Below are 56,470 nucleotides of genomic sequence, written 5' to 3' on the forward strand. Positions count from 1 at the left end.
TGGCTCTGGAACGGCGTCGCCGACGGGCACGCCCGGTACAGGCGTTCCCACTCCCCGGCCAGCTCCGCGAAGGCGCGCTCGTCCGTGCACACCTCCACCGACAGCGCGCGGCCGGGCGCGGTCATCCCAGCGTCCCGTGGGCGTCGGCCGCGCCCGCCGGGCCGGGCACGGACGCCCGCGCCTGGTCGTCGTCCTCGGCCCGCCGCGGCCGGGCCAGCAGGACGAGGCCGCCCAGCAGACCTCCGGCGCTCGCGCCCACGAGCGCGGTCAGCGCCGGGGACGCGGACGACGGCTCGCCGGGCTGCAGGGCACGGGCCAGGCGCTCCAGCCGGATGCCGGTCGCGTCCTTGGTGTGGTTCGCCTGCGTGACCAGCGCGCGGGACACGGCGTTGGCGATGTCGACGGCCTCGCCCGGGCGCGCCGAGGTCGCCGACACCGCCACCATCGGCGCGTCCGGCGAGGTCGCCACCTGCACGCTCTCGCGCAGCGTCGCCACCGGCACGCCCGCCCACACCGGGGCGTCCCCGAGCACCGCGAGCTGCGCGGCCACCCGGCCGTACGCCTGCGCGAAGCCGAGCGCGTCGGAGTAGCCGGCGTCGGTCCGGCCGGTGGGCACGGCGACGACGGAACTCGTCGCCGTGTACTCCGGCGGCCTCAACTGGCCGTAGGCGCCACCGACCACGGCACCGATCAGCACGCCGGCCGGCAGCCACCACCACAAGGGCCGCCCCTTCAGGCCCACACGGTCGATCAGCGGGGTACGCGGAGCGGGGGTGTCTGTCATGAGGAACTCACTTCCGAGGTCGGGCCGGACAGAGCGGCCGTGTACACATCCATCAGCTGCCGGGCGGTGCCCGCGATGTCGTAGCGGCTGACGATGTCCGGGACGGTCCGCTCGCCCGGTCCCGCCGCCCGCAGCCGCAGCAGTGCCCGCGCGTACGCCCCGGCACCGCCCGTGACCCGCCGGGCACCGGGCACCGCGTCCGGCGGCAGGTCCTCCACGGCGGGGCAACTCGCGTACAGCACGGGCAGCCCCGCGGCCAGCGCCTCCACGACGGCCAGGCCGAAGGACTCCTCCGGCGACGGTGAGGCGAGCACGTCCATCGCGGACAGCAGGGCGACCAGGTCGGGCGAGTTGTCGCCGGGTTCGGGCAGATACGGCCGCTCGCCGGTCAGCACCACCCGGTCCGCGACCCCGAGCGCCCGGGCGGTGCGCCGCAGCGCCTCCTCCTCGGGGCCGCCGCCGACCAGCAACAGCCATACGTTGATGGGCAGCAGGGCCAGCGCGTGCAGAAGCAGGTCGAAGCGCTTGCCCGGGGTGAGGCGCCCCACGCCGCCGACGACGTACGCGTCCTCCGGCAGCCCGTGGAACGCCCGGGCCTCCTTGCGGCGCACCTCGTCGTACCGGAACCGGGGTGCGTCGATGCCGTTCGGGATGACCCGGATGCGCTGCCCGGGCACGCCCCAGTGCCGCAGCCGTTCGGCCACCGTCGGCGAGACGGCCACCGTGGCGCGGCCGAGCCGCTCTCCGGCCAGGTACAGCGCGCGCACGCCCGCGTTCAGCGGCCGGCCCTCCAGCCGGGTGTCGCCGATCGAGTGCTCGGTGGCCACGACGGCCTTGACTCCCGCGAGCCGCGCGGCGATACGGCCGTACAGACAGGCCCGGTACAGATGCGTGTGTACGAGGTCGTAGCCGCCGGTGCGGATCAGCTCGGCCAGGCGGGGGACCGCGCGCAGGTCGCGGTTGCCGCGCATCCCGAGGTGGGTGACGTTGACACCGTCGGCGGTGAGACCGGCGGCGACCTGGCCGGGGTTGGTCAGCGCCACCACGTCGCACTCCGCGGTCAGATGCCGCAGCAGCAGGCGCAGTTGCTGCTCGGCCCCGCCCGCGCCGAGGCCGGTGATGACGTGCAGGGCTTTCACGCCGCCTCCAGTGCGCGACCGTAGAAGCGGGCAAAGCGGCGCTTCAGCTCCAGCCGCACGGCGGTGTCCGCCTTCCCGATGTGGATGCGGGGCAGCGCGAAGTCGCCGCAGCCGGACGGGCCGGGGGAGATCGCGCAGGCGTAGCGGTAACCGGCCCGGCGCACCGCGTCGGCGGCACGCTCGTCGAGGTAGCCGTACGGATAGCAGAAGCCCTCGACGTCGTCGCCGATGACGGCGGCGAGCCGGTGCCGGCTGTCGTCGACCTCGGCGCGCAGCACCTGGTCGGTGGCCTTCGTCAGATCGACGTGGGTCAGACCGTGCGAGGCGACCTCCATCCCCGCGGATACGGCACGGCGGATGCCGGCCGCGTCGAGCAGTGGCTTGCGCGGGCCGATCGGTTCCCAGGTGTTCTCGCCGCCGAGCAGCCCGGGCAGCACGAACACGGTCGCCGTGAAACCCCGGCGGCGCAGCAGGGGCAGGGCGGCGGTGACGAAGTCGGTGTACCCGTCGTCGAAGGTGAGCCCCACCAGGCCGCGCTCCGCGCCCCGGGCGCGCGCCGCGAGCAGCTCCCGGACGCTCACCCCGCGCAGACCGCGGGCGGCCATCCAGGCGAGCTGCCGTTCGAGGCGGGCGGGGGTGACGGTGACGTTGTACGGGTCGTCCGGGCAGTCCGAGACGGAGTGGTACATGGCCACCCAGGCGGCGGAACCCCGCTTCAGGCGTCCCCCCACGGTGGGTTCGGGAACGAGAACGGGGGCGGGGGCGGGAACGGAGTCGGGAAGGGATGGGGGAAGGGACTCGGCCGTGCTCGGCGCGGTGGATGTGTCAGCGACCATGGCGAAGCTTTCGTGTGACGGAGCGATGGACGGAGTGCGTGACGGACGCCAGGAGGGACCGGGCGCCCGCCGCGTCGAAAATCCAGGCCAGCAGCAGGAAGACGGCGGCCACGCAGGTGCAGCCGGCGGCGACGGACAGCGCGGGCGAGGCGAAGAGCCCCGCACCGACCAGCCCGGCCCCGGTGGCGCACACGGCCGCGCCCACCGGTCGGGCCAGAGCGGCGACGACCCGGCGGACGCGCACGGGCACGGTGCGCGGACCCAGGCCGTGCAGCAGGAGCAGCGCCGTGACCGTGATGCCGGCGGCGTTGGCCCCGGCGATACCGCGGGCGCCCCAGGGCTGGACGGCCCAGGCACTGAGGGCGACGGTGGCGAGCGCGCCCGCGACCATCGCGCCCAGCGGGTACCAGGTGGTCCGGCCGGCCGAGAAGTACGACATGACGAGCGCCCCCACCAGCGTGTGCCCGAGCAGTCCGGCCGCGTAGACCCGCATGACGGCGGCGGTCGTGGCGGTGTCCTGCGCCGTGAACGCGCCGCGCTGGAAGAGGAGCTGGACGATCTGCGGCGCGCAGGCCACGACCACGGCGGCGCCGAACAGCACCAGACAGGCCGTCAGCACCAGGTCCCGCTCCACCCGGTCCCCGGCCCGCCGTGTGTCGCCGTCGGCGATGGCCCGCGCCACCACCGGGAAGGTGACGACGCACACCATCAGCGCCAGCGACATCGGCAACTGGGCGACCTTCTGGGCGTAGTTGAGATGCGAGATGGCGCCGGCGGGCAGCCCGGACGCGAAGTACCGCTCGATGAGCACCTGCGACTGCCGGCACAGCGCGAAGAGCAGGACCGCACAGACGAGACCGAGCGCCAGGGCCTGCGTCGGAAGCGGCGCCTGCCGGGCGGCGTCCACGTCCGCACCGACGCGGACATCAGCCGGAGCCGCGGCCCCGTCGTACACCGCCACGCCCCCGGACCGGCCGGGCCGCCCCGCGATCCGCCGCCACAGGAAAGGTGCCTGCAGGGCGGGCATGAAACACCCGCCCAGAGCGACACCGAGCGCCGCCGACCGTACGCCCCAAGGCCCGGTCAGCACGAACATCGTGGCGATGATCGTGGCGTTGTACGCGATGTAGATGGCGCCCGGGGCGACATAGCTGCCGTGCGCCCGCAGCGCCGCCCCGCAGTACCCGGCAAGACCGAAACTCAGCACACAGGTCGCGGTCAGCCGGGTGCAGGACACCGCCAGCGAAGGGTCGGGCAGACCGGGCGCCAGAACGGAGACCAGCAGCGGCGCCCCGGCCGCGAGCACGGCGGCCGTACCGGCGAGGGCGAGACACAGCCGCGGCAGCGTGGCGGCGACCAGGGCGTGTACGGGGTCCGGGCCGCCGACCCCGCGAGCCCGCCGCGCCAGCGCCACACTGAACGCGGGCACGAGCACGAACGCCATCCCGTCCTCGATCAACAAGGTCGACGCCATCTCGGGCACCGTCCAGGCCACCAGAAACGCATCGGTGTCCGCCCCGGCCCCGAAGAGATGCGCAAGCACCTGATCCCGACCGAGCCCGAGCAGCGCCCCGGCCATGGACAACGCGGCGGAGAGCAAGGTCGCCCTGGCGAGGAAGCGGCTTGAGGGGGTGCTCGGGCGGGGGGTGGGTGCTGGGGTGGGGCTGCCGCCGGCCGGGATCGCAGCGTGTACGTCGGTCGGGTGCTCGGCGCGCAGGTCCTCGACTGCGGGCCTGCCGTCCACGCCGGGCGTGTGCCCCGCGGGGTCGTCGGTCGCCGTCGGCCCGGAGCTCATCGTCGGCCCGATTCCGCGGCCGGGGTCGTCGTCCCGTCGTCGGCCAGCGCCCACCACGCGGCGAGGCCGAAGCAGAGGGCCGTCAGGACGGTGGAGGGGCCGCCGATGTCGGCGTACAGGAAGTTCACGAGCTGCCACAGCAGGAGCCCGCAGATCGGGAGCGCGCAGTCCCGGGCGGGTCCGCCCCGCCCGCCCTGCCAGCTCCGCCGCAGTCGGCGTACCGCGCACACCAGCAGGGCCAGCCAGCCGCCCGCCACCGTGAGCAGCCCCAGCAGGCCCTGCTCGCTGAGGAGCAGCAGGTACATGTTGTGCGGGGAGAGCAGGGGCTGACGTCGGAAGGCCTGGCCTGCCCCCTCCGTGTCGCTGCCCGACGACAGCGCGAGCGAGGCATGGCCGTCCCGGTGCGCCGGGAACGCCTTCAGCCCCACGCCCGTCACCGGGTTCTCCCGCCACATGCCGGCCGCCGCAGCCCACAGGGTGTACCGGTCGACGACCGACTGGTCCGGCGCGTCGGCGACCTGGGTGATGCTGGTCAGCCGCTCCTGCACCGCCGCCGCGCCCACGCCGAGCCCGCCCACCAGGACGACGGAAACCGCGACCGCCGCAGCGAACACCTTCGCCGCCCGCCGCACCCCGGCCAGCAGCAGTTGCGCCCCGCAGACCACCGCCGTGGCGATCCAGGCACCCCGGCTGAAGGACAGCGCGAGCGGCACGAGCAGCGCCAGCGCGCATCCGGCCGCCACGACCCTCCCCCACCCTTCGGGCGGGGGGACCCCCAGCCGCCGCGCCCGGGTCCCGAGGGCGAGACCGGTCGCGGCCACCACCCCGACCGAGACGACGCTCGCCATCCCCATCACGTCGGACGGCCCGAACGTGCCCACCGCCCGGATGCCGGCCCCCTGATACAGCGCCCCGGTCCCCGTGAGGTACTGGTGCACCCCGATCGACCCCTGCCACACCGCGAGGCCGACCAGGGACCACAGCACCAGCCGGGCGTCCCGCCGGTCGCGCACCAGCAGCAGCACCGCGACCGGGACGAGCACGAACACCTGCAGATAGCGGGCCAGTCCGGTGATCGCATCGCCACCGCTCGCCGCCCCCGCCGCGGCCACCGCGATCCCCACCACGGGCAGACCGAGCACGACCGCCGCCGTCCGCGTCAGAGGTCGCCGCGCCCGCCGTACGGTGTGCACGACGGCCCACACGACGACCAGTCCCGATACGGCGTCCGCGGCGGTGAGGCCACTGTCCGGCGTGACCGGCAGCCCCAGCAGGACGACGACCGCCACCACCGGCAGCACGGCCAGGACGGAGCGGACCGAGCGGGCCCGGCGCAGCGTCGGCAGCGACAGGACGAGCGGGGCGGCGACCGCCGGGGGAGTGCTCACCGGCGCTCAGCTCCCCGTCGGCCGTACGAACTGCGCCGCCGTGCGCAGCAGGATGCAGACGTCCTGCCACAGCGACCAGTTGTCGATGTAGGCGTTGTCGTAACGGCACCGGTCCTCAATCGAGGTGTCCCCGCGCAGCCCGTGGATCTGGGCGAGCCCGGTGATCCCGGACCGCATCCGATGACGCGCCGGATAGCCCGGATGGGCCTGGCTGAACTTGGCGACGAAATACGGCCGTTCGGGCCGCGGTCCGACCAGACTCATGTCTCCGCGGAAGACGTTCCACAGCTGCAGCAGCTCGTCCAGCGAGGTGCGGCGCAGGAAGTGACAGAACCGGCTCATACCCTGGTCGTTCGCCACGCTCCAGCGGGTCGCCGCCTCGTGCGCGCTGGCGGGCCGGTGGGTGCGGAACTTCAGCATCGTGAACGGCCGCCCGTCCTTGCCGACCCGCTCCTGCCGGAACACCACGCCGGGCCCGTCCACGACCCGCAGCGCGAGCGCGCACGTCAGCAGCACGGGGGCGGCCAGCACCAGCAGCGAGCCCGAGAGCACCACGTCCAACATCCGCTTGCCCACGCCGCCGAGCCGCCGTCCGCTCCCCGGCTCCAGCGACCTGCACGAGAAACCGGCCAGCAGCCCCGCCCGCGTACGGCGCCCGCGGAGGCCGTACGACGGTGTGTCCGCGTCCTCGGCCAGCTCCCACAGCATGCACCCGTACCCGGCGAGCCCCCGTAGCACGGCGGCCTGCTCCACCCGGGTGGCGGCCCCCACGACGAGCACCGTCTCCACACCGTTCTGGATGAGCGCCCGGCACGCGTCCTGCGCCGTGGCGAGCACCGGCAGCCCGGGCTCGTCGTCGGTGTCGCCGAGGACCTCCGGGGCGTCGGCGACGAGACCCACCGGACGGACTCCGCAGTCCGGGTGCCGCAGCAGCGCGGCCGCGACGCCCCGGGCCACCGCGAGCGGACCGACCACCAGAGCGGGACTCGGCCTGCGCCGCAGCATCCGGCGCCGGTACCCGTGCACCGCCGCGCGGGCCGCGCAGGCCGCCCCGCAGTGCACGACGAAGGCGGCGGCAAGCGCGGTCATCGGGAGCGACCGCAGCGGGGAGAACGCCACGACCGCCGCCCAGCCGACGGCGATCCGGGCACAGAGGGCCGGGAGTTCGCCGAGGACGCCGGGGACGAAGGAGATGTCGTACAGCGAGGCCCGGTGGTTCAGGCCGAGCACACCGAGGGCCAGCAGGGCGAAGACCAGCGGGTACCTGTGCGCCGAGGGCACGGCCAGGGCGGCCGGCAGGACAGCGGCTCCGTCGACGAGCCACAGCACTGCCCATGCTGCCCGCCGCGGACGACGGGCTCCCCGCCCGGCCGACGGCCGGCGTCCCGGGGTGGGGCCGCCCGGGGCGGAAACGGAGAAGGTGCCTTCCGGCACCCGCTGCGGCCCCGCGGGCGAGGCGACGGTACTTTCCGCGGTCATGTGGTGATGCACTTCCTGCTCTAGTTGGATACGACAGGCGTGGGAACGACGCCGAGCAACTCGCGATACAGGTCGGTGACTGCGCCCGTGGTGTGCCGCAGATCGTGGGCGACGAGCACATGCGCACGGGCCTGCGCGGCCAGCGCCGCACGCAGCGGCTCGTCCCGCAGCAGCGCCGTGAGCGCCCGGGCCAGCGCGCCGGGATCCTCCGGCGGCACCAGACAGGACGGCTGATGGGAGGGCGGCAGGCTCTCGCGCGCCCCGTCCACGTCCGTGACGAGGACCGGCCGGGCACACGCCATGGCCTCCAGCGGGGCGAGCGCCATCCCCTCCCAGCGGGACGGCAGGACGACGACGTCGGCGGCCCGGTACCAGGGGGCGACGTCGGACGCGGCGCCGGCGAACTCCACCGACGCGGGCGCACCGCGGCGCAGCAGCTCCGCGTCCGGCCCGTCGCCGACCAGCACCAGCCGGGCACCGGCCACCCGCCGCACCACCTCGGGCCAGGCCCGCACCAGCACGTCCTGCCCCTTCTGGCGGCACAGCCGGCCCACGCACACGACGAGCGGACCGACCCCCGACCGCGCGCTGTCCCCCTCCGGACGGAACCGGCCGGTGTCGACACCGTTGGGGACCACCTGCCAAGGGGCGGCGATTCCGCACCTCTCCCCGGTGCGCCGCTCGGCGTCGCTCACACACACCACGCGCGTCGCCCACCGCGCCCCGAACCGCTCCCAGCCCAGCGCCAGCCGCGCGACGACACCGTCCGCGGCCTCGAACGACCAGGCGTGCGGCTGGAAGACGGTCGGCAGTCGGCCATGTACCGCGAGCCGGGCCGCGAGCCCCGCCTTCGCGCTGTGCGCGTGCACCAGGTCCGGCCGCACATCGCGCACCAGCCGCTTCAACCGCCCTACCTCGTCCGGGAGTCGGGGCCCCGGCGCCCGGGTCGCGTCCCAGCGCAGCGTGGTGCCGCCCGACGCGCGCAGGGAGTCCGTCAGCGTGCCCCCTTCCGGACAGGCCACCGTGACCCGCAGCCCGGCGGCCACCTGCGCCGCCACCAGGTCCGTCACGACCCGCGCGACACCGCCCTCGACGGGCTGCGCGACATGCAGGACGTGCGGCGCGGAAATGCGCATGACCGAGGCTGCCCTTCCAAGAAACGAGTCCGAACCAGCAAGAGGGTCTGAGGGTCAACCGGCTTTCTGGATGCTGGGGATGAGCGGCACCAGACACTTATCCATATTTAACGGTCGTAGGGTCGACCGTGTCGGAACGGCGGCGCGTTCCGAGTTGATTGCCAAGCGATGTCACCCGTTTGGTCGGCACAACGGGTCTTTTCGTATGAGTTCCTGGAAGTTGTCCGCGGCAGAGTTTCCAGACAGTCCCCGTGTCGTTAGCCCAAGAGAACCGAGACCGACTCACTCACGGCGCCTGCGGAATGAAATCCCCTTCGCCGAACGCGAGTTACGGAAGTCGAGTCCCCAGGAAAGGACAATGATGAAGAACCTGAAGGCTGCCGCGGTTGTCGCCGGCTCCCTCGCCGTTGCCGGTGTCGCCGGGCCCGCCGCCGCGGTGGACATGCCCGCGACGGGCCTCGTCGACAACGGGAAGTCGGTCGCCCGCAGCCTCCCCTCGGCCGCCAAGGTGCCGACGGGCTACGTGGGCAACAACGTCAGGACCACGACGGACGGTGTCAAGCAGGGCGTGAACAAGACGGGCGTGGTGAAGACCCCCGTCATCGGCGGGACCATCCCGAACCCCGTCGACGGCAAGCTGCTCGGCGGGCTCCCGATCAACAGGTAGGCGATCCCAGTAGCGATCGGACAGGCGACTCGTTCCTCGACTTCGTCGCCCGTCGGCTCGATGTTCAGGGTCGACTCCGCACTCCGCGGAGTCGACCCTTCGGCGTTTTCGGGGGAGCGATTCCTCTTATGGTCGGCCTCGTTGGGCCAAATGAATGAGGCAGGGTGACCACACGGGTTTCAGCATCGTTGTTCCAAGTGAATCGGCGCTCATTCCTCCTTGTCGGCGCTCTCTCCGTGGGCCCGGTCCGCACTCCCATGCGGACCGGGCCCACGCCTTTTGGTGCGGAGATCTCCGTGCACAAAGGCCGAGTGCACAAAGGCCGATGGCGGCCCACCGGGTTTCCGGCGGACCGCCATCGGGCGAAGGACTGCTCAGAGGACGAGGCCGCCGGTGTACGAGCCGGTCTGCTGCTGGTTGACCGTGCCCGTGTTGCAGGAGGCGTAGTGCGAGTTCGTCGCGATGACGCCGCCGAGGACGGCTCCGTTCGACCACGGGGCGAGGCAGCGACCGTCGACCAGGGTGCCGTTGACCACGGCGATGCCCTGCTGCGGTTCGTTCACGACGACCGGGGCCGTCGAGAAGCCGCTGCCGCCCTTGACGGTGGTGACATCGCTGTCGGCGGAGGCGGTGCCGCCGGCCGCCAGGACGATGCCCGCGGCGATGGCGGAAATGGCCGTAACCTTGTTACGCATGAGCTGAGCCTTTCCGGGCTGCGTTTGGGATTGACCTGATCCGAATGGCGCGGATCAGGAGTCAGAGGACGAGGCCGCCCTTGTAGTGGCCGGACTGCTGCTGGTTGACCGTGCCCGTGTTGCAGGAGGCGTAGTGCGAGTTCGTCGCGATGACGCCGCCGAGGACGGATCCGTTGGACCACGGGGCCGCGCAACGGAGGTCGACGGCGCTGCCGTTGACGATGAGCACGCCCTGCTGGGGTTCGTTTACCACGACCGGGGCCGTCGAGAAGCCGCTGCCACCCTGGACGGTGGTGACATCGCTGTCGGCGGCGGCGGTGCCGCCGGTCGCCAGGACGATACCCGCGGCGAGAGCGGAAATGGCCGTAACCTTGTTACGCATGAGTTGCCCCTTTCCGGGCTGCGTTGGGGGATTAACCTGCTGCGAAATCGCTCGGAGCAGAGGTCAGGCGATGAGGCCACCGGTGTAGTTGCCGGTCTGCTGCTGGTTGACCGTGCCCGTGTTGCAGGAGGCGTAGTGCGAGTTCGTCGCGAGGACGCCGCCGAGGACGGAGCCGTTGGACCACGGGGCGATGCAGCGACCGTCGACCAGGGTGCCGTTGACGATGAGCACACCTTGCTGGGGCGCGTTCACGACGACCGGGGCCGACGAGAAGCCGCTGCCACCCTTGACAGTGGTGGTCTTGCCGTTGCCGTCGTACTCACCAGCTGAGGCAATGCCGGCGCCGGCGACGACGGTGCTGAGGGCGAGGGCCGTGATGACCGCGAACTTCTTGGGCAACTTGGTTCCTTCCTGAATTCACGGTTGCGCACGCTTACGAAAAGGAAACCCGTATATGCACGCATAAGTCACGGTGGGAACAATCAAACGTGGACAGATTCCTTCGGATGGCGCAATGCGGCCCGCCCGCCGCTCACCAGGATTTAGTCCGAGTTCCCGGAGTTGCCGGACGCCGACATGCGTCCGGCCCACCGGCGGGGTGCGGGCCGGTGGGCCGGATTGGTCGTGCGCGGGTTGCCGAGAACCGGATCAGAGTCTCAGAATTCCGGGGCCAGGGACTCGTACGGTTGCCGGGTCGTCACTTGGGAAGGAAGGAGCCGAAACCGGCGGCGGTCGGCGCCTTCAACGGGCGGACCTGGACGGAGCCACTGCCGGCCGGGTTCTTCACCGGAATGGTGGGTCGCTTCACCGCGTCCGGGTCCATTCCGTCCAGGTAAACGCCGGACAACCCGCCCGCGTTCTTGCTGTTCTTGTCGAACGCGCTGCCCTTCGCGATCGAACCGTCGCGGGCCAGCCGCGTCACGGTGTCGGCCGCCGGCAGGATCGCCGGGCTCACCTTGGACGGGGACACGAGACCGAGCGGACTGGCCGCGACACCCGATCCCCCCGTGGACGACCCGGTAGCGGCCGCCGCCGAGACGGCGGAACCGCCTACAAGACCCGCACCGATGGCCAACGCCGCAGTGGTGAAAACTGCCTTCTTCATCATTCACCTCGCTTGAAAGTACCTCTGATCCGACGGTTGGAGAACATAGCAGTACACGGCGCCCGCAAAAGCGACGCGTTGCTCCATACGCATGAAAATCGCTGGATTGAAGAATGGAATGCACAGAGGCATTCGGAGGGATTGGCGGCTGGTCGGCAAAACGACTGATCATATGGTGCGTCCGGCTTAATTCGATAGCCTGCGCGAGTTGAATCAGGAAAAGCGGCGCGTGTCCTACCCTCGCCGCCATGACCATCGACACCGCCACGTTCACGCCGATCTGGTCGGAGGAGTTCGACGCACCGATCGAGTGGGGCGCCATCTGGGTCGGCGATCGGACCAGCGCCTACCGCTACTGCGATCACAATCCGGACGACAACAAACTCGACTGGCTCGACCCCGCCTGTGTGACCGTCTCGGGAGGCGTGGCCACCTTCACCGCCACACCGGCCGGCCGCACCCTGGAGAACGGCCTGCAGGCCTGGCGCACCGGGCTGCTCACCACCGAGTACTCCGCCGAGGGCTTCCAGGTGCGGACCGGGGACCATGTCGAGACCCGCGTCAAACTGCCCTCGGGGACCGGGGCCTGGCCGGCGCTGTGGACCTGGAGGGACGGTGGGAACGAGGTCGACTCCTTCGAGTACCACCCGGACAACCCGAACCTGCTGGAGCTGTCCAACAACGTCAACCGCGCGTCGACCTACTACACCGACGCCGACGCGATCGCCCCGGACCGCTGGGTGACCGTCGGCACCACCTACGGCGCGCGTTCCGTCGAGTGGTACGTCAACGGAGCATGCGTCTTCTCCGACGGCACCGGCGTGGGCGACGACTGGTCGGCGTATCCGATCCTGAACCTGTCGCTGAGCGCCGGTCAGTGGCACCCGGCCCCCTGCGACCCGGCGCCGATCACCTTCGCCGTCGACCACCTCCGCGTCTACCGCGAGGCCGCCCGGTGGTGACCCCCGCCCCGGACGCCGGGCCGACCACGGGCGGCGGCCGTGCCTTCGCCCTGCTGCTGGTGCTCACCGGGGCGGCCGGGCTGCTGGCCTCCTGGGTCATCACCCTCGACAAGTTCAAGCTGTTGGAGGACCCGGACTTCGTTCCGGGGTGCAGCCTGAACCCGGTGCTGTCCTGCGGCAGCGTGATGGAGAGCGACCAGGCCGAGGCGTTCGGGTTCCCCAACCCGATGCTGGGCCTGGTGACTTACGCCGTAGTGATCGGCGTCGGGGTGAGCCTGCTCGCCGGGGCCGCCTTCCCGCGCTGGTACTGGCTGACCTTCGAGGCCGGCTGCCTCTTCGGGATCGGGTTCGTCTCCTGGCTGCAGTTCGAGTCGCTGTACCGGATCAACGCCCTGTGCCTGTGGTGCTGCCTGGCCTGGCTCGCCACGATCGTACTGTTCTGGTACCTGACGTCCTTCCTCGTGCGGAGCCGCCTTGTGCCCGCGCCGAGCCCGGTGCGGACCCTCTTCGCGGAGTTCACCTGGGTGCTGCCGGTCCTGCACATCGGGATCGTCGGGATGCTGATCCTGACCCGCTGGTGGGACTTCTGGACGAGCTGAGCATGCACCGTATGGCCGCTTCATCGGTGACCGTGAGGCGTCCCGGACGGTTACTCGTACGAACAGCCGAACCGTGCGAGGAGTGAGCGATGGCCGTCAGTGCAGACGGAGTGTCGGTGGGTGCGGTGCAGGGAGCGGGCACCCGGGGGAGCAGTGGGCCGAAGAGGCGGACACGGCGGGAGGTGGCGCGGCTGCTGCTCGGCACCGGAGCCGTGGCACTCACCCCGGTGCTCGCCTCCTCCCGGCCCTCGGAGTCCGCGGTCCGGCAACGCCCCACCGACATCCCCTTCGACGAGACCTACCGAGGTCGCCGGATCCAGGGCACCCCCCTTCCGCTGCAGGGTCTCAGCGCCCTCGGCGCCGACTGGCGTGTCACCGTGGACGGCAATCCGCTGCACCTGATGCGCCGGGCCGACGGCACCTGGCTGAGCATGCTCGACCACTACAGCGGATACCGGACCCCGCTGGAGGCGACCCGCGCTGCCGTCGACGAGCTCGGTCCCCGCCGGCGGCTGCGCGACCTGGCCCCCGGGCCGTTCGGCGGCGGGCACCTGCACGGGGAGGCCGAGCATGGTGTACGTGCGTAAGAACGTGACCAAGCTGACGGCCACCGAGAAGCGGCGGTTCGTCGAGGCGCTGCTCGAGGTCAAACGCAATGGTGAGTACGACGAGTTCGTACGGCTGCACATCAGGCACTTCCGCGGCGACGGCGAACGAGGCCTGCGCGCCGCCCATATGACGCCCTCTTTCCTGCCCTGGCACCGCATGTTCGTGCTGGACCTGGAGGACGCCCTGCGCCGCGTCGACGACTCGGTGACGGTGCCGTACTGGGACTGGACCAAGAACCGTTCGGCCACCTCGGTGCCGTGGACCGACGATCTGCTGGGCGGGAACGGGCGGCGCGGGGACCGGCAGGTGATGACCGGGCCGTTCGCCTACCGGGCGGGCCGGTGGCCCATTCGGGCGGGCGTCACCGACGACCGGTTCCTCACCCGGGACCTGGGCCGTTCCCGCGATCCGATCAACCTGCCCACCAAGGCCGATCTGGACCGGGCGCTGAAGGACCCCGTCTACGACGTCTCCCCGTGGGACTCCACGGTCGCCAAGGGCTTCCGCAACAAGATGGAGGGGTGGGGCCCCAGCAGCAACCCCTGGCTCAACCACAACCGGGTGCACCGCTGGATCGGGGGTGCCATGCTCGGCGCCGGGTCCGTCAACGATCCCGTCTTCTGGCTGGTCCACGCCTTCGTCGACCTGCAGTGGCAGCGCTGGCAGGGGCGCCACCGCACCCACCGCTACCTGCCGGAGCGGCCGCCCGCCCGGGGCAGAGGGCAGGGCGGCCGGATCGTCGCCCGGCACGAGCGGCTGCCGCCGTGGGACGTGACCCCGGACGAGCTGGAGGATGTGTCCGAGATCTACCGGTACGCCTGAGACCGTCCCGCGCGCCCGGCCGCACCGGAAAATCGCTTAGCCCTCTGACCGGCCTCGACTAGCCTCCGGGCATGGCAACCGATCCGACGGAACAACTGGTCCGGCTCTTCGCCGAGGAGAGCCGGGTGCGCGCCTTCGCCGCCGTGGCGCTGGGCGCGGGGAGCGCCGACGAGGTCGCGCGGGCGGCCGGGCTGTCCCCGAAGGAGACCGCCGTGGCGCTACGGCGGCTGCGGGAGCAGGGCGTGGTGACGGCCGCGGGCGACGGGGAACTGGGCGTCGCGTACGACCTGTTCAAGGGGTACGCCCGGGAGGCCGCGCAGCGCGAGAGCCGGTCCGGCGGCGCCGGGAGCCCTGACTCCGGGGACGAGCGAACCGACGTGATCCTGCGGAACTTCGTCCGGGACGGGCGGCGGCTGGTCCGGCTGCCCGCTCAGTGGACCCGCAAGAAGCTGGTGCTCGGCTACATCGCCGAGCGGAGCTTCGAGCCCGGCGTGGAGTACCCGGAGCGGATCGTCAACGAAAAGCTGCGCGCCTGGTGCGAGGACAGCGACGACATCGACCATGTGACGCTCCGGCGCTATCTGGTGGACCTGCACCATCTGCGCCGGAGCGAGGGCATCTACCGGCGGCCGGCCGCCGAGACCGAGGCCGCCGACAGCGCCTGACCGCCGCCCTCGGGGCAGCCGTCGTATCCGTCGGAACGGCCGTCGGCATCGATCAGGACAGCCGTCGCACGGGTGAACCCGCCAGGTACGCCTGGATGTTCTCGACCGCCTGGCCGTAGTACGTCGCGTAGTTGGCCCGCGAGACATAGCCCAGGTGGGGTGTGGCGAGGAGGCGGGGGGCCGTGCGCATCGGGTGGTCGGCGGGGAGGGGTTCGATGTCGAAGACATCCACGCCGGCGCCGGCGATACGGCCCTCGTGCAGGGCCGTGAGCAGGGCTTCCTGGTCGACGATCGCCGCGCGGGAGGTGTTGATCAGGTAGGCGGTCGGCTGGAGCAGGGCGAGTTCGGGTGCGCCGAGCAGGCCCCGGGTGCGGTCGCTCAGGGCGAGGTGGACGGAGACGAAGTCGCTCTCGGTGAGCAACTCCTCCTTTGACGCGGCCAGTTGGACGCCCACCTCGTCGGCGTACTCCTTGGTGAGGTTCTGGCTCCAGGCGCTGACGTGCATGCCGAAGGCGAGGCCGACCTGGGCCACCCGGCTGCCGATCTTGCCCAGGCCGAGCAGCCCGAGGCGGCGGCCGTGCAGGTCGGCGCCGACCGTGCTCTGCCAAGGGCCGCCGGAGCGCAGGGCGTTGCTCTCCTCGACGATCCCGCGGGCGAGGCCGAGCAGCAGGGCCCAGGTGAGTTCTACGGGCGGGGTCGAGGTGCTGGCCGTACCGCAGACGGTGACGTCGTGGGCCTCGGCGGCGGCGTAGTCGATGACCGAGTTGCGCATGCCGGAGGCGATCAGCAGCTTCAGCCGGGGGAGACGGGCGAACAAGGAGGCGGGGAAGGGGACGCGTTCCCGCAGGGTGACGACGATGTCGAAGTCGGCGAGGGCCGCGGCGAGGGCGTCCGCGTCGGGGAAGTGGGTGGTGAAGGGGATGACCTCCACGTCGTCCGCGAGCGGCGACCAGTCGGCGACCTCGGTCGCCACGTTCTGGAAGTCGTCGAGCACAGCACAGCGCAGCCGCACGGTGGTTCCTTTCCATGGCCAGGTGAACCGACTGTACGGAAGCGGGGTGGGCGGGAGCGCCGTCCGCAGTGGATCACGGGCAGGGAAGGTCGAGTAAACAGGCCGATCGGTATGTTTTCCGTCGTGCGTCCGCTAACCCCGCGCCGCGGGTGTCACGGCCTCGGGAGAGCCCTCCCGGTACTCCTGGAAGACCCGCTCGCCCCGTTCCGGGGAGAGGTCGAGGGCGGCCAGCATCGCGGGAGTGGAGATGCTCGGCAGGACGTGGCGGAGCAGGACGGAGACGCGATGGCCGAGATCGGCGCGGTTGCAGTGGACCTGTGACATCGCCTGGACGCCGGCGAAGGCGCCGGTGAGGAACTCGGCGGTGTCGGCCACCTCGATGTGCGGCAGCAGCTCGCCCTGGCCCCGCGCCTCGGCGAGGATCTGCTCCAGCTGGTCGCTCCAGGCACGGAAGGCGGCGTCGCGGTCCAGCTCGCGTGCGCCCTGGTCGAGGGCGAGAGAGACACCGGCCTGCACCAGCGGATCGTGCCGCAACCGGTAGGCCATGACCATGCCGTGGTCGACGAGCTTCTGCAGCTTGCTCGATTGCTCCGGAAGCCGGTCTATGGGCATCTGGGCTTCCAGCACGCCGAGTGCGACCTCCTCCTTGGAGGAGAAGTGGAAGTACAGGGCACCCCGTGTCACCCCCGCGCGGTTGAGGATCTCCTCCACGGTGGCGGAGGCGTAACCCCGCTCGCCGAACACCCGGGCGGCCGCCTCCAGGATCGACCGGCGGGTCCTGATCGCTCGGTCCTGCTGGGCCATGGAATCCCCCCACGATGTGTGCGCACAACATCACGACGTGTATTGAAAAGAAAACCGGATCGCACGTACCTTACCCGGCGGGCGGGAGCGCCCCGCTCGGCGAATGCTCGGAGGTAGCCATGGACCGGGTGCAGTCTCCTGACGGAAGCGCACGCGAGCGGCACACCAGACCTGTTGGTGGGCGCATTGCCCCAACAGCCTTATGGCATACGGAGATCAGCGGCGAACAGGTGCACCGGACGGATGCGCGGGACGCCTTCCCCACCGGATGGCGCCGGCTGGACGACACACGGTTCCAGGTCAGAGCCCGCTGGCCGGCCCGGCACCGCTTCTTCACCGCGAGATCCGGGTACCTCCAGGACCCGTTGCTGATACCGGAGATACTGCGGCAGAGCACGATGCTGCTGGCCCACGCCGCGTTCGGGGTGCCCGGCGACGCCCGGTTCGTGATGCAGCGCGTGCGGTACGCGACCTCGCCGACCAGGCTCGCGCTCGACGGCTCGGGTGAGGACGTCGTCGCCTGCATCACCTGCGGCGATGTGCGACGCCGGGGCCGGCGTACGACGGGCATGCACAGCAGCATGGTGCTGCGCCGCGCGGGGCGGGTCCTCGCCACCGCCGACGGACGCGTCGACTGTGTCTCGGAGCCGGCCTACCGCCGGTTGCGCGGTGAACGGTTGTCCGCGGCCGGCCGCACCGTGCCGCTCCTGCCCGGGCTGCCACCCGAGGCGGTCGGCAGGACCGACGCCTCCGCCGTCGTACTGGCACCCTCCCCGCGCCCGGGATCCTGGCGGCTCAGGGTCGACACCGCGCATCCCACGCTGTTCCGGCGGCCGAACGACCATGTGCCGGGCATCGTGCTGCTGGAGGCCGCCCGCCAGGCCGCGACGGCCTTCTCGCACGACCCCGGCCGTACGGTCGCCATCGGCATGGACATGGCCTTCTCGCGGTACGCCGAACTGGACAGCCCCTGCTGGATCGAGGCCGACGCCGAGGCCTCGGACGACCCCGACCCGACCACCGTGCTGGTGCGAGGCATGCAGGACACCGGCGAGGTCTTCCGCTGTACCGTGACGGTCGCCGCGCCGGAGCCCGCCGTGTCCGCTCTCGCCCCCGACGGCCCGGGCTGTGCGTCCGTCACCGGCCGTTGACCGACCGCGGCGCGCGGATCGCCGGCCGAGAGGGAGGACCCAGAGTGTCACCACACATACTCGTCACCGGAGGCAGCGGCTTCATCGGGAGCCATGTCGTCGCGGCCCTACGGGAGTCGGGGGGCAGGGGCACACCGCCCAGGGTCCGGCTCCTGCTGCGCGAGCCGGCGAGCCTGCCACCGGGCACGGGCCCCGCCGACGGTGCCCTCGCGGTGGACGTCGTACGAGCAGACCTCGCCGATCCGTCGTCCCTGCGCGGTGTCTGCGACGGCATCGACGTCGTCCTGCACTGCGCGTCCCACATCGGCGACGACGAACTGCGCGCCGAGACCGTCAACGACCACGGCACCCGTGCCTTCGTCGAGGAGGCGACCCGCGCCGGCGTGGCCCGCGTCGTCTACGTGAGTACGGCCGCCGTGTACGGCCGGGGCCCCTTCACCGGCGCGCCCGTCGGCGAGTTGCCGTACGCACCGGCCTCGGCGACCAGCCGCACCCGGGCCGCCGCCGAGCGGCATGTGCTGGATGCGGGCGGCGTCGTGCTGCGCCCGCACCTCGTGCTCGGGGCCGGCGACCGATGGGTGGTGCCCGGGCTGGTCGCCCTGTTGGGGCTGCTGTCGGCGAGCCTGAAAGGCTGCACCGCGCGCCATTCCGTCGTCGACGTACGGGCGTTGGGGCGCGCGGTGGTCGCCGCCGGGCTGTCGGAGGACGTGGACCTGGCGGGCGCGCACCACGTCAACCACCCGGAGCCGGTGGACATTTCCTTCCTGCTGGACACGGTGGCCGACCGACTAGACCTGCGCCTGCCGGGCCCGCCCCTGGACCTCGACGAGGCCCGGACCCGGCTCGCCGGGCAGCCGCGCGGGCTGCACCACCTCGGCATGATCGCCGTGGACCACTGGTTCGCGGACGGCGGCTTCTGGGCCGGAGTCGGCGTCGATCCCGGGGCCGGGTTCGGCCGGAGCGTGGCCGAGCACGTGTCGTGGTACCGGGGGTTCCTGGAGCGCTGACAGACACTCTTCTTCCCTCCTCTTCCCTTCCGTTCCTCTTCTCTTTCGTTCCTCTTCCGTTCCTTCTCCATACGGGGTCTTCGTGCACACCGAACGCGCACTGACAGGCAAGATCGCACTCGTCACCGGGGCCGGCCGGGGCATCGGCCGAGGCATAGCCGAGCGGCTCGCCCGCGACGGGGCGCTGGTCGGCGTCCACTACGGCCACAGTGAGGCCGCCGCGTTGGAGGTCGTCGCGGGGATACGGAAGGAGGGGGGCCTGGCCTTTCCGGTCGGGGCGGAGCTGGGGGTGCCCGGTGATGCCGAGGCCGTTTTCGAGGCTTTCGACGCGGGGGTGCGGGGGCAGGTGGAAGCGGCGGTCGATGTCGAGGTGCGGGGGCGGACGGAGGGGGCGGCCGAGGCGGCGGAGGCGGTCGGGGCGGTCGAGGCCGGGGGCTCGCTCGACATCCTGGTGAACAACGCGGGGGTGAGCGGTTCGGGGCCGATCGGGGCGGCGGATCCCGAGGTCTTCGACCGCATGATCGCCGTCAACGCCAAGGCACCGTTCTTCCTGGTGCAGCGTGCGCTGCCGCGGATGCGGGACGGCGGGCGCATCATCAACATCTCCTCGCTCGCCTCACGGCACGCCTTCCCCGAGTCCATCGCGTACGCCATGTCCAAGGGCGCGCTGGACACCATGACCCTGTGCCTGGCGAAGGAACTGGGCGGCCGTGGCATCACCGTCAACACGATCGGGCCGGGGTTCATCGAGACGGAGATGAACGCCCGGCGCAGGACGACCCCGCAGGCGCGGGCCGCTCTGGCCGCGCGGTCCGTCTTCGACCGGATCGGCAGGCCCTCGGATGTGGCGGACGTGGTGGCGTTCCTGGCGTCCGAGGACTCTCGCTGGATCACGGGGCAGTACCTGGACGTCAGTGGCGGCACGGATCTGTGACGGTGACTGGTGAGGGGGAGGGAGAAGGGGAGGGAGAAGGGGAGGGGGCGCCGAATGCCGGACCGGGGCCGAACGCCGCCCACTGGGCGGGCGGTTGAGGCCCCGGCCCGCTCCCCTCAGCCCCGGGGCAGATAGCCGTACAGAAAGGCGTGGACGCCGGCCGCCGCGATCTCGTGCGTCTCGTCGTCGGAGAGCGCGTCCACGCCCGCCTGGCCCCGGCCCCAGGTGTTGCTGATCAGCATCGCGAAGTGCTGGGCGGCGAGTTCGGAGTCCTGGATGTGCAGCAGCCCGTGCTCGGCGAGCCGGGCCAGCCGGGCGGCGAGGGTGCGCTGCACGCGCAGGGGGCCGGCCTTCTGCCAGGCGTCGTGGAGGTCGGCGGGGAAGTTCTCGCCCTCGGCGTTGATCCGGGCGACGATCGCGAAGTGGTCGGTGAACTCCGGGCGCGGCCGCACCCAGTCCTTGGCGAGGCCCACCAGGTCGGCCTCCAGTCCGGCGGCGCTCGACGTGCTGCCGAGGTGGCGCTCGATCATCGCCTCGTGGGCGGCGGCCACCTGCTCCGAGCTGTCGATCAGCACGATGGAGAAGAGCTGCTCCTTGTTCTCGAAGTGGTTGTAGATCGTGCGCGTCGACACACAGGCCTCGGTGGCGATCACGTCGATGCTCGCGCCCTGGTAGCCGACCCGCCCGAAGACCTTCCGGGAGGCCTCCAGGATGGCCCGTCGCTTCTCCGGGAACCCCTTGCGCGGCCTGTTCCGCCCGCTGTCCGCCCTGGTCATCGTGGTACCTCCGCATCGATTACAACGACCACTTTACTCATTGCAATGCACGTTGTACTTTACTTGAGCGTGGTCGCTTTGGTCCCTTTCTGACCTCTCTTTGATCCCTTGATGTTTCATCCCTTGATGAAGGAGCAATCCAGCATGTCCACGGACACCTTGAAGCTCGCCGTCATCCTCGGAAGCGTCCGCGAGGGGCGTTTCGGCGAGGTCGTGACGAACTGGTTCGCCGAACTGGCCAAGGAGCACAGCGCCTTCGACGTCGAGGTCGTCGACCTCGCCGAGACGGAGCTGCCCCTCACCCTTCCGGCGATTCCGCCCGCCATGGCGACCGAGGAAGTGCGCCCGGTGGCGATGCTCCCGCTCTCCGCGGCGCTGGCCGCGGCCGACGCGTTCGTCGTGGTGACCCCCGAGTACAACCACAGCTTCCCGGCCTCCCTGAAGGCGCTCATCGACTGGCACTTCGCCGAGTGGCAGGCCAAGCCGGTCGGCTTCGTCTCCTACGGCGCCCAGAGCGGCGGCCTGCGCGCCGTCGAGCAACTGCGCCAGGTCTTCGCCGAGATGCACGCGGTCACCATCCGCGACGGGGTGGCCTTCCCGTTCTACTGGGAGGCGTTCGGCGAGGAGGGCACGCCGCGGGACACCGAGGGCACGAACGGTGCGGTCAAGGTGATGCTCGATGAGCTTGCTTGGTGGGGGGCGGCGCTGCATGAGGCTCGTGCCAAGTCGCCGTATGGCCCGCAGGGGTGAGGTGGTGAGGGGCGGGAGCGGGGGCTTGCTCGCTGTCCTCGCCCCCGCTTCGCCGCGCGAGGCCCCATTCCGAACAGCAAAAACGCCCTCCCGATGGGAGGGCGGAGACTGGGCGCCCCCGGCAGGACTCGAACCTGCGGCCAAGCGCTTAGAAGGCGCCTGCTCTATCCACTGAGCTACGGGGGCCGGTCGTGGTGGGCTCGGTCCTGGTGCCCGGTGGGGGCTGGTCCGTGACGTTGCCGGGGACAAGGATAGGGCTCCCGCATCCGTGTCCCTGTTGCTTCGCCTCCGTGGCTCGATGTGGAGGTTCGGTGAAGCGGTCCTGATAATCGCAGGCAGGTACGAATCGTGCACCGCTTTTGGGCTCTTGCGCCCCGGGTGTTGTGCACTCGTTATGCCTGGACTGTGCCTGTGTCTCAGTCGTCCCTTCCGTCCCTTGTGTTCTATCGGCGCGCAGACATGCTCATATGCTTCAGAATTCCCCTAAAATTGGGCATTCTTCGCATGTGGTGACCTTGGACGTACGGCCTCAGCTGCTCGACGCGATCTCCGCCCTGCGCGACTGTGTCGCCGCCGCACGCTTCCCGCTGCCCCTGGTGGGGGCCCCACGCGCGCGTGCCAACCGCGACGAACTGCTCGCGCAGCTCGACGACTATTTGGTGCCCCGCCTGAGAGAGCCCGAAGCGCCCTTGCTGGCCGTGGTGGGAGGATCCACCGGCGCCGGCAAGTCGACGCTCGTCAACTCCATTGTGGGCAGACGCGTGACCGAGGCGGGCGTACTGCGGCCGACGACCCGGACCCCGGTGCTGGTCTGCCATCCGGAGGACCATCACTGGTTCAGCGGGATGCGCGTACTGCCCGACCTCACGCGCGTGTGGGTCCCCGAGCACGATCCGGCCGAGGAGCTGATGCTGCCCGGCGAGGACTCCGCGCGCGTGCTGCGGCTGGAGACCGCCGACACGCTGCCGCCCGGGCTCGCCCTCCTCGACGCGCCCGACATCGACTCCCTGCTCGCCGACAACCGCGCCCTCGCCGCCGAACTCATCTGCGCGGCAGACATCTGGGTGATGGTCACGACGGCCGCCCGGTACGCCGACGCCGTCCCCTGGCACCTGCTGCGCACCGCCAAGGAGTACGACGCCACCCTCGTGACCGTCCTGGACCGGGTTCCCCACCAGGTCGTCTCCGAGGTGTCGCGGCAGTACGGGGCGCTCCTCACCAAGGCCGGCCTCGGCGAGGTACCCCGCTTCACCGTGCCCGAACTGCCCGAGTCGGCCTGGGGCGGCGGGCTGCTCCCGGCCACGGCGGTGGCGCAGCTGCGCAGCTGGCTCGTCCATCACGCCAACGACCCGTCGGCACGTCGGCACGCCGTGGCCCGTACGTGCCACGGGCTCCTCGACTCCCTCAAGGCCCGGATGCCCGAGCTCGCCGGTGCCGCCGCCGCCCAGTACGCCGCCGCGCTGCGGCTCACCGCCGCCGTCGACTCGGCGTACGACAGCGAGTACGCGCGCGTGCGGAGCCGGTTGCAGTCCGGTGCCGTGCTCGCCGGCGACGCCCTGAAGCGCTGGCGCGCCTTTCCGCTCGATTGCTCCGCCGAGGAACTCCTCGACTCGCTGGTGGAGAGCCTGAGCACCCTCCTGCTGTGCGCCGTCACCGCCGCCGACGAGCGCGTCGACGACGCCTGGCGGCGCGAACCGGCCGCCGACGCGCCCGAGCTGACGAGCCGTGACTCGGGGCCGAGGGGCGTCGAACACCGTATCGGCATGGCCGTACGACGCTGGCGGCGCGAGCTCGAGGAGTACGCCGAGGACGAGGTGAACGACATCGAACGCGGTGTCGTCCAGGATCCCGAGGTCGTCGCCGCCCTGGTCGCCACCGCCCTGCTCGGCGCCCGCCGGGCACGCTCCGCCGGGGAGGGGCTCGCCGAGCGGATCGGGGCGCACGGGGCGCTGCGGCTGCGCGACCGGGCCGGGCGGCTGCTCAGCGAGCACCTGGACCGGGTCATGCACAACGAACGCGAGCGCCGACTCGCCCCGCTCGACGGCCTGGAGGTCAATCCGGACCCTCAGGCCGAACTCATCGCCGCGCTGTCCGTACTGCAGAAGGAGAGGTGACCGGTGACTGCCGTCACTGACCAGAACCAAACGGAACAGGACCAGACGGAACCCGTCGATCTCCCGGAGGACGGCGTCACCACGAGCAACAGCAACAGCAACAGCAACAGCAACGACGGTGACATTGACGGTGACGGACGCGAGAACAGGGCCTCCGACGAGGTCGCTGCCGAGGACGGCCTCCTCGTGAAGGACGACCTGGTGGACCGAGTCGAGGGTGACCGCGCAGAGGGTGACCGTGAAACGGGTGACTTCGCCGCCGCACGGGAGGAGCCCGGCGACGGTGAGGGCTCCGCAGTGGCCGAGGGGGGTGAGCCCGGCGTGGGCGAGAGTTCCGCAGCGGCTGAGGAGCCGGAGAAGCGCAAGCTCTGGAGGAAGCGGGGGAAGCGGGAGGAGCAGTCGAGCGGCCGCTACGCGCGCGTGGGGGGCGGTGACGGTCACGCGCGAGGGGGCGCGGGTGCCACCCGGTCCGGCGGCGCCGAGGTCGGGGGCGCTTCCCGTCGTACGGACTCTTCGTCCCGCAAGGACGGCTCGTCCCGCGCGGACCGTACGGAGTTCTCCGCTCGCAAGGAGTCTTCCGCCCGCCCTGATTCCGCCCCCCGCCCAGCCCCCTCCTCCCGTACGGACGCCGCCTCCGCCGCGGAAGCCTCGACACCCTGGGACGACGGGCTCATCGCGCGGCGGGTGAATGAGACCGCCGCCGCACAGGAGCAGCCCCCTGTCGTGGAGGCGCGGGCCTCCGGGCGGCAGGTCGTGATGCCGCTCGCCTACGACGGATCGCTGCGGTCCCGGCTCGACGCGCTGCGCGAACTCGTCGGGCTCTCGCGCGCCCGGCTCGACAGCAAGACGCTCGCCGAGGCGGGCCGGGTGCTCGACGAGGCGGCGGCGCGGCGCAGGCTCTCCGGGCAGCACACCGTGGTCGCCATCGCCGGCGCCACGGGCAGCGGCAAGTCGCAGCTGTTCAACGCGCTCGCCGGAGTGACCATCTCGGAGACGGGCGTACGGCGGCCGACGACCTCCTCGCCCCTGGTGTGCAGCTGGAGCGACGGTGCGGTCGGCCTCATCGACCGGCTCGGCATTCCGCCGAGGTTGCGGCGCCGCCCGGCACAGAGCTCGGCCGCGGACGGGCAGCTGCGCGGGCTCGTCCTGGTCGACCTGCCCGACCACGACTCGGCGGCCGTACAGCACCGCGAGCAGGTCGACCGCGTGCTGGCGCTGGTCGACGCGGTGATCTGGGTCGTCGACCCCGAGAAGTACGCCGACGCGGTCCTGCACGAGCGCTATCTGCGGCCCATGGCGGGCCACGCCGAGATCATGTTCATCGTCCTCAACCAGACCGACCGGCTGCCCGGAGAGGCCACCGACCAGGTCCTCGACGATCTGCGCCGGCTGCTCGACGAGGACGGCATCGCGCTGGGCGAGCACGGCGAACCGGGCGCGACGGTGCTCGCACTGTCCGCGCTCACCGGGGACGGCGTCGGTGATCTGCGGGAGGCGCTCGGCCAGTTCGTGGCGCAGCGCGGGGCCGCGGCCCGCCGGATCTCGGCCGATGTGGAGGCCGCCGGGTGGCGGCTGCGGCCGGTGTACGCCGCGCGTCGGCGGACCGGGCTGAGCGAGGAGGCTCGGGACGAATTCTCCGCCCGGCTCGCGGACGCGATCGGTGCGACCGCCGCGGGCGAGGCCGCCGAGCGGGCCTGGCTGCGCAACGCCAACCGCGCGTGCGGGACGCCGTGGTTGCGGTTGTGGCGCTGGTACCAGGATCGGGGCGAACCCCCGACGGGGCGCCTGTCCCTGCGCAGCCAGACGGACGAGGAGTCCACCGCGCGGCAGCGCGTCGAACAGGCGGTGCGGACCATCTCCGACCAGGCGTCGGCCGGGCTGCCCGCGCCCTGGGCACAGGCGGTGCGTGAGGCGGCCGTACGGGGGGCCCAGGGGCTGCCCGAGGCGCTGGACGAGCTGGCCGCGCGGGCTGGACTGCCGCCGGGACGGCCGCCGCGGCCCGGCTGGTGGCCGGCCGCCGTCCTGGTGCAGGCGGCCATGACGATCCTTCAAGTCGTCGGCGGGCTGTGGCTGGTGGCGCAGATCATCGGCGTCATGGCGCCGAACCTGGGCGTACCGGTGCTGCTGATGGTGGCCGGCATCGTCGGCGGGCCGCTCGTCGAGTGGGGCTGCCGGATCGCGGCACGGGGGCCTGCGCGGCGGTACGGCCTGGAGGCGGAGCGGCGGTTGCGGGAGGCGGCGGCCGGGTGCGGGCGGGCCCGGGTGCTGGACCCGGTGGCGGCCGAGTTGCTGCGCTATCGGGAGGTTCGGGAGCAGTACGGGCGGGTGATGGGGGTCAGTGGGACGGTGAGGTGATTCGGGGGCTCGGTGAGGTGATTGGAGGCCCGGCGGGGTGATCGGGGGCCCAGTGGGGTGATTCTGGGCCCTGGGCGGTGATCCGAAGCCCCGGGCGGCGATCTGAGGACTGGAGTGGTGATACGGAGCTCGGAGCGGTGATACGGGGCCCTGGGGCTGCGGTCTTGAGGGGCGGCGTCCCGGGGCTGCGGTCTTGAGGGGCGGCGTCCCGGGGCTGCGGTCTTGAGGGGGCGGCGTCCCGGGGCGGCAGCCGTGGATCACTCGTTCGGGTGGCGGAGTTATCCACAGACGCGCGGTGATCCACAGGGCTCAGCGGGCTCGGCCCGGCGGATGCAGTCTGGCTTCGCGGCGATCGCGACGGTGCGGTCGATCGCGGTGACGGCGGCGAGCGTTCCGCCGTCACGTCGGACGCAGCCGTACGGGACGGGCCCGTACGCGTATCCGCCCGGCGGCAGTGGCCGGGCGAGGGAGGGGTTCTCGACGATGAACGAGACGATCATCTGCGCGGTGGGCAACGTGGCGACCCAGCCGGTGTACCGGGAGCTCGCGACGGGACCGTCCGCGCGCTTCCGGCTCGCGGTGACCTCGCGCTACCTGGACCGCGTGAAGAACGAGTGGACCGACGGGCACACCAACTTCTTCACGGTGTGGGCCAATCGGCAGCTGGCCACGAACGCCGCCGGGTCGCTGAACGTGGGGGATCCCGTCGTGGTGCAGGGCAGGCTGAAGGTGCGGTCGGACATCCGCGAGGGGCAGAGCTGGACCTCGGCCGACATCGACGCGATGGCGATCGGCCATGACCTCGCCCGCGGTACCTCGGCCTTCCGACGCTCTTCGCGACCGGAGACAGGTACCGCGACGGCACCCGACCGGCCCGAGCCCGACTGGGAGACGCCACCCGCGGACAGCCGATCCCAACAGGCCCCCGAGCCAGTGGCGGTGACGTGACGTCAGTCACCCTCAGCGGCTGACCGAAGTGCGGCTTATCGGCGAATGCGCTCCGAACGACCCCGGGGATTTGTCGATAAGCCCTGCTCACAAGGGATCTTGGCGATAACGATTCCGAGTCGGATCGGCCCTCCGACGGGATCCCAGGGAAGCGTGGTGCACCGCGTACCTAGGATGCCGGGCATAGCTCTCGGGGCTTCTGATTCTGCTGGTGGGACCTTCCCCCCACGTCAACGGGTCCTGCTCGAAGGGGAATTCTGTGTTTGCTGCGTTCTCTGCACTGTCGGTGCGAGGGCGAGGGGCGGCCCGACTCGCCGCCTCGACCCTGGTGTCCGGGCTCGTCGCCGCCACGGTGGTGGCCGGCGCCGGCCCGGCCGCGGCCGACGGTACGGCACGGGGCCATGGCGGGGCGACCGCCACCATAGGTGGCCTGAAGACTTACGGCGCGGCGGTCGTGCATGCCGACTCCGGGGATCAGCAGATCTCGGCGGGCCTGTTCGAGATGTCCGTCGACGGGGGCGGCACCCTGCAGACGTACTGCGTCGACATCCACAACCCCACGCAGCGCGACGCCAGGTACCACGAGACCCCGTGGAGCGGCACCTCGCTGGGCGCCAACAAGGACGCCGGCAAGATCCGCTGGATCCTGCAGAACTCCTACCCGCAGGTGAACGACCTCGCGGCCCTCGCCGACAAGGCGGGCGTCAAGGGCGGCCTCACCGAGCAGGACGCGGCGGCCGGCACCCAGGTGGCCATCTGGCGCTACTCGGACGGCGTGGCCGTCGACGCCCTCGACCCGCAGGCCGAGCGGCTCGCGGACTACCTCGAGAAGAGCGCACGGGGCGTGGCGGAGCCGAGGGCGTCGCTGACGCTCGACCCGCCCGCGGTCTCCGGCCACCCCGGTGAGCGGCTCGGCCCGGTGACGGTACGCACCGACGCGGAGAGCGTCACGGTGACGCCGCCGGCGGACGCGGCCACCAGCGGCGTGCGGATCGTGGACAAGGACGGCAAGCCCGTCACGTCCGCGGCGGACGGCGGTCAGGTGTTCTTCGAGGTGCCCGCGAAGGCGGCGGACGGCCAGGGCGAGCTGACGGTGCAGGCCTCGACGACCGTGCCGGTCGGGCGGGCCTTCGCTGCCGAGAGCCGCAGCCAGACGCAGATCCTGGCCGGCTCCAGCGAGTCGACCGTCTCGGCGACGGCGAGCGCGACCTGGGCGCAGACCGGTGCCATACCCGCGCTGTCCGCGGTGGAGAACTGCGACAAGGGCGGCGTCGACATCACCGCGGTCAATGAGGGCGACGAGCCGTTCACCTTCGAGTTGCTCGGCATCGAGTACACCATCGAGGCGGGCGAGTCGCGGACGGTGACGGTCGCGCTGCAGGAGGACCAGGCGTACGACTTCACGATCCAGGGCCTGGCCGGCTTCGAGAAGCGGTTCACGGGCGTCCTGGACTGCATGACGCAGGTGACCGAGGCCGATGCGGTGGGCCCCGACGTCCAGACTCTCGGTGAGCCCAGCCCCGCCACCGTGGGAACCACGACCGACGACACCAACCTCGCCGCGACCGGTGGCTCCGACATGACCCCCCTGATCGCGGGCCTCGCCATCGGCCTGGTTCTGATCGGCGGCGCGGCCCTGGTGGTCGTCCGGAAGAAGGAAGCGGCGGCTCAGGACTGAGGCGGGAGTTCCCACGCAAGGGTTCTCACGCAAGGGAGGGGGCGGTCCGCCACTGACGGACCGCCCCCTCGCCTGTTCCAGGTCGGCACGGCGTGCGGGATACCGGTGCGCTGCCATCGGCGGAACTGCGGGGACCGTCTGCCCAACGGTCCTTACTCCACCGGTAGTTCGTGCCATGGGGCACCGGTCCGCAAGCCGACGGACCCAGTCCGGGGTTAGAAGGCGCTGCTGTTGCAGCCCATCTGCGAGCCCAGGTGCGTGTCCTGCCCGCCCGAGTTGCCCTCGCCGTTGAGCGCGTTGCCCAGAACGCCGTTGAGCAGGCCGACCTGGCCGAGGACGTCGAGGTTCAGGTCGTGCGACTTGCAGTTGGAGCTCTGCAGGACGGAGTTGCCCTTACCGTCCATGCCCTGCGCCGTGGCGGTGCCGGTGCTCAGTAGGGCGACGCTGCCCAGGGCGGCGACCAGGACGGAAGCCTTGCGAAGCTTGTGCATGTCTTCTCCGGTGAAGTGAGATGTCCGCGATCCGTGAGAGATCGACTTCGTACTGTCACGGGAGGTTAATATGACGAAAGTCTGAAATGTCCCATTGGCGCGCCGGGATGTGCGATCTCGCCGCGAATACACCCGGACGACCGCACCTCCGGCCCGCCCTCGTGGCTACGAGTCCGCGCGAAATCGGCCATGTGTGTGTCTCCTCATCGGCCGACCCATCGCTGCCAGCGGCGAAACCCCAGGTCAGAGCCCCCCGCCCATACGCGTTTCCCCCCAGGGGTAGCCGTCGGGCAAGATGGGGTGTATCTGCCCACTGCCAGATTTCAAGCTGCCGGACGGTTTCTCTTGGCTGAGTTCATTTACACCATGCGCAAGGCGCGCAAAGCGCACGGCGACAAGGTGATCCTCGACGACGTCACCCTGAACTTCCTCCCCGGGGCGAAGATCGGCGTCGTCGGCCCGAACGGCGCCGGTAAGTCGACGATCCTGAAGATCATGGCGGGGCTGGAGCAGCCGTCGAACGGTGAGGCGTTCCTGTCGCCCGGGTTCACCGTCGGCATCCTGATGCAGGAGCCCAAGCTCAACGAGGAGAAGACCGTCCTGGAGAACGTCCAGGAGGGTGTCGCCGAGATCAAGGGCAAGCTCGATCGGTTCAACGAGATCGCCGAGCTCATGGCGACCGACTACTCCGACGCGCTCCTCGACGAGATGGGCAAGCTCCAGGAGGACCTCGACCACGCCAACGCGTGGGACCTCGACGCCCAGCTCGAGCAGGCCATGGACGCGCTCGGGTGCCCGGCCGGCGACTGGCCCGTCGTCAACCTCTCCGGTGGTGAGAAGCGCCGCGTCGCGCTGTGCAAGCTGCTCCTCGAGGCGCCCGACCTGCTGCTCCTCGACGAGCCCACCAACCACCTCGACGCCGAGTCGGTGAACTGGCTGGAGCAGCACCTCGCCAAGTACGAGGGCACCATCGTGGCCGTGACCCACGACCGGTACTTCCTCGACAACGTGGCCGGCTGGATCTGCGAGGTCGACCGCGGTCGGCTCCACGGCTACGAGGGCAACTACTCCAAGTACCTGGAGACCAAGCAGACCCGCCTCAAGGTCGAGGGCCAGAAGGACGCCAAGCGCGCCAAGCGGCTCAAGGAAGAGCTGGAGTGGGTGCGGTCGAACGCCAAGGGGCGACAGGCCAAGTCCAAGGCCCGTCTCGCCCGGTACGAGGAGATGGCCGCCGAGGCGGACAAGATGCGGAAGCTGGACTTCGAGGAGATCCAGATTCCGCCGGGCCCGCGACTCGGCAGCATCGTCGTCGAGGTCAACAACCTCAGCAAGGCCTTCGGGGACAAGGTCCTCATCGATGACCTCTCGTTCACGCTGCCGCGTAACGGCATCGTCGGTGTCATCGGGCCGAACGGCGCCGGCAAGACCACCCTCTTCAAGATGATCCAGGGTCTGGAGACGCCCGACTCCGGCAGCATCAAGGTCGGCGACACCGTCAAGATCTCGTACGTCGACCAGAGCCGCGAGAACATCGACCCGAAGAAGTCCCTGTGGGCCGTGGTCTCCGACGAGCTCGACTACATCAACGTCGGCCAGGTCGAGATGCCCTCGCGGGCGTACGTCTCCGCCTTCGGCTTCAAGGGGCCCGACCAGCAGAAGCCGGCCGGCATCCTCTCCGGTGGTGAGCGCAACCGTCTCAACCTCGCGCTCACGCTCAAGCAGGGCGGCAACCTGCTGCTCCTCGACGAGCCGACGAACGACCTGGACGTCGAGACGCTGTCGAGTCTCGAGAACGCGCTGCTGGAGTTCCCGGGCGCGGCCGTGGTCGTCTCCCACGACCGGTGGTTCCTGGACCGCGTGGCGACGCACATCCTCGCCTACGAGGGTGACTCCAAGTGGTTCTGGTTCGAGGGCAACTTCGAGTCGTACGAGAAGAACAAGATCGAGCGCCTCGGCCCGGACGCGGCCCGTCCGCACCGCGCCACCTACAAGAAGCTGACCCGGGGCTGATCGATCTTGCGGCACATCTACCGCTGCCCGCTGCGCTGGGCGGACATGGACGCGTACGGCCACGTCAACAACGTGGTCTTCCTCCGCTACCTGGAGGAAGCCCGTATCGACTTCCTGTTCCGCCCGGACAAGGATTTCAAGCAGGGGTCCGTGGTGGCACGCCATGAGATCGACTACAAACGGCAGCTCGTCCACCGGCACGCGCCCGTGGACATCGAGCTGTGGGTCACGGAGATAAGGGCCGCCTCCTTCACCATCACCTACGAGGTGAAGGACGACGACGTCGTCTATGTCCGGGCGTCGACGGTGATAGTGCCGTTCGACTTCGAGCAGCAGCGGCCGCGTCGGCTCGTCCCGGAGGAGAAGGAGTTCCTCCGGGAGTACACGGACGAAGTCTCCGCGGGCGATCCGGACGACGAGGAGGCCGTCGCCGCATGACGGTGCTCCACCTCGCCGACGAGGGGGAGGCGGCGGATCTCGCGGCCTTCCTCTCCCGGCTGCTCCACTACGACCGTGGAGCCGCGGTGCGCCTGCAGGCCGCCGGCACCGCGCTCGCCGTCTTCGGGCGGCCGCCGTCCTTCGAGGTGCTGGCGATCCGTGCGGTACGGCTGGGCAAGCCGTACGAGAACGGGCTCGACGTCACGCTGGACGTGACCGTGTCCGCGGGCGAACTGCTGGAGTCCATCGACGAGGCGGCGGCTACGGCCGTCGTCCCGGCCGCGGTCACCGGACCGCCGTGGGCCGGAGTGCTCCCGCCGCGCGGTGGCTGGCGGCGTGAGGCCGGGCTGCCGACGCCGGGCGAGCTGCGCGCGATGGTCGGGGTGGCGGTCGCCGAGTTCCGGTCCCGTACGCAGGAGCTGGCGCCGGAGCGGCGTACCCGGGCCGAACTCGACCGGATCGGGCGGGAGATCTGGTCCCGCACGGTGGGGGAGACGCCCCTTCCGGTACGGGCCGTGCACGCGGCGCAGTCACTGGGCTTCCTGCGACCCCGAGGGGCCGCGGGCCAGGGCGAGTTGGGGCTGCTGTCCTCGGGGGCGTGGCTACGGCTGCGCACGCCGTACGGGTCGATCGCGGTGCGCCGGGCGGGGCTCGGGGCGCTGGACGTCAGCGTTCGCTGACCCCGCCGGGGCACGCGCGTGACCCGGCTCGGCCGGGGACATGACGCAGGCCCTCAGCTGGCGGTGTTCACCATCGACGCCGCCGCGTACGTCAGGTAGTTCCACAGCGTCCGCTCGTGCTCCTCGGAGAGGTCGAGTTCGTCGACGGCGACCCGCATGTGCTTCAGCCAGGCGTCGTGGGCCGCGCGGTCCACGGTGAACGGGGCATGGCGCATGCGCAGGCGGGGGTGGCCGCGGTTCTCGCTGTACGTCGTCGGGCCGCCCCAGTACTGGATCAGGAACAGCACGAGGCGCTCCTCCGCCGGGCCCAGGTCCTCCTCGGGGTACATGGGCCGCAGGAGCGGGTCCTCGGCGACACCCTCGTAGAAACGGTGGACGAGGCGGCGGAAGGTCTCCTCCCCGCCGACCTGCTCGTAGAAGGTCTGCTCCTGAAGCGTGCCGCGCCGAATTTCATTCACATGGCCCATGGTCTCAGACGCGGAGACGGAGGACTCCAGGCTTAGGACCAGCCGCCCCTTGTGGCGCGTTCCGGTCCCGAGTGACGCGTTCCGGATCGTCCGGCAGGGTGCTCGCCTCGTGCGGCCTGCCGCAGGACAGTGGAGGTATGAGCGCGCACGCCCCCGACAGGGCCCTGGACGACCTCGCCGCCTCGGCGCGGGCCGCGCTGGTGAGTGAGATCGAGGCGAGCGGGGCGTGGGCCGAGGACCCGGTGTGGCGGGACGCCTTCGCGGCCGTGCCGCGGCATCTGTTCGTGCCGTACTACTACGTCGGCGTCGCCGGCGGCTACGAGCGGCGCTGGGGCCAGAGCCCCGACCCGGGCGCACGCGAGCGCTGGGTGCGCGGAGCGTACGCCGACACCCCGCTGGCCACCCGGCTGCGCGACGGCGAGTTGGTCTCCTCCAGCAGCCAGCCGTCCCTGATGGCGATGATGCTGGTCGCGTTGGGGGTGGCGGACGGCGACCGGGTCCTGGAGATCGGCGCGGGCACGGGCTACAACGCCGCCCTGCTCGCCCACCGGCTCGGCGACGACGACCTCGTCACCACCGTCGATCTGGAGCCGGAGATCACCGAGTCGGCCCGGCAGCACCTGGCCGCCGCCGGCTACCACCCCGTCGTCGTCACCGGCGACGGCGCACGCGGCGTGCCCGAGCGCGCCCCCTTCGACCGGATCATCGCGACCTGCACCCTGCTGTCGATCCCGCGCCCCTGGATCGCCCAGTGCCGCCCCGGTGCCCGCATCCTGACCCCGCTGGCCACCGGTCTGATCGCCCTGACCGTACGGGACGCCGAGCACGCGGAGGGCCGCTTCCTGCACACGCCCGCCTACTTCGTGCCGCTGCGCGGCGGGGTGCGCTCCGAGCCCGCGGCCGCCCACCTGGGCGGGCTGCCGCGCCGGGCCCGCGAGAACGAGCTGTTCCGCTTCCTGCTGGCGCTGACCCGCGGCAGCCTCGATCCGCAGGAGGCGTACGCGTTGTGGGAGCGGGAGGAGCAGCCGCAGCGGGAGCGGTACGGGATCACGGTGAGCGGCGAGCACGAGTGGGCGTGGCTGGACGATCCCGAGGGGCCGTACGCGTGGCCGTTGCCCGGCTGAAAACACCGGGAGGGGGCGGTCGTACGGCAATTTCTCGCCGTACGACCACCCCCTCCCGGTCTGAAGATGCCTGGACGGGCCCTAGCCGCGCCGGATCGTGATCGTCGTCCACGCCCCGACGTGCACCCGGTCGCCGTCCTGCAGCGGTACCGGGACGAACGGCTGGATCGGTTCCTCGGAGCCGTTCACCGTCGTGCCGTTCGTCGAGTTCTGGTCGACGACCGCCCAGGTGCCGTCCGGCTGCTGGACCAGGACCGCGTGCTGGTGCGAGACGCCCGGGTCCTCCGGCGGCACCGACAGGTCGATGTCGGGAGACTCGCCGGTGGAGTGGCGGCGGCGGCCGATGGTGACCTGGTTGCCGGTGAGCGTGCGCTGCTGTTCGGGCGAATACGCGGGCAGGTTGAGGCCCGCGGCCTCAGGGCCGGAGCGCTGCATCATCGCCATGAAGTAGTCGCGGTCCGGGCCGATGGTCGCCAGCCAGGTCGCCGGACCGGCGGGCTGCTGCGGATAGCCGGGGCCGGGCGGTGGCGGGGCCTGGGTCGCGCCGGGCTGGGGGTAGCCGTAGCCGCCCTGAGCGGGAGCGCCCGGGCCGCCGGGGCCCGATGGCGGGGAGAGCACCCAGTCGTCGTTGCCGCCGCCGAAGGACGGGCCGCCCTGCGGCGGACGGTTCGGGTCCTGCCCGAAGCCGGGCTGGACCGGCGGGGCGCCGGGACCGGCCGGGCCCGCCGGCTGGAACGCCTGCGGAGCACCGCTGGTCGCGCCGGGACCGCCGGGCGGGGTCGGGCCGGGCGGTGGCGGAACCGGCCGCGACGGGTCGCCGCCGAAGCCGGAGGGGGCGTTGACTCCCGGGCCACCGGGTCCGCCGGGGCCGGGAGCACCGGGGCCGCCAGGGCCACCGAAGCCACCGGGTCCACCAGGACCACCGGGGCCCGGAGGGAAGCCACCGGGGCCGCCGGGGCCACCGGGGTTGGTGTTGCCCGGACCGCCCGGGCCCGGAGCGAAGCCGCCAGGGCCGCCGGGAGCGCCCGGGCCACCCATGCCGCCGGGACCAGGGCCGGGACCGCCCGGACCAGGACCGCCAGGGCCGAACCCACCAGGCCCACCCGGGCCTCCGGGACCGCCAGGCCCTCCCGGACCCTGCGGCTCCGCGCCGAACGGCGGGATCGGTTCCGCCGGGCGGTTCACCTGGGACGGGCGCGAGCCCTGGTACTCGTACGAGTCACCGCCGCCGAACGACGGAGGCGGCCCCGACTGCGGCGGGGGCCCGGACTGCGGCGGGGGCCCCGACTGCTGCTGGAAGTGGGAGGGCAGGCCCGGGCCGCCGGGCGCCGGGGGGCGCGGGGCGGCGGGGGTGTACGACGTCGCCGTGTTGGTCAGGAAGTTCCACCGGCACTCCTCGCAGAACGGAGCGCCGCCCTCACGCGGCGTACGGCACTGCGGGCAGAGCTCCGGCTCCGGTACGCCGCCCATGTGCGGATGGCCGCCGGGCTGACCGGCGTTCGGGCCACCGGACGGACCGGGGCCGCCGGGGCCACCGGGGCCACCGGGCGGCGGGAAGCCGTAGCCACCGCCGGGCGGGGGCGGCGGGGGAGGGGGCGGAGGTACGGCACCGGCCATGCGGTGACCGCAGACCTCGCACCAGTCGTCGGAACCCGACTGGTGTCCGTTCGGGCAGGTCGGCATGTCGGCGCTTCCCCCTCTCCTTTCCGGCCGTTTTCGACCGGATTTCTCCAACCCCAAGGGGTCAGGCTCGGTGCTTTTATGGTCCTGCTAGGTCACTTCTTTACACGAACAGTCTTTGTCGACCGTGTCTCGAGAGTCATCTCGTCGGCCTCCGCGACCTTCGCCTTCAGTCGCACAGTACCCGTCGCGGCGTCGACCACGTCCACCACCTTCGCAAGGAGTTTCGCGGTATCCGCATTTCCGGAAGCGCTGGCGAGCTGAACCGCGCGACCCAGTTTGGCCGTTGCTCCATCGATATCGCCCGCTTTGCGAAGATCGAGCCCTTGTTGGATGGCTTGCGCCAGTTCCGCCTGGCCCGTGTAATGGGCGACCTGCGGGTTGATCGACGTCGAGGCGACCATGTCGTCGGTCCACACGGCCCGTACGAGACCCTGCGCGCCCAAGTTCTGGGTGCTGCCGTCGGGTTGCGGGATGACCAGGGAGACCCGTGCGGCGAGCATCTCCCGGCCGACCTCGGCGACGGGCACTTCGACGCAAACGTGGTAGTCACGGGACTCGTCTCCCCAGCTGCCGGTGGGGTAGTCCCCGGCGCGCGGGCCGGTCTCCGTGCGCCGGTCGGTCAACTCCTCGACCGTCGGCGCGACTTGCTTGACGAACTTGATGATCGTGCCCACCGGCGTCCACACCCGCAGGGCGACGTCCGCGACCTCCTTGCCCATCGCCGTCTCCATCATCTGCGTGAAGTCGGCGGCGAGACCGGCCGGGTCGGCGACGATGTCGGCGCTGCCGAGCAGGGCGGAGGCGATCCCTGTGACTTCTTTCACTTCCCAGTCGGTGCCCACGCCACGTGCGTCACATGTGAAACGTCCGGCACAGGCGTCGAGTGCGGCCTTCAGGTCCTTCGGCGACTCGTGCTCGTTGCGTCCGTCGGTGAGCAGGATGCCGTGCCGGATGGCGACGTCGGCCGAGGAGAGCAGGCGGTCGGCGAGCCGCAGCCAGGTGCCGATGGCCGTGCCGCCGCCCGCGCTGAGCCTGCGTAGGGCCTGTTTGGCCTGGTCACGGGTGGTGGCGTCGGCCACGGCCAGGCGGTCGCCGCCCGGGTAGACCTCCTTCGCCACGTGCGTGCCGCCGATCACCGCGAAGTGCACGCCGTCACGCAGGGTGTCGATCGCGGCGGCCGTGGCGTCGCGGGCGTTGCGCATCTTGGTCGGCGGGTAGTCCATGGAGCCCGAGCAGTCGACCATGATCGCCACGGCCGCGGACGGGCCCTGCCCCGGCGCGTAGAGGTGGGGCGCCGCGACCGCGCTTCCGACCGTGCCCCCGCCGGTCGCGGTCACCGTGACGATCGCGTTGACCTCGCGACCGCCCTCCGGCAGGTACTCGTTCTGGTACACGTCCACCGAGAACTGCGGCACGTTCGATTTCGAGAAATTGGCCATGCGTTCTCAAATCCCCCTAAAGAACCCCATGGCGGTGCCATGGCTGTCGACGGACCGGTCCCCTCCGGTCCGTTGAGGCCTCGCCCCGCGGTGCGGCCTCAGGCCGATCCTGCCCCCATCGGCGGCGCGGGGAACGGCAGGACGGCCACTGTTACGTTGTCGTGGCCCCCGCCGTCGAGCGCGTGACCGACCAGGACCTGGGCGCTGTGCAGGGGACGCGCGACGGCGTCGAGGGGCAGGGCGTCGGCCATGTCCTCGGCCGCCTCCGCGTAGTTCCACAGCCCGTCCGTGCACACCACCACCACACCGGGACGGTCCGGCTTGAAGGAAGCGGTGTGCGGCTCCAGTTCGTAGGCGTCCGCGCCGAGCCAGCCCGTGATGGCGTGGGCGCGCTCGTCGGCGTAGGCCTCGGCCTCGTTCATCAGGCCGGCGGCGACCATCTGCGCGGCCCAGGAGTCGTCCTCGGTGAGCCGGGCCGGGGGAGTGCTGCGGTCCGCCGGGACCCAGTAGACGCGGCTGTCGCCGACCCAGCCGACGATCAGCAGCTCGGGCGTCACCACGGAGCCGACGATCGTGCAGGCGGGGGCGTTCTGGTGCGGGGCGTGCTCGCGGGCCGTGGCCGCTTCGCCCGCGAGCGCGTTGACCGCGTTCGCGGCGGCGACGATCGCGTCGTGCATGGCCTGCTGCGGGTGTGTGCCGCGCGGCAGGGCGGTCAGCAGCGACTCGCTCGCGGCCCGGGAGGCGGCCATCGAGGCGGCGTCGGGGCGGGTCGCCGAGGACACGCCGTCGCAGACGATCGCCACGACCGCGGGCCGGCCGTCGGGCAGCGCGGTGCAGCCGACGGCGAACGCGTCCTCGTTGCGGTGGTGGCGCAGACCGCGGTCGCTGACGGCGGCGACCGGGCCGGCGTCCTGCTCCATGTGGTCGCGTTCGCGTGGCTGGGCGTGCCCGCAGTTCTCGCAGTACCCGTCGTGATCGACACGGCCCGCACGGCAGGCGACGCACACCTTGGTGCCCTCGCGCGGCGTCGGCACGTCGGGGGTGACACGCGGGTCGGGCGCCTGCAACGGGTACTCCTCGGGCTCCGACGGGCGGTCGAACCGGACGCCGGACGCCGGGGAGACCGGGGAGCCGGTCGGGGCGGGCGGTGCGGCGGGCGCGGACTGCGGGTGCGGCGGGCCGTCCGGCATGCCGGGGGCGCTCGGGGCCGGGAAGGCGAAGTCGGGCGCCGCGCCGGGACCGCTCGCGGCGGGGGGCGCCGGCGGCGGCGACTGCGGGGGCGGGGGCGTGCCCGGGGGCAGCTCGTGGCCGCCGGAGTCCGTGCCCTGCGTGGCGGCGACGGGCCAGTCCGGGCCGGGCGCGCCGGCCGGGGGCGGCGTCGAGCCGTTCATGGCGATGGTCGGGTTGTCGTCCGGCCGTACGGGCACGGCGGACAGGTCGTATCCGCACGCACCGCAGAAACGGTCACCCGACTCGAGCGGCCATTCGCAGCTCGGGCAGGCGGACAACTGGGGCATCTGCGACATCAACTACACCCACGTCCGGGGGCGGTAACGATTGGCACGTTCCACCAGGTAGATCCTCTCCTCGCCGCCCCGCGCGAGCCGGGCCAGCGTCCGGTACGAACGCTCCAGGCCGAAACGCAGTCCCCGCTCGTCCAGGCCGCTGCCGAGCAGCGTCCGTCCTCCGGCGGCAGGTGGGGCGGAACCCTGGCCACCGGAGAGTATCCAGTCCAACGCGCAACCGAGGACTTCCGCCGACAACTGCTCCCGGCGCGCCGGATCCAGCCCGTACGCGTCCAGCGCCTCGACCTGGCCCGCGGCGGCGGTCAGGTCGTCCAGGAACGGTACGTCGGCGGCGACCGCCGTGCGTTGACGCAGCCGCGCGCGGACGGCCGCCACGCGTGCGGCCGTGTAGTGAATGGAGCTCTCCGAAATCGACTCCAGGGTCGTCACCGCGCTGCGGCGGTCGCCGCTCGCGAGCTGGACCCGGGCCAGGCCGAAGGCGGCGCTCACATAGCTCGGGTCGGTCGACCACACGAGCCGGTAGTACTCGGCGGCGTTGTCCAGCTGGCCCAGCACCTCCGCGCACATGCCGAGGGCCAGCTTGGGGGCGGGCTCGCCGGGGAAGGCGTCGTAGATCGCGTCGAAGGCCAGCGCCGCGCCCTCGTGGTCGCCGGTGACGAGCGCGGCCACCCCGCGGTACCAGACGACCCGCCAGTCGTCGGGTCGCTCGTCCTCCAGCTGGAGCAGGGCCTGGTGGGCGGCGCCGGTGTCGCCGTTCTCCAGCCAGGCGCGGATCTGCCGCAGCCGGGTCTCGGTCGACGGCGCCGACGCCGCGCCGAGGGCGCCGAGCAGCTCGGCCGCGGCGGTGGTCATCAGCCCCGCGAGGAAGCCGGCGTTGGGGTCGGAGGGGTCGACGTGGGGCACCGGCAGGGCGAGGGCGGTGGCCGAGGCGTTGACGCCCTTGACGATGCCGGCGGGGAGGGCGGGCGAGTTGGCCGAAGGAGCGGGCGAGCCGGCCGGGGAAACCGTGAGCGTCTCCTTGGCGGGCGCCACCCGTGCCCCCAGCCGCGACACCTCCCCGTCCAGCTTCGGGAACAGCTCCGTGTCCGTGACCCGTACCTCCGGGCCGAACAGCGTCGACAACGACGGCCTCGCCCGTCCCGACTGCAGGGACACGACCTCGCGCAGCACGCCCGTCAGCTGCTCCGCCATCTCCTGGGCGGAGGCGAAGCGGCGGGCCGGGTCGGGGTCGGTGGCGCGGACCAGGAGGCGGTAGAAGGACTCGTACTGGCGGAAGACCTCGATGTTGTCGGGGTCGGGCAGGGAGTCGACGTAGACGTTCGTGTAGCCCTGGAAGTCGAAGGTCAGGACGGCGAGGGTGCGCGCGACGGTGTAGAGGTCGGACGCCACCGACGGGCCGACTTCCGCGACCTCCGGCGACTGGTAGCCCACCGTGCCGTAGATGGCCGACTCGTCGTCGTCCATCCTGCGCACCGCGCCCATGTCGATCAGCTTGAGCTGGTCCTCGCTCTGGATGGCGTTGTCGACCTTGAAGTCGCAGTACAGGAGGTTCCGGCTGTGGAGATGGCCGAGGGCCTCCAGCGCCTCGATGCCGAACGCGCACGCCTGCTCGACGGGGAGCGGGTCACGCTTGCCGTCGGGGGTGCGGCGGCCGTTGGCGATCTCCTTGAGCGACTTGCCGCCGACGTACTCCATGACGATGTAGCCGTCGAGCGAGCCCGTGCGCTGGTCGAGATGCTCGACGAAGTTGTAGATCCGCACGATGTTGGAGTGCTCGATCTCCGCGAGGAAGCGCCGCTCGGAGATCGCCGCCGCCATCGCGTCCTGGTCACCGGTGTCGAGCAGGCCCTTGAGCACCACCCAGCGGTCCGAGACGGCGCGGTCCACGGCGAGGTAGATCCAGCCGAGGCCGCCGTGCGCCAGGCAGCCCACCACCTCGTACTGGCCGTGCACGATGTCGCCGGACTTCAGCTTCGGGACGAAGGAATACGGGTGACCGCACTTCGTGCAGAAGCCCTCCGTACGGCCCGGGCGCTCGCCGCGGGCCCGGCCGACCGCCGCGCCGCAGTCCGAGCGGGAGCAGAACCGCTTGCGCTCGGGCACCTCCGGGTTCTCCAGCACCATCTCGCGCGGGTCGGGGCGCGGCACGTCCGGGACCTGGACGAGACCGGCGCCGAGCCGGCCGCGGCCGCTGGAGCCGGCGCCCGAGCCGGAGCTGCGCACCGACACCGAGCGGCCCGTGGAACGGCCCGACAGCGAGCGCGACAGCCTCCCCGACACCGAGCGCCGGGACTTCGACGACTGCGATGACGTACGGGAGCTGCCGCGGCTGGTGGAGCGGGAGCTTCCGCTGCCCGCCGAGCCGCGCGAGCCCTTGCCGCCGCCCGTCACCCCGGTGGGCGGCGAGCCCACCATGCCGGTCGCCGAGACGACCGGTGCGAGGCCGCAGGTGTCGCAGTACAGCTCGCCGCCACCCATGTCCTCGTACGTCCCGTCGCAGTCCGGCCGTTGGCAGGTCTGCTGTGCCTGACTCATGACGACGACTCCCCCCTGTCCTTCATGCCCCCGGCCCCCTGTGGTCCTCGGGCCCCCGTGGCCCGGGCACGCGTGGGCCGCCGAGCAGTTCGGCGGCGGCGTGCTGGTAGCGCAGGACGGCCTGTTCGGCGACGCGCAGGTCGCAGGGGGCGCTCCACAGCATGCGGCGGGCCGCGTCGTAGCGCTCGATGAGGAACGGGTCCTCCGCGAGGCCGTGCCGGGCGACCTTCGCCTTGTACGCGTCGAGGCGGCCGCGCAGCTCGGCGCGGACCGCCAGGGGTGCGGTGACCGCGGTCAACGACTCGCGGGCGCGCAGCAGTTCGTCGTCCGCCTTCTGCTCCAGGCTCTCCAGGAGCGGGGACAGGCGGTGCCACTGGGCGTGTCTGCGGTACTCGGCGGCCGTCGCCAGCTGCTCCTGCAGCACGGTCGGCGGGCCGCTGACGACCGGAACCTCCGTGGCGGCGATCTTCGCCAGTACCTCGCCGCGCGCGGTGCGGGCTTCGGCGAGCGTACGGTCCGCGCGGGACAGCACGTCACGCAGCTTGACCAGACGCTGTTCGGCATCCTGGCGGACCGTCAGTACAGCGTCGATCTCACGGCGTACGTCCTCCAGGGCGCGCGCCTCACGGTCGTAGACCGTGGTGTCCGGCTTGCCGCCGCCCGGTGCCGAACTCCCATGTGTGGGAAGCCAGTACGCGAGCGGGTCGGAGACCACCTCGGCGCGCAGGTTGGTGAGCGTGCGCGTGATGCGCTCCAGGTCGTCGCCCGCCGGGTGCTCGCCGGGGCGTACCCCGACGGAGTGCGCGAGCCGGCGGGTGCGCTGGAGCTCTGCGGCCAGTAAATCGATCCGGGCGGGCAGCGCCGACCAGACCGCGTCGGCGGCGACGACCATGTCCAGCGACGTCGCGTACAGCTCGTTCATCCGGTCCACCAGGGTGACCAGCGTGAACTGTTCACTGAGCTTGCTCGAACCGCCCTGCAGCGTCGGGGCGTTGGCCGTCGCGGACGCCGAGCCCGCCACCGTCACCGACTCGCCGCGCAGCAGCTCCGTCAGCTCCACCAGGTCCTCGCGGCTGGACCAGCGGCGGCGGGAACGGATGTCACGGGCGGAGCGCAACGCGTCCGTGTACGCGTCGAAATACGCCCACAGCAGCGTGATCGACGCGTCCGCGGTCGTCCAGCGCTCCTTGGTGATGCCCGTCAGCTCGGCGCCTTCGAGAAGTCTGCGGCCCGCGTGGTCCTGCAGGGCGAGGAGCGAGGTCTCGATCGCCTCGTGCTCCGCGCCGAGCCGCGCCAGCGCACGGTCCACCTCGTCCCGGTCCATCACCGGCCCGGCGGGGTCCGTGACGCCCATCGATCACCTCTCGCTGCGTTGTGGTCCGTTGTGTCGTGGTCCGCTGTGTTACGTCGTACGTCCGTCAGTTGATGGTCCGTCACTTGTACCCGGCTTCGGGAGGAGTCGCCGACGCCGACTTCTTGTCGCCCTGGTCCATGGTCGGGTGCAGCCACTTCTCGTACGACGTCTCCCAGCCGCCGTCCTCGATGTAGTTCTCCAGAGTCCGGTTGACCTGGCGTACCAGATCGTCGGAGCCCAGTTTCATCGCCACGCCGTAGTACTCGTCGGTGAACAGGCCGCCCTTCAGTTCGACGGTGGGGTCCTGCGCGGCCTGACTGGCGGCGAGCGCGCCGTCGGTCACCACCGCGTCGACCTCGCCGAGCTGCAACTTCACCAGGCAGTCGAGCTGGTTGGGGACGGTGGTCCTGATGTCGGTGGAGTCCGGAAGGTCGCCGGACTTCCTGCCCGCTTCCAGGTTGTCGTACGCCGTGGAGCCCTCGGCCGAGCACACCTTCTTCTCGGCCAGGGTCTTGTCGAACCCGGTGATCGCCGAGGTCTTGGGCGCCAGGACCTGCTGGCCGGTCACGAAGTAGGGCGCGGAGAACGCGACTTGCCCGATGCGGTCGCAGTTGATCGTCATGGTGCGGACCACCATGTCGACCTCGCCCTTCTGGATCGCCTCGATACGGCGGCTGGTCGGGATGGCCTTGAACTGGACCGCGTCGCGGTCGCCGAGGATGTCCTCGGCGATCCGGTGGACCAGGTCGATGTCGAAGCCCTCCAGCTCACCGGCGGGGTTGTTCGGATCGAGGTAGCCCCAGCGGTAGCTGTTGGTGTCGACGCCGACGATCAGACGGCGGTCCTTGCGATCCTTGATCGCGTCCAGCGTCGGCGTCTTGCCGTCGCCGCCGGACGGCGACAGGCTCTGGTCCTGCGGGTTCTCGCAGTCCTCCGCCTTCGCCTGGCTGACGTGGGCGACGCCCTGGCCTCCGGTGGCCGGGCCGCCGTCGTGGCCCGGCGGCTGGGTGAGGGGCAGCAGCAGCGCGAACGTCACCGCCAGGGCGCAAAGGGCCGCCATCGCGCCCACGCCGCCCCAGCCGCGCAGGCCGGCCCGCAGACGCCGCCATGGGCCTGCCGCGGTTCGGCCTGCCGCGGTCCGGAGACCGGCCGAGGCGTCCGCGTTCGTCGTGCCGCGTGCGTTCATCGTCGTGCCCCCTCTCACCGGTACTCCGACAGTCGGCGGCCGATGCCGAGGACCGCTCCGGTCGCGCCCAGGACCGCGAGGACCGCGGCGCCGGTCGGGAGGCCGGTCAGCGAGTCACGGCCGTCGCTCGCGGCCTGCTTGAACTCGTTCTGTTCGTGGGTGAGCGCCGTCGCCAGGGCCTTGTCGACGTTGTCGAAGCACACGCTCGTCGGCTCCTCGGCGGCGCCGATGACGCGGTCGCGGGCCGCCTGGTAGTTGCCGGAGTTGTTGTCGTCGCGGGCGAGGTTGTGGCGGTCCTTCCAGATCTTCATGAAGCCGTTCGCGTCCTGGACCGGCTTCTTGCCGGCCGAGTCGTCCGCGAGGCCCTCGGCTTGGTCCAGGGCCTTGCCCAGCTGGTCGATCTGCTGGTCGTAGCCCCATTCGTACGCGTCCACGACCGTGTCGTCGGCGAGCGTCTTGGTGTCCGCGCCCCTGCGGACCAGGTTCAGGTTCTCGTCGCTGCGGGCGGTCAGGGAGGCGATGCGGGCCTCGTGCAGCACGTTCAGTGAGCGGACGCCGTGGTCGTAGGAGTCGTCCAGGCCCGCCCGGGCCACCGTGTGGCTCACGGCGAGCCACAGCAGGACCACGGTTGCGGCGGCTGTGGCGGTGACGAGGCCGTGGTTGAGGACCCTGTTCGTACGCTGGTAGTTGCGGCGCTGGGCCCAGGCGAGGGTGGCCAGGGCGAGGACGCCGAGGCCGGCCGCCGCCCAGGGGAAGGACTTGGCGTCCGCGTAGTCGGAGCGCAGGCGCTGGTTCTCCGTCTGGTAGAGCCTTTCGGCCGACGGCAGCATCTTCTGCTGCATCATCTCGTTCGCCGCGCGCAGGTACGCACCGCCCACGGGATAGCCCTGGCGGTTGTTGGCCCTCGCGGTCTCGACCAGGCCCTTGTACTCCGGCAGGAGCCTGCTGAGTTCGGCGATCGTGTTCGCCGAGGGGGAGCCCGGGTCGGAGTTGGCGGCGGCCGTGACGAGCTTGGCGGCGGCCGTACGGATGTCCTTCTCGTAGCCCTCGCGCATCGCGGGCTTCTCCTGCAGGCCGGCGAGGTAGCCGCTGGCCGCCGCGGTGTTGGCGTCCGCCAGGGAGCGGTAGATGTCGGCCGCGTCGGAGCTGAGGGGCTGGCTGCGGTTGAGGACGTCGTCGGCCGCGGCGGACCGGTCGGTCATCTGCCAGGCGGCCACGGCACCGAAGGCGACGACGCAGAGGGCGAGCAGGGCGCCGATGATGCGGAGGCGGCCGGGTTCGGTGGTGGCGGCTGCCTGGAGTTGGTCGAAGCCCTCGGCGAAGGCGGTGCGGCGTGCCTGCGACGGTTGAGCGGGGGGAAGGGGCCGGCCGGCGCCGCTGTGCTGTTCGGGCAGGCCCGGCTGCGGCGGTACGGACGGCATCGTGGGCGCGCCGGGCGCCGGGCCGGGTTCCGGTGGCGCGCTGCTCTTCGGCGTCTGTGTCACTGCTGACCTCCCCCGTGGTCATCCGTCGCCGCAAGTATCGCTGGCGGGACTGACATCCGCACCGGCCTTCACTGGATCTTGATCGGATCGCAGTGGATTGCCTGCCGGCGGCTGGGCAGGGTCCCGTACCACCCCTGCCCATGAACACGCGGTGGGAATCAGTTCGGTTGCGGACCGGTGCTCAGGATTCGAAGTGGCCGCGTACCCGCTCCTGTACCTCCGCCCCCGCCCCCACCGCGTCCAGCCCCAACAGCGCGGCCCCCAGTACCGGGCTCGTCGTGACCACCTGCGGTACCGCCTTGGGGGCGCGGGACGTGAGGAGGTCGCGGATTCCGTCGGTCAGCTGGGGGTGCTGGGCTGCCAGGACGCCGCCGCCCAGCAGGACCGGTGTCTCCTCCTCCAGGAGGTCCAGGCGGGTCAGGGCCACCGTGGCCATGGTCACCACCTCGTCGGCCAGGCGGTCCACGATGGCGCGGGCCACGGGGTCGCCGGTCGTCGCCGTGGCGAACAGGACCGGGGTCAGTTCGTGACGGCGGGCGTCGGGGATGTCCTCCAGGTGCAGGGCCTCGATCAGGGCGTACATGGTGGGCAGGCCGAAGTGGGCGGGGAGGGTGCGGGCCAGCGCCGTGGACGCTCCGCGGCCGTCCTCCGCGCGGGCCGCGTGCCACAGGGCCTCCTCCGCCAGGCCCCAACCGCCGCCCCAGTCGCCGGAGATACGGCCCAGCGCGGGGAAGCGGGCCGTACGGCCGTCGGGGCGCATGCCCACGCAGTTGATGCCGGCGCCGCAGACCACGGCTACGCCGCGGGGTTCCGGCACCCCGGCGCGGAGGATGGCGAAGGTGTCGTTGCGGACCTCGACGGTCGTGCCCCACGCGCGTGCGTGCAGCGCGGTCGCCAGGGTCTCCTCCTCCACCGGGAGGTCGGCGTTGGCCAGACAGGCCGAGACGTGGTCGGCGGAGGTCACCCCTGCCGCGGTGAAGGCTCTTTCCACCGCCTCGGCGAGGGTGTCGACCGCCGTCCGCACACCTACCGTCGGCGGACGGAATCCGCCGCCGCGGGCGGTGGCCAGGACGGTTCCGTCGGCTGCCACCACCGCCACGTCGGTCTTGCTGTTGCCCGCGTCGACAGCGAGGACACGTGCGGTCATGCCCACGCGAGATGCTCCTGGTTGTGTGCGATCAGTCGGTCGGTGAGGGTGTCGGCGTAGGTGTACTGGCCGACGAGGGGGTGCGCGAGGAGTGCCCGGAACACCCGGTCGCGACCGCCGCGCAGCGCCGCGTCCAGGGCCAGGTCCTCGTAGGCCGTGACGTTCGCCATCAGGCCCGCGTACAGGGGGTCCAGGGTGGGCACGGGCAGCGGGGCCGGGCCCGTGGGGCCGACCGCCGCCTGTACCTCGATCACCGCGTCGTCGGGGAGGAACGGCAGCGTTCCGTTGTTGTACGTGTTCACCACCTGGTGAGGGCTGCCGGCGCCGCTCAGCAGCGCCGCCGCCAGGTCCACCGCGGCCTCCGAGTAGTACGCGCCGCCTCGCTTGGAGAGCAGTTCCGGCTTCTCGTCGAGGGCCGGGTCGGCGTACAGGTCCAGCAACTGCCGTTCCATCGCCGCTACTTCCGCGGCGCGTGACGGTTTGGTGCGCAGTTCCCCCACCACCTCGTCGTGGGCGTAGTAGTAGCGCAGGTAGTACGACGGGACCACGGCCAGCCGGTCGAGGAGGGTGCGCGGGAGGTGCAGGTCCGCGGCGATGGTGTCGGCATGGTCGGCCAGCAGCTTCGGCAGGACGTTCTCGCCCTCGGGGCCGCCCAGGCGTACCCCGGTCTCCCAGGTGAGGTGGTTGAGGCCCACGTGGTCGAGGTGGACCTCGGCGGGGGTGACGCCCAGCATGGCCGCGAACTTGCGCTGGAAGCCGATCGCCACATTGCACAGGCCGACCGCCTTGTGGCCCTCCTGGAGCAGGGCCCGGGTCACGATGCCGACCGGGTTGGTGAAGTCGATGATCCAGGCGGTGGGGTTGGTGCGCCGGACCCGGTCCGCGATGTCGAGGACGACGGGGACCGTGCGCAGGGCCTTCGCGAGGCCGCCGGCGCCCGTCGTCTCCTGGCCCACGCAGCCGCAGTCCAGGGGCCACGTCTCGTCCTGTTGGCGGGCCGCCTGGCCGCCGACGCGGAGTTGGAGGAGGACCGCGTCGGCGCCGTCCACCGCCTCGTCCAGGTCCGTGGTGGTGGTGATGGTGCCGGTGTGGCCCTGGCGGGCGAAGATGCGGCGGGCCAGGGCGCCGATCAGTTCCAGACGGTCCGTCGCCGGGTCCATCAGGACCAGTTCCTCGATGGGGAGGGTGTCCCGGAGGCGGGCGAAGCCGTCGATGAGTTCGGGGGTGTAGGTCGAGCCTCCGCCGACCACGGTGAGTTTCATTGGTTGTTCAACCCTTTACTCCGGTGAGTGTGACGCCCTCTACGAACGCCTTCTGGGCGAAGAAGAACACGACGATCACGGGGGCCATGACCAGCACGGTCGCGGCCATGGTCAGGTTCCAGTCGGTGTGGTGGGCGCCCTTGAACGACTCCAGGCCGTAGGAGAGGGTCCAGGCGCCCGGGTTCTCGGACGCGTAGATCTGCGGGCCGAAGTAGTCGTTCCACGCGTAGAAGAACTGGAACAGGGCCACTGCGGCTATGCCCGGTTTGGCCATCGGGAGGACGACCTTCAGCAGCGTGCGCAGTTCGCCGCAGCCGTCCACCCGCGCCGCGTCCAGGTACTCGTTCGGGATCGTCGTCAGGAACTGGCGCAGGAGGAAGATCGAGAACGCGTCCCCGAACGCCATCGGGATGATCAGGGGCCAGAGGGTTCCCGAGAGGTCCAGTTGCTTCGCCCAGAACAGGTACATCGGGATGATGATCACCTGCGGCGGCAGCATCATCATGGAGATGACCAGCATCAGTGACAGGTTTCGGCCACGGAAGCGGAACTTGGCGAGCGCGTACGCCACCGGGACCGACGACACCACGGTGAGGACCGTGCCCAGGCCGGCGTAGATCAGCGTGTTCTTCCACCAGGTCAGAAAGCCCGGCGTGTCGAAGACCTTGGTGTAGTTGCCCCACTCCCAGGTGTCCGGGACGAGGTCGCGGGTGAGTGCCTGCTGGTCGCTCATCAGCGAGGTCAGGACGACGAAGACGAAGGGCAGGGTGAAGAAGAGCGCGGCCGCGATGCCGAGGGAGTGGATCGCTATCCATTCCAGGAGTGCCCTGCGGCGGGCCGTGCGCTCGGCGACTGTTGGGGTTCCCAACTGAACCGGCTTGTCCAGCACTTGGGTCATGGTCAGTCACCTGCCTGGATGAGTCCGCCCCGGCGCCGCATCAGCAGCGCGGTGAACGCCATGGCGAGGGCGAACAGGACGAGCGCGACCACGCACGCCGAGCCGTAGTCGAAGCGCTGGAAGCCGAGGTTGTAGACGAGCTGGGGGAGGGTCAGCGTGGACTTGTCCGGGTAGCCGGGCTCGAACTGCTGGCCGGATCCGCCGATGATGCCGGAGGCGACCTTCCCGGCCACCAGCGGCTGTGTGTAGTACTGCATCGTCTGGATCACGCCCGTGACGACGGCGAACATCACGATCGGCGAGATGTTCGGCAGGGTCACGTACCGGAACCGCTGCCAGGCCGACGTGCCGTCCAGCTCCGCGGCCTCGTACTGCTCCTTCGGTACGTCGAGCAGCGCGGCCATGAAGATGACCATGAGGTCGCCCACGCCCCACAGCGCGAGCGCGGTGAGGGCCGGCTTGGACCAGGTGGGGTCCGTGAACCAGCCGGGGGTCGGCAGGCCCAGGCTGTCGAGGACCGAGTTGACCGGGCCGGTGCCGGGGTTGAGGAGGAAGACGAAGGCGAGGGTCGCGGCGACCGGCGGGGCGAGGTAGGGCAGGTAGAAGAGGGTGCGGAAGACGCCCGTACCGGTCTTGATCTTCGTGATGAGCAGGCCGATGCCCAGGCCGAACACCACCCGGCAGGTCACCATCACCAGCACCAGCCAGAGCGTGTTGCGCAGCGCCGGCCAGAACAGCGGGTAGTCGTTGAAGACGTAGGCCCAGTTGCCCAGGCCGCGGAAGACCGGTGTGCCGAAGCCGTCGTACTTCATGAACGAGAAGTACACGGTGGACACCAGCGGATAGGCGAAGAAGACGCCGAACCCGATGAGCCACGGTGACAGGAAGGCCACCGTCCGAAGCGCCGACCTGCGGCGCTTCGCGCGGAGAGTGTGCGTGGTCATCGGGGCGCTACTTCGCCTGCTCGATGTCGGTGTCGATCTGCTTGGCGGTCTTCTCCAGACCGGCCTTGAGGTCCTTCACCTTGCCTGACTCGTACTGGTAGCCGAAGTCCTGAAGGGTCGTCTGGTACGTGGAGCCGTTGATGGAGGCCGGCGGGGTGTTCGAGTGGGTGTTCTGGGCGATCTCCAGGAACGTCTTGAAGCCGGGGTCCACCTTCAGGTCGGGCGACTTCAGGGCGGCGAACGTGGACGGCACGTTGTGGATGGCGTTGGCGAAGGAGACGACGGCCTCGGTGTCGGTCGTCAGGTACTTCACCAGCTCCCAGGCGGCGTTCTGCTTCTCGCTCTGCGGGGCGATGCCGATGATGGTGCCGGAGAGGAAGCCCTTGCCGTACTCGTCGACCTCGTCGTCGGCGACGGGCATCGGGGCGGTGCCGATCTCGAAGTCGGTCCCGGCGTCCTTCGCCATGCCGAGCCGCCACTCGCCGTCGAGCTGCATGGCCACCTGGCCGGTCTGGAACGGGTGCTTGGCGCCCCACTCGTCACCGAAGGTGTTGCGGTACTTCTCCAGCTTCTCGAAGCCGCCGAGGTCGCCCACCAGCTTCTTCTGGTACGTGAACATCTCGGCGAAGGCCGGGTCCTTGGCGATGCTGGACTTGCCGTCCTTGTCGAAGTAGGCGTGGTCCCACTGGGACATGTAGTGGTCCACGACCGTCTCGTAGCCGTGGTACGTCGGCATGAAGCCGAGCTGCTCGTAGCTGTCGCCCTTGGTCTTCGTCAGCTTCTTCGCGACCTCCGCGAACTCCGACCAGGTCTTCGGCGGGGACGTGATGCCGGCCTTCTCGAAGGCGTCCTTGTTGTAGTAGAGGCCGTAGGCGTCGCCCAGCAGCGGCAGGGCGCAGCGGGTGCCCTCGAACTGGGTGTAGTCCAGCATCGGCTTCGGGATGATCTTGTCGAGGTCGAGCTTCGACTTCTCGATGAAGGGCTTGAGGTCGAGGAAGGCGCCGGAGGAGCAGAACTTGCCGATGTTGGAGGTCGTGAACGACGACACCACGTCGGGGCCGCTCGAACCGCCCGCGCGCAGCGCCTGGTTGAGCTTGTCGTCGTTGATGTTGCCGACGACCTTCACCGTGATGTTCGGGTGGGCCTTCTCGAAGCGGTCGACGTTCGCCTGGATCGCCTTGACCTCGGCGGGCGCGCTCCAGCCGTGCCAGAAGGTGATCGTCGTCTTGGCGTTGGGGTCGTCGGTGGCGCCGGACTCCGACTGGCCGGTACAGGCCGTGGCGAGCAGGGCCAGGGAGGCGGTGGCGGCGAGGGCGGCGGCCGTCTTGCGGGACGCTGAGGGTATGACGTTCCAGGACTTTCCGGGCATGGCGAGGTCTCCCAAGGGTGGGACAGGGATGGGTGAGGGAAGGCGGGGGGTGATGGAGGCCGGCGTGTGACTGAGGCCGGGATGTGATCAAGGAGGTGGTGTTCAGGTGGAGTGGATCAAGGAGGTGACTGACGGGGTCGTTTCGTCAGCGCGAGGTGTCGAAGACCTCGTCGCGAGTGGTCGCGAGCGCGCTCTCCAACGCGCCCCGCAGCACGGGGTGTTCACGGACGTCACCGACGACGAGCCGGGGCCTGGATGCGGCCAGCTCCTCCAGCTCGTCCTGGACGAGGGCGCGCAGCACCTCGCCGCCGGAGGTGAGGGAGGCGCCGCTGAGGACGACCAGTTCGGGGTCGAGGACGGAGACCAGGGAGGCCAGGCCGGTGGCCAGCCGGGTCGCGTAGGTCGACAGGAGCAGCCGGTGCAGGACCGTGTCCTCCGTGGCGGCCCGCTGGACGAGGGCGGCGGCGGTCTCGGCGTAGGAGCCCGACGGGATGTTCGTCATGCCGATCTCGAGTGCGAGTCGGGGGATCGCCTGGGAACCGGCGAGCTCCTGGTAGCCGCCACTGTTGGCTTTCGTTACCTGACGGACCAGGGGTACGCCCGGAACCGGCAGGAAACCTACCTCGCCCGCGCCGCCGGTCCAGCCGCGGTGCAGGCGCCCGCCGAGGACCAGTGCGGCGCCGAGGCCGCCCTCGTTCCACAGCAGTACGAAGTCCTCGTGGCCTCGGGCCGCGCCGAGTCGTTGCTCGGCCACCGCTGCGAGGTTGACGTCGTTCTCGTACTCGACCGGCATCGGCAGGGCGGCCGCGACTTCGTCGAGCAGCGCGGGGGTGTGCCAGCCGGGGAGGTGGGAGGCGTAGCGCAGCCGGCCCGTGTTGGGGTCGAAGGCGCCGGGGGTGCCGATGACGAGCCGGTGGACGTCGTCGCGGGCGAGGCCCGCCGCCTTCACCGCGCCGTCCAGGGCGTCGGTGACCTGCCGTACGACGGGATGGGCCGGGCGTCTGCCGGGGGTGGGCAGTTCGTACGACCCGACCGTACGGCCGGTGATGTCGGCGACGGCGGCGAGGATGCGTTCGGGGGTGACATCGAGCCCGGCGGCGTATCCGGCGGTCGGATTGACCTCGTACAGCTGGGCGTTGGGGCCGGGTCGGCCCTCCGTCGTGCCGGTGGCCAGGACGAGGCCGGCGGCTTCCAGGCGGGCCAGCAGCTGGGAGGCGGTCGGCTTGGACAGGCCGGTGAGCTTGCCGATCCGCGTGCGGGACAGCGGCCCGTGCTCCAGGAGGAGATCCAGGGCGGCACGGTCGTTCATGGCGCGCAGGACGCGAGGGGTGCCCGGCGTACCGGCGTTTCCTGCCATGGGGATCGACACCTGCCTTTCGGCTGACCAGCTTCTCAGCGATCTACGACGGAAGTCCATCCAGGATCACTGTTAGGAAAGTTTCCTATCGACTGACGAGGAAGGTAAGCCCGACGGGAAGGCGGCGTCAAGAGTGGCCGTCCAGCAGGCAACGGAGTCGTTACCTGGAGGTGGTGTCCGGGGTGCCGTCGGGGGCGCTGTGGTGCGCCGCGGGCTCGTGCCGGGGGAGCAGGAGCGGGGTCGCGAGGAGCAGGGCGCCGGCGAGGGCGATCGCCGTACGGGGGCCGGTCAGAGCCGCGAGCAGGCCCCACAGTGCGGTCATGGCGGCGGTCGTCGTCCGGCTCGTGACCGTCCATGCCGACAGGGTGCGGGTGATCCGGTCCGGTGGGGTCCGGTCCAGGCGGGTGGTGGCGAGTACCGGGTTGTAGATGGCCACGCAGGTGATCAGGCCGAACTCGACGACCATGACGAGGGCGAGGCCGGACGTGCCCGGGCCGACGAAGGCCAGGCCGACGGGCCAGCAGGCGCGCAGGGTGCCGAAGACGAGCAGGACCCGGTGGCGGCCGTGCCGGGCGACCAGGCGCCGGGACAGGCGGGAGCCCAGCAGGCCGCCCAGGCATGGCACGGCGAAGGCGAGGCCGTACTGCCAGGGGGTGAAGCCGAGGTGGCCGAGCATGAGGACGGCGAGCAGGGGGGCCGGCGCCATGATCAGGGCGTTGACCAGGATCGTGTTGAGGAACAGCGGGCGCAGGGTGGGGTGGGTGAGGAGGTGCCGCCAGCCTGCCGGGAGGTCGCTCATCCGCAGGCCCGAGGGGGCGGCAGGGGAGGTCTGTTGCCTTTCCTTACCGCCGATCGCCCGGATCCCCAGCGCCGACAGCAGATAGCTGACCGCGTCCGCCAGCACCGTCGTCACGGGGCCGAACACACCGACCGCCAGCCCGCCGAGCGGTGGCCCGAGCGCGGTGGCCGTCCACATCGTGGCCTCGAAGCGGCCGTTCGCCACCAGCAGGTCCTCGCGCGGCACGAGGGACTTCAGATACGCCCCGCTCGCCGCCATGAACGTGATGTCCGCCGCCGCGACCACCACCGACACCACCAGCAACTGACCGAGCCCGAGCCCGCCCAGCGCGAACGCGGCCGGGATGCTCAGCAGGGCGGCGCACCTGAGCAGGTCCGCCACGACCATCACCGGCCGCTTCCGGCGGACCTCCACCCACGCCCCGAGCGGCACCGCCACCAGCGCCCCCACCGCGAGCCCCGAGGCCGCCAGCAACGCCACCTCGGTCGCCCCGGCGTGCAGGACGAGGACCGCGATCAGCGGCAACGCGTCGAAGGCCAGCCGCGTCCCGAACGTACTGACCCCGTACGCCGCCCACAGCCACCCGAAGTCCCGCCCCAGCGACCGCCTGTCCGTCATGCCCAGCCCACCCCAGCCCCAACCTCACGTTGACCGGAGCCATCCAAGCCAGAGGCGATTCCCTGGATCAAACAACCGATCGGCGTCCACCCTCACAACCAGAGGTTGTACGCCTACGATGACGCCGTGGACCTCGCAGCCGTGCGCACCTTCGTCGCCGTGGCGGACGAAGGCCGGTTCCAGGACGCCGCCGCGACCCTGTCGATCACCCAGCAGGCCGTCTCCAAGCGCATCGCCGTGCTGGAGAAGCGTCTCGGGGTGCGTCTGTTCACCCGTGCCGCACAGGGCGCCCGGCTCACCATCGACGGGCAGGCGTTCCTGCCCCACGCGCGTGCCCTCCTCCAGGCCGAGGAACGGGCCGTCGCCTCCGTGCGGCCCGGCAGCCGCGCCCTGCGTGTCGACGTGATCGGCCGGCGGCTCGGCCCGGCGGTCCTGCTGCGCGGCTTCCACCGCGCCCACCCCGACACCGACCTCGACGTCCTGACCCTCTTCGACGTCGACGCGGCCGTCGCCGCCCTGCGCGCCGGCACGATCGACGCGTCGTTTCGATTCGTTCACCCCGGGCCCGCGCGGCAGCTGCCCGACGGCATCGAGGCCGTCCATGTGTACGACGAGCCGGTACAACTTCTGACCGGACCGGGGCACGCCTTCGCGGCCGCCCGCACTGTGACACCCGCCCGGCTCGCCGGGCACCGGATCTGGATGCCCGGCATCGTCGAGGGCACCGAATGGGCCGCCTACTACGCCGCCCTCGCCGCCGAGTTCGGGCTCACCATCGAGGCGACCGGGCCCGACTTCGGCACCGAGCCGCTCCTCGACACGATCGCCGACTCCGCCGTACTGGCCACCTTCGTCGGCGCGGACACCCGCCTGGTCTGGCCCGCCGACCAGGACCTGCGCCGCATCCCGCTCCACCACCCGACCCCGGTCTACCCGCACTCCCTGCTCTGGCGCGCCGACAACCCGCACCCCACGCTCACGGCACTCCGCGCCCACCTCACCGCGACTCGGACCGGGCACCGGGAGACGGAGATCTGGACGCCGGCCTGGGCGCGGTGACCGGTGTTGCGGCCGACTGTGACCAGTCATGGCACAGGTCCGATAGGTCATGGCGCAGTTCTGATCGTTCGAGGCATGGCCCTGATCGGTCGCCGCTAGGCTGCGCTGATGCCGCGTGACCGTCGCCGTTCGCTGCTCGCCCTCGCCTCGCTCGCCGTGATCCTCGTGGGTGTGTCCTTCGTCTTCTGGGCGACGCGGCCCGTGCCGCACGGCGAGTGCCTGGTGGCCTACTCCCGTGTCTCCGGCGTGGGCAGCCCGCCGCCGACCGCGGATGAGCTGGAGGAGATCGCCCGGCGGGGCTACGAGGAAGCCATCGCCGACGGGCGGTGCGAGCCGCCGTGGCCGCGGTGGCGCGGGTGGGTCGACTGAGGCACGCGCCGCCCGCTGCCCGCACGCACAGCGCGGGGGCGCGCAGACCTGCGCGCCCCCTACCTGGTACGTCTGACCCCGCCCCGCGGGGCTACTTCGTCACGCTCGGCGGTGCCAGCGGTGTCGCCGCCTGGGCCTGTGGCGAGGACGTGTTGGAGTACGCCGACGGGGCCGCCATGCCTGCCGTCGGGTCGGTCGCGGCCTCCTCCTCCAGGGTGAGGGGGGCGCGGCCGACGATCGGGATGTCGGCGGCGTCGAAGGCGCGCTTGATGCGCCAGCGCAGTTCGCGTTCGATGGTGAGGGCCTTGCCGGGCATGGTCTTCGCCGAGACGCGGACGACCATCGAGTCCAGCAGCACGCTGTCCAGGCCGAGGACCTCGATCGGGCCCCAGAGGAGCTCGTTCCAGGGCTCCTCCTTGCTCATCGCCTCGCCGACCTCGTTCAGTACGGCCTTCACGCGGTCGAGGTCCTCGGAGGGGCGGACCGTGACGTCCACGCCCGCCGTGGACCAGCCCTGCGAGAGGTTGCCGATGCGCTTGATCTCGCCGTTGCGGACGTACCAGATCTCGCCGTTGTCGCCGCGCAGCTTGGTCACGCGCAGGCCGACCTCGACGACCTCGCCGGAGGCGACGCCCGCGTCGATGCTGTCGCCGACGCCGTACTGGTCCTCCAGGATCATGAACACCCCGGAGAGGAAGTCGGTGACCAGGTTGCGGGCGCCGAAGCCGATCGCCACGCCCGCCACACCGGCGGAGGCGAGCAGCGGGGCCAGATTGATGTCGAAGGCGGACAGGACCATCAGGGCGGCCGTGCCCATGATCAGGAAGCTGGCCACCGAGCGCAGGACCGAGCCGATCGCCTGGGAGCGCTGACGGCGGCGCTCCACATTGACCAGGAGGCCGCCGATGGCCGTGCCGTCCACCGCCTGCACGGTGCGGTTCATCCGGTCTATGAACTTGGTGATCGCCCGCCGGATCAGCACTCTCAGCACTGCCGCTATGGCCAGGATCAGCAGGACCCTCAGACCTATCGCGAGCCAGGTCGACCAGTTCTGCTCGACCCAGCTGGCGGCCTGGGTCGCGCTCTCCTGAGCGTCCTGGACCGTGGGAACCGAGGGCGTCTCGCTCTCCGAGGGAGACGGCGACGGCGTCGAACCGACGGCCAGGAGAAGGGCGGGCAAGGACACGGCGGGTACCTCCAGTGCAGCGGCCCGCCCCACCGGCAGATGGTCAGGTGGTCAAGGTCACGAAAAGGTCACCGGTGGGGCAGGTCCACCACACTATCGGGGTGTCGTGTGTGGATCGACGCCATGTTCGAGGGAGGAAACGTGCCCACCCGGGGATGAACTGGTGGGATGAAGCGTTCATCGTCCGGGGGATGGATTGAGATGTGGTTGAAAACACTCCCAGCCCGTTACCGGGACATGGTGGCGCTTTCACCAGGCAAGAGGGGAGACTGACTACAGATCGTCCCGGCGCGAGCCACGCGCCGCCGACGCCCAAGGAGGCATCCGTGCCGCATGTCCTGGTCCTCAACGCGTCGTACGAGCCACTCGGCGTCGTACCGCTCCGCCGCGCGCTCGTCCTCGTCCTCGAGAACAAGGCCGTTTCCCTCGAGGAGTCCGGCGCCTTTATGCACA

53 protein-coding genes and 1 tRNA gene (2 of these 54 cut by a window edge) are annotated in these 56,470 nt (G+C 71.3%); 21 read left to right on the forward strand and 33 right to left on the reverse strand.

Annotated elements, in window-relative coordinates; genetic code table 11:
- From BLU79_RS26195 to BLU79_RS26230, 8 genes are all read right to left on the reverse strand, one after another.
- Nucleotides 1-125: the beginning of a GNAT family N-acetyltransferase gene (locus BLU79_RS26195; RefSeq protein WP_093908346.1), read on the reverse strand. Its footprint begins 1,015 nt before the window's first position; 125 of the gene's 1,140 nt are visible here — the first part of the coding sequence; the start codon lies at nt 123-125; the stop codon falls past the left edge of the window.
- Complete coding sequence (locus BLU79_RS26200; RefSeq protein WP_093908347.1) at nt 122-784, reverse strand: YveK family protein; 663 nt, start codon at nt 782-784, stop codon at nt 122-124. The genes BLU79_RS26195 and BLU79_RS26200 overlap by 4 nt, the downstream gene beginning before the upstream one ends.
- On the reverse strand, nt 781-1,923 hold the full coding sequence (locus BLU79_RS26205) for a glycosyltransferase (protein WP_093908348.1): 1,143 nt from the start codon (nt 1,921-1,923) through the stop codon (nt 781-783). The genes BLU79_RS26200 and BLU79_RS26205 overlap by 4 nt, the downstream gene beginning before the upstream one ends.
- Nucleotides 1,920-2,612 (reverse strand): polysaccharide deacetylase family protein, encoded by a 693-nt coding sequence (locus BLU79_RS26210; protein WP_093908483.1) that lies wholly within the window; start codon nt 2,610-2,612, stop codon nt 1,920-1,922. The genes BLU79_RS26205 and BLU79_RS26210 overlap by 4 nt, the downstream gene beginning before the upstream one ends.
- 136 nt (nt 2,613-2,748) lie before the next feature.
- Nucleotides 2,749-4,554, reverse strand: a complete 1,806-nt coding sequence (murJ, locus tag BLU79_RS26215) for a murein biosynthesis integral membrane protein MurJ (RefSeq protein ID WP_093908349.1) — start codon at nt 4,552-4,554, stop codon at nt 2,749-2,751.
- Nucleotides 4,551-5,942, reverse strand: coding sequence for an O-antigen ligase family protein (locus BLU79_RS26220; RefSeq protein WP_371131942.1), 1,392 nt, complete (start codon nt 5,940-5,942; stop codon nt 4,551-4,553). The genes murJ and BLU79_RS26220 overlap by 4 nt, the downstream gene beginning before the upstream one ends.
- 6 nt (nt 5,943-5,948) lie before the next feature.
- Nucleotides 5,949-7,421, reverse strand: coding sequence for an exopolysaccharide biosynthesis polyprenyl glycosylphosphotransferase (locus tag BLU79_RS26225; protein WP_093908350.1), 1,473 nt, complete (start codon nt 7,419-7,421; stop codon nt 5,949-5,951).
- A 20-nt stretch (nt 7,422-7,441) separates the two neighbouring features.
- Complete coding sequence (locus BLU79_RS26230; protein ID WP_093908351.1) at nt 7,442-8,557, reverse strand: glycosyltransferase; 1,116 nt, start codon at nt 8,555-8,557, stop codon at nt 7,442-7,444.
- Nucleotides 8,558-8,918: 361 nt separating this feature from the next.
- Here BLU79_RS26230 and BLU79_RS26235 point away from each other — a divergent pair, with 361 nt between their 5' ends.
- Nucleotides 8,919-9,224, forward strand: a complete 306-nt coding sequence (locus BLU79_RS26235; RefSeq protein WP_093908485.1) for a hypothetical protein — start codon at nt 8,919-8,921, stop codon at nt 9,222-9,224.
- 374 nt (nt 9,225-9,598) lie between these two features.
- Here BLU79_RS26235 and BLU79_RS26240 read toward each other — a convergent pair whose 3' ends face one another.
- The 4 genes from BLU79_RS26240 to BLU79_RS26255 form a co-directional block, all read right to left on the reverse strand.
- Nucleotides 9,599-9,919 carry a hypothetical protein gene (locus tag BLU79_RS26240; RefSeq protein ID WP_093908352.1) on the reverse strand — a complete coding sequence of 107 codons (321 nt, stop codon included), beginning with the start codon at nt 9,917-9,919 and terminating at the stop codon, nt 9,599-9,601.
- 61 nt (nt 9,920-9,980) lie between these two features.
- Nucleotides 9,981-10,301, reverse strand: a complete 321-nt coding sequence (locus BLU79_RS26245; protein WP_093908353.1) for a hypothetical protein — start codon at nt 10,299-10,301, stop codon at nt 9,981-9,983.
- Between the two features lie 63 nt (nt 10,302-10,364).
- Nucleotides 10,365-10,700, reverse strand: a complete 336-nt coding sequence (locus BLU79_RS26250) for a hypothetical protein (RefSeq protein WP_093908354.1) — start codon at nt 10,698-10,700, stop codon at nt 10,365-10,367.
- A 298-nt stretch (nt 10,701-10,998) separates the two neighbouring features.
- Nucleotides 10,999-11,271, reverse strand: coding sequence for a hypothetical protein (locus BLU79_RS26255; protein WP_093908355.1), 273 nt, complete (start codon nt 11,269-11,271; stop codon nt 10,999-11,001).
- Nucleotides 11,272-11,654: 383 nt separating this feature from the next.
- On the opposite strand from BLU79_RS26255, the gene BLU79_RS26260 reads away from it, so the two are divergent.
- The 5 genes from BLU79_RS26260 to BLU79_RS26280 all read left to right on the forward strand — a co-directional run bounded on the left by BLU79_RS26260 (nt 11,655) and on the right by BLU79_RS26280 (nt 15,063).
- A complete protein-coding gene (locus tag BLU79_RS26260) occupies nt 11,655-12,368 on the forward strand; it encodes a glycoside hydrolase family 16 protein (protein WP_093908356.1) in 714 nt (237 codons plus the stop codon).
- Nucleotides 12,362-12,967: a vitamin K epoxide reductase family protein gene (locus BLU79_RS26265; RefSeq protein ID WP_093908357.1), complete on the forward strand. Its 606-nt coding sequence runs from the start codon at nt 12,362-12,364 to the stop codon at nt 12,965-12,967. The genes BLU79_RS26260 and BLU79_RS26265 overlap by 7 nt, the downstream gene beginning before the upstream one ends.
- A gap of 89 nt (nt 12,968-13,056) precedes the next feature.
- Nucleotides 13,057-13,554 (forward strand): tyrosinase family oxidase copper chaperone, encoded by a 498-nt coding sequence (locus BLU79_RS26270; protein ID WP_093908358.1) that lies wholly within the window; start codon nt 13,057-13,059, stop codon nt 13,552-13,554.
- A complete protein-coding gene (locus BLU79_RS26275; RefSeq protein WP_093908359.1) occupies nt 13,538-14,398 on the forward strand; it encodes a tyrosinase family protein in 861 nt (286 codons plus the stop codon). Before BLU79_RS26270 ends, BLU79_RS26275 begins: the two co-directional genes overlap by 17 nt.
- 71 nt (nt 14,399-14,469) lie before the next feature.
- Entirely contained in the window at nt 14,470-15,063 is a 594-nt protein-coding gene (locus BLU79_RS26280) for a DUF2087 domain-containing protein (protein ID WP_093908360.1), read from the forward strand.
- Nucleotides 15,064-15,115: 52 nt separating this feature from the next.
- Here the strand turns inward: BLU79_RS26280 and BLU79_RS26285 are convergent, their stop codons facing one another.
- Both BLU79_RS26285 and BLU79_RS26290 read right to left on the reverse strand, forming a co-directional pair.
- Nucleotides 15,116-16,075 carry a D-2-hydroxyacid dehydrogenase family protein gene (locus tag BLU79_RS26285; protein WP_093908361.1) on the reverse strand — a complete coding sequence of 320 codons (960 nt, stop codon included), beginning with the start codon at nt 16,073-16,075 and terminating at the stop codon, nt 15,116-15,118.
- A 132-nt stretch (nt 16,076-16,207) separates the two neighbouring features.
- On the reverse strand, nt 16,208-16,879 hold the full coding sequence (locus BLU79_RS26290) for a ScbR family autoregulator-binding transcription factor (protein ID WP_093908362.1): 672 nt from the start codon (nt 16,877-16,879) through the stop codon (nt 16,208-16,210).
- Between the two features lie 215 nt (nt 16,880-17,094).
- Between BLU79_RS26290 and BLU79_RS26295 the strand changes: the two genes are divergently transcribed.
- The 3 genes from BLU79_RS26295 to BLU79_RS26305 all read left to right on the forward strand — a co-directional run bounded on the left by BLU79_RS26295 (nt 17,095) and on the right by BLU79_RS26305 (nt 19,971).
- Entirely contained in the window at nt 17,095-18,030 is a 936-nt protein-coding gene (locus BLU79_RS26295) for a ScbA/BarX family gamma-butyrolactone biosynthesis protein (RefSeq protein ID WP_305657753.1), read from the forward strand.
- Nucleotides 18,031-18,074: 44 nt separating this feature from the next.
- Nucleotides 18,075-19,037: an NAD-dependent epimerase/dehydratase family protein gene (locus BLU79_RS26300; protein ID WP_093908364.1), complete on the forward strand. Its 963-nt coding sequence runs from the start codon at nt 18,075-18,077 to the stop codon at nt 19,035-19,037.
- Between the two features lie 82 nt (nt 19,038-19,119).
- Complete coding sequence (locus tag BLU79_RS26305; RefSeq protein ID WP_177001178.1) at nt 19,120-19,971, forward strand: SDR family oxidoreductase; 852 nt, start codon at nt 19,120-19,122, stop codon at nt 19,969-19,971.
- A 116-nt stretch (nt 19,972-20,087) separates the two neighbouring features.
- Here BLU79_RS26305 and BLU79_RS26310 read toward each other — a convergent pair whose 3' ends face one another.
- On the reverse strand, nt 20,088-20,747 hold the full coding sequence (locus BLU79_RS26310) for a TetR/AcrR family transcriptional regulator (RefSeq protein ID WP_093908365.1): 660 nt from the start codon (nt 20,745-20,747) through the stop codon (nt 20,088-20,090).
- Nucleotides 20,748-20,891: 144 nt separating this feature from the next.
- Here BLU79_RS26310 and BLU79_RS26315 point away from each other — a divergent pair, with 144 nt between their 5' ends.
- On the forward strand, nt 20,892-21,497 hold the full coding sequence (locus tag BLU79_RS26315) for an NADPH-dependent FMN reductase (RefSeq protein WP_093908366.1): 606 nt from the start codon (nt 20,892-20,894) through the stop codon (nt 21,495-21,497).
- Between the two features lie 113 nt (nt 21,498-21,610).
- On the opposite strand, the gene BLU79_RS26320 is transcribed toward BLU79_RS26315, so the two are convergent.
- Nucleotides 21,611-21,683, reverse strand: a tRNA-Arg gene (locus tag BLU79_RS26320).
- Nucleotides 21,684-22,003: 320 nt separating this feature from the next.
- On the opposite strand from BLU79_RS26320, the gene BLU79_RS26325 reads away from it, so the two are divergent.
- The 4 genes from BLU79_RS26325 (at nt 22,004) to BLU79_RS26345 (ending at nt 28,592) form a co-directional block, all read left to right on the forward strand.
- A complete protein-coding gene (locus BLU79_RS26325; RefSeq protein WP_093908367.1) occupies nt 22,004-23,611 on the forward strand; it encodes a dynamin family protein in 1,608 nt (535 codons plus the stop codon).
- A gap of 3 nt (nt 23,612-23,614) precedes the next feature.
- Nucleotides 23,615-25,966, forward strand: coding sequence for a YfjP family GTPase (locus tag BLU79_RS26330; RefSeq protein WP_256333465.1), 2,352 nt, complete (start codon nt 23,615-23,617; stop codon nt 25,964-25,966).
- 483 nt (nt 25,967-26,449) lie between these two features.
- Entirely contained in the window at nt 26,450-26,914 is a 465-nt protein-coding gene (locus BLU79_RS26340; protein ID WP_093908369.1) for a single-stranded DNA-binding protein, read from the forward strand.
- Nucleotides 26,915-27,173: 259 nt separating this feature from the next.
- On the forward strand, nt 27,174-28,592 hold the full coding sequence (locus tag BLU79_RS26345) for a Cys-Gln thioester bond-forming surface protein (protein ID WP_093908370.1): 1,419 nt from the start codon (nt 27,174-27,176) through the stop codon (nt 28,590-28,592).
- Between the two features lie 215 nt (nt 28,593-28,807).
- Here BLU79_RS26345 and BLU79_RS26350 read toward each other — a convergent pair whose 3' ends face one another.
- Entirely contained in the window at nt 28,808-29,083 is a 276-nt protein-coding gene (locus tag BLU79_RS26350) for a hypothetical protein (protein ID WP_093908371.1), read from the reverse strand.
- Between the two features lie 345 nt (nt 29,084-29,428).
- Here BLU79_RS26350 and ettA point away from each other — a divergent pair, with 345 nt between their 5' ends.
- From ettA to BLU79_RS26365, 3 genes are read left to right on the forward strand one after another with little or no spacing between them, the layout of a single operon-like run.
- Entirely contained in the window at nt 29,429-31,093 is a 1,665-nt protein-coding gene (ettA, locus tag BLU79_RS26355) for an energy-dependent translational throttle protein EttA (RefSeq protein WP_093908372.1), read from the forward strand.
- A 6-nt stretch (nt 31,094-31,099) separates the two neighbouring features.
- Complete coding sequence (locus tag BLU79_RS26360; RefSeq protein WP_093908373.1) at nt 31,100-31,531, forward strand: acyl-CoA thioesterase; 432 nt, start codon at nt 31,100-31,102, stop codon at nt 31,529-31,531.
- A complete protein-coding gene (locus BLU79_RS26365) occupies nt 31,528-32,211 on the forward strand; it encodes a DUF8010 domain-containing protein (protein WP_093908374.1) in 684 nt (227 codons plus the stop codon). Before BLU79_RS26360 ends, BLU79_RS26365 begins: the two co-directional genes overlap by 4 nt.
- Nucleotides 32,212-32,264: 53 nt before the next feature.
- Here the strand turns inward: BLU79_RS26365 and BLU79_RS26370 are convergent, their stop codons facing one another.
- Nucleotides 32,265-32,678 carry a globin gene (locus BLU79_RS26370; protein WP_093908375.1) on the reverse strand — a complete coding sequence of 138 codons (414 nt, stop codon included), beginning with the start codon at nt 32,676-32,678 and terminating at the stop codon, nt 32,265-32,267.
- Nucleotides 32,679-32,815: 137 nt separating this feature from the next.
- Between BLU79_RS26370 and BLU79_RS26375 the strand changes: the two genes are divergently transcribed.
- On the forward strand, nt 32,816-33,802 hold the full coding sequence (locus BLU79_RS26375) for a methyltransferase domain-containing protein (protein ID WP_093908376.1): 987 nt from the start codon (nt 32,816-32,818) through the stop codon (nt 33,800-33,802).
- Nucleotides 33,803-33,883: 81 nt separating this feature from the next.
- On the opposite strand, the gene BLU79_RS26380 is transcribed toward BLU79_RS26375, so the two are convergent.
- The 14 genes from BLU79_RS26380 to BLU79_RS26445 form a co-directional block, all read right to left on the reverse strand.
- Nucleotides 33,884-35,485 (reverse strand): FHA domain-containing protein, encoded by a 1,602-nt coding sequence (locus tag BLU79_RS26380; RefSeq protein ID WP_093908377.1) that lies wholly within the window; start codon nt 35,483-35,485, stop codon nt 33,884-33,886.
- A 92-nt stretch (nt 35,486-35,577) separates the two neighbouring features.
- Nucleotides 35,578-36,924, reverse strand: coding sequence for a vWA domain-containing protein (locus BLU79_RS26385; RefSeq protein ID WP_093908378.1), 1,347 nt, complete (start codon nt 36,922-36,924; stop codon nt 35,578-35,580).
- Nucleotides 36,925-37,022: 98 nt separating this feature from the next.
- Entirely contained in the window at nt 37,023-38,453 is a 1,431-nt protein-coding gene (locus tag BLU79_RS26390; RefSeq protein ID WP_177001179.1) for a PP2C family protein-serine/threonine phosphatase, read from the reverse strand.
- On the reverse strand, nt 38,454-40,985 hold the full coding sequence (locus BLU79_RS26395; RefSeq protein ID WP_093908380.1) for a serine/threonine-protein kinase: 2,532 nt from the start codon (nt 40,983-40,985) through the stop codon (nt 38,454-38,456).
- 22 nt (nt 40,986-41,007) lie between these two features.
- Nucleotides 41,008-42,339 (reverse strand): hypothetical protein, encoded by a 1,332-nt coding sequence (locus BLU79_RS26400; protein WP_093908381.1) that lies wholly within the window; start codon nt 42,337-42,339, stop codon nt 41,008-41,010.
- A gap of 79 nt (nt 42,340-42,418) precedes the next feature.
- Nucleotides 42,419-43,525 (reverse strand): glutamate ABC transporter substrate-binding protein, encoded by a 1,107-nt coding sequence (locus tag BLU79_RS26405; protein ID WP_093908382.1) that lies wholly within the window; start codon nt 43,523-43,525, stop codon nt 42,419-42,421.
- A 14-nt stretch (nt 43,526-43,539) separates the two neighbouring features.
- Nucleotides 43,540-45,009, reverse strand: coding sequence for a hypothetical protein (locus tag BLU79_RS26410; RefSeq protein ID WP_371131943.1), 1,470 nt, complete (start codon nt 45,007-45,009; stop codon nt 43,540-43,542).
- A gap of 181 nt (nt 45,010-45,190) precedes the next feature.
- A complete protein-coding gene (locus tag BLU79_RS26415; RefSeq protein WP_093908384.1) occupies nt 45,191-46,162 on the reverse strand; it encodes an N-acetylglucosamine kinase in 972 nt (323 codons plus the stop codon).
- Nucleotides 46,153-47,418, reverse strand: a complete 1,266-nt coding sequence (locus tag BLU79_RS26420; protein WP_093908385.1) for a 6-phospho-beta-glucosidase — start codon at nt 47,416-47,418, stop codon at nt 46,153-46,155. Before BLU79_RS26420 ends, BLU79_RS26415 begins: the two co-directional genes overlap by 10 nt.
- A 7-nt stretch (nt 47,419-47,425) precedes the next feature.
- Complete coding sequence (locus tag BLU79_RS26425) at nt 47,426-48,316, reverse strand: carbohydrate ABC transporter permease (RefSeq protein ID WP_093908386.1); 891 nt, start codon at nt 48,314-48,316, stop codon at nt 47,426-47,428.
- Between the two features lie 2 nt (nt 48,317-48,318).
- Entirely contained in the window at nt 48,319-49,260 is a 942-nt protein-coding gene (locus tag BLU79_RS26430) for a carbohydrate ABC transporter permease (RefSeq protein WP_093908387.1), read from the reverse strand.
- Nucleotides 49,261-49,267: 7 nt separating this feature from the next.
- Nucleotides 49,268-50,629 carry an ABC transporter substrate-binding protein gene (locus tag BLU79_RS26435; protein ID WP_177001180.1) on the reverse strand — a complete coding sequence of 454 codons (1,362 nt, stop codon included), beginning with the start codon at nt 50,627-50,629 and terminating at the stop codon, nt 49,268-49,270.
- A 145-nt stretch (nt 50,630-50,774) separates the two neighbouring features.
- Entirely contained in the window at nt 50,775-51,986 is a 1,212-nt protein-coding gene (locus tag BLU79_RS26440) for an ROK family transcriptional regulator (RefSeq protein ID WP_093908388.1), read from the reverse strand.
- A gap of 160 nt (nt 51,987-52,146) precedes the next feature.
- Entirely contained in the window at nt 52,147-53,403 is a 1,257-nt protein-coding gene (locus tag BLU79_RS26445; RefSeq protein WP_093908389.1) for an MFS transporter, read from the reverse strand.
- Nucleotides 53,404-53,529: 126 nt separating this feature from the next.
- Here BLU79_RS26445 and BLU79_RS26450 point away from each other — a divergent pair, with 126 nt between their 5' ends.
- Together BLU79_RS26450 and BLU79_RS26455 are read left to right on the forward strand one after the other, a co-directional pair.
- Nucleotides 53,530-54,462 (forward strand): LysR family transcriptional regulator, encoded by a 933-nt coding sequence (locus tag BLU79_RS26450; protein WP_093908489.1) that lies wholly within the window; start codon nt 53,530-53,532, stop codon nt 54,460-54,462.
- 108 nt (nt 54,463-54,570) lie between these two features.
- Nucleotides 54,571-54,831, forward strand: a complete 261-nt coding sequence (locus BLU79_RS26455; RefSeq protein ID WP_093908390.1) for a hypothetical protein — start codon at nt 54,571-54,573, stop codon at nt 54,829-54,831.
- 91 nt (nt 54,832-54,922) lie between these two features.
- On the opposite strand, the gene BLU79_RS26460 is transcribed toward BLU79_RS26455, so the two are convergent.
- Nucleotides 54,923-56,017: a mechanosensitive ion channel family protein gene (locus BLU79_RS26460; protein ID WP_093908391.1), complete on the reverse strand. Its 1,095-nt coding sequence runs from the start codon at nt 56,015-56,017 to the stop codon at nt 54,923-54,925.
- Between the two features lie 326 nt (nt 56,018-56,343).
- On the opposite strand from BLU79_RS26460, the gene BLU79_RS26465 reads away from it, so the two are divergent.
- A protein-coding gene (locus BLU79_RS26465; protein WP_093908392.1) for an HNH endonuclease crosses the window boundary here: on the forward strand, nt 56,344-56,470 show its start. 410 nt of this gene lie beyond the right edge of the window; the window shows 127 of its 537 coding nt (coding positions 1-127); its start codon is at nt 56,344-56,346; its stop codon lies off the right edge, out of view.

Source organism: Streptomyces sp. cf386, assembly GCF_900103585.1.
GTDB lineage: Bacteria > Actinomycetota > Actinomycetes > Streptomycetales > Streptomycetaceae > Streptomyces.

Excerpts from the sequence above, each read along its gene's own strand:
- BLU79_RS26400 (WP_093908381.1), bottom strand. The coding sequence starts at position 42,339 with ATGGGCGTCACGGACCCCGCCGGGCCGGTGATGGACCGGGACGAGGTG.
- BLU79_RS26380 (WP_093908377.1), bottom strand. The coding sequence starts at position 35,485 with ATGCCGACCTGCCCGAACGGACACCAGTCGGGTTCCGACGACTGGTGC.
- BLU79_RS26425 (WP_093908386.1), bottom strand. The coding sequence starts at position 48,316 with ATGACCCAAGTGCTGGACAAGCCGGTTCAGTTGGGAACCCCAACAGTC.
- BLU79_RS26350 (WP_093908371.1), bottom strand. The coding sequence starts at position 29,083 with ATGCACAAGCTTCGCAAGGCTTCCGTCCTGGTCGCCGCCCTGGGCAGC.
- BLU79_RS26340 (WP_093908369.1), top strand. The coding sequence starts at position 26,450 with ATGAACGAGACGATCATCTGCGCGGTGGGCAACGTGGCGACCCAGCCG.
- BLU79_RS26210 (WP_093908483.1), bottom strand. The coding sequence starts at position 2,612 with ATGTACCACTCCGTCTCGGACTGCCCGGACGACCCGTACAACGTCACC.
- BLU79_RS26455 (WP_093908390.1), top strand. The coding sequence starts at position 54,571 with ATGCCGCGTGACCGTCGCCGTTCGCTGCTCGCCCTCGCCTCGCTCGCC.
- BLU79_RS26260 (WP_093908356.1), top strand. The coding sequence starts at position 11,655 with ATGACCATCGACACCGCCACGTTCACGCCGATCTGGTCGGAGGAGTTC.
- BLU79_RS26315 (WP_093908366.1), top strand. The coding sequence starts at position 20,892 with ATGTCCACGGACACCTTGAAGCTCGCCGTCATCCTCGGAAGCGTCCGC.
- BLU79_RS26275 (WP_093908359.1), top strand. The coding sequence starts at position 13,538 with ATGGTGTACGTGCGTAAGAACGTGACCAAGCTGACGGCCACCGAGAAG.
- BLU79_RS26310 (WP_093908365.1), bottom strand. The coding sequence starts at position 20,747 with ATGACCAGGGCGGACAGCGGGCGGAACAGGCCGCGCAAGGGGTTCCCG.
- BLU79_RS26435 (WP_177001180.1), bottom strand. The coding sequence starts at position 50,629 with ATGCCCGGAAAGTCCTGGAACGTCATACCCTCAGCGTCCCGCAAGACG.
- BLU79_RS26440 (WP_093908388.1), bottom strand. The coding sequence starts at position 51,986 with ATGGCAGGAAACGCCGGTACGCCGGGCACCCCTCGCGTCCTGCGCGCC.
- murJ (WP_093908349.1), bottom strand. The coding sequence starts at position 4,554 with ATGAGCTCCGGGCCGACGGCGACCGACGACCCCGCGGGGCACACGCCC.
- BLU79_RS26370 (WP_093908375.1), bottom strand. The coding sequence starts at position 32,678 with ATGGGCCATGTGAATGAAATTCGGCGCGGCACGCTTCAGGAGCAGACC.
- BLU79_RS26395 (WP_093908380.1), bottom strand. The coding sequence starts at position 40,985 with ATGAGTCAGGCACAGCAGACCTGCCAACGGCCGGACTGCGACGGGACG.
- BLU79_RS26375 (WP_093908376.1), top strand. The coding sequence starts at position 32,816 with ATGAGCGCGCACGCCCCCGACAGGGCCCTGGACGACCTCGCCGCCTCG.
- BLU79_RS26225 (WP_093908350.1), bottom strand. The coding sequence starts at position 7,421 with ATGACCGCGGAAAGTACCGTCGCCTCGCCCGCGGGGCCGCAGCGGGTG.
- BLU79_RS26230 (WP_093908351.1), bottom strand. The coding sequence starts at position 8,557 with ATGCGCATTTCCGCGCCGCACGTCCTGCATGTCGCGCAGCCCGTCGAG.
- BLU79_RS26270 (WP_093908358.1), top strand. The coding sequence starts at position 13,057 with ATGGCCGTCAGTGCAGACGGAGTGTCGGTGGGTGCGGTGCAGGGAGCG.
- BLU79_RS26430 (WP_093908387.1), bottom strand. The coding sequence starts at position 49,260 with ATGACCACGCACACTCTCCGCGCGAAGCGCCGCAGGTCGGCGCTTCGG.
- BLU79_RS26245 (WP_093908353.1), bottom strand. The coding sequence starts at position 10,301 with ATGCGTAACAAGGTTACGGCCATTTCCGCTCTCGCCGCGGGTATCGTC.
- BLU79_RS26385 (WP_093908378.1), bottom strand. The coding sequence starts at position 36,924 with ATGGCCAATTTCTCGAAATCGAACGTGCCGCAGTTCTCGGTGGACGTG.
- BLU79_RS26280 (WP_093908360.1), top strand. The coding sequence starts at position 14,470 with ATGGCAACCGATCCGACGGAACAACTGGTCCGGCTCTTCGCCGAGGAG.
- BLU79_RS26445 (WP_093908389.1), bottom strand. The coding sequence starts at position 53,403 with ATGACGGACAGGCGGTCGCTGGGGCGGGACTTCGGGTGGCTGTGGGCG.
- BLU79_RS26235 (WP_093908485.1), top strand. The coding sequence starts at position 8,919 with ATGAAGAACCTGAAGGCTGCCGCGGTTGTCGCCGGCTCCCTCGCCGTT.
- BLU79_RS26420 (WP_093908385.1), bottom strand. The coding sequence starts at position 47,418 with ATGAAACTCACCGTGGTCGGCGGAGGCTCGACCTACACCCCCGAACTC.
- BLU79_RS26240 (WP_093908352.1), bottom strand. The coding sequence starts at position 9,919 with ATGCGTAACAAGGTTACGGCCATTTCCGCCATCGCCGCGGGCATCGTC.
- BLU79_RS26365 (WP_093908374.1), top strand. The coding sequence starts at position 31,528 with ATGACGGTGCTCCACCTCGCCGACGAGGGGGAGGCGGCGGATCTCGCG.
- BLU79_RS26405 (WP_093908382.1), bottom strand. The coding sequence starts at position 43,525 with ATGAACGCACGCGGCACGACGAACGCGGACGCCTCGGCCGGTCTCCGG.
- BLU79_RS26290 (WP_093908362.1), bottom strand. The coding sequence starts at position 16,879 with ATGGCCCAGCAGGACCGAGCGATCAGGACCCGCCGGTCGATCCTGGAG.
- BLU79_RS26200 (WP_093908347.1), bottom strand. The coding sequence starts at position 784 with ATGACAGACACCCCCGCTCCGCGTACCCCGCTGATCGACCGTGTGGGC.